This window comes from Phyllobacterium lublinensis (assembly GCF_020164435.1).
Taxonomy (GTDB): domain Bacteria; phylum Pseudomonadota; class Alphaproteobacteria; order Rhizobiales; family Rhizobiaceae; genus Phyllobacterium; species Phyllobacterium lublinensis.
This window is the reverse complement of the sequence record NZ_JAIUDQ010000006.1, coordinates 1-57,447: the sequence shown is the minus strand read 5'-3', so window position 1 is coordinate 57,447 and position 57,447 is coordinate 1. Positions and strand designations below refer to the sequence as shown.

The following is a 57,447-nucleotide window of genomic DNA, read 5'->3' as shown; positions in this document are numbered from 1 at the left end:
ACGCGGTGCATATTTTTACTCTGCAGGCGGCTCATATCAAAGCGCAACCAACACAATTCTCAGCTTGTCGCAATCCATCCTTGGGGAAACCGTAGAATGACGCCACTCCCAAAGGGTATTGAGAATGTGTCGTACTGGCACCTGGCAGAGAAGAACGGCATGATGCTGCACAATGCATTCTTGGCAAAGGGACACGTGGTGAGCGTGTCGCTTGTGGCACGGGCTCCCGGCCTGTCGCAGGTTACGACCAGCTACGCTTTCGGACATCGAGACGCAGAAAAAGAGAGGCTTTGGGAAGAAGTTAGATCAAAGGACTTTCCCAACCTCCCCAGCCGGATGAGATGTCTTTATGCTTTCATAACCAAAGGTGACGCCGAACGAGCGAATAAGGAATGGTTCAATTCAAATCGGGCCGTCTTAGAGCTTTATCTTGTAGATGCAAATACCCATATCGCTGATTCTAAGTTCCTTGATGCGAACAGTGAGACGTGGGGAAACCGGGCATTGGACTATTGGCTGGGAGATACAACTGATGATCCGCGATTTGAGGTTCTTATCCATGGCCGAGTATTTTTACCAGGTTGGGACAGAGAGCCATTCGAAATGATGAAACCCTGATTTTCGGCCGTAATGATATGTTCGAAGTGGGCCTCCAGGTGGGGTTGCAAGCATGGTAAAATAGATTTTATCAATAAAATCAATAACTTACGCCAATAAACTGGCGGAGAAGAAGGGATTCGAACCCTCGAGAGCCTTTTGAGCCCTACTCCCTTAGCAGGGGAGCGCCTTCGACCACTCGGCCACCTCTCCGAGGACGCTGACTAAAGATGAAACCCCGCCTTTGCAAGGATTTTGTTCGGCTTCCCGTAAAAAATGCATTATCCTTGGTGGTGTCCGGCAAACATGCTGCAGGGCAAGCCGGACAACGGTAATTGCGCCGTGCTCTTTCCCCTCTCGACACCGGCGCCAGGGTTGAATAGCCTCAAATCCTCGGATCGGGGGGCAGGATGCGATTTTCAGTTTTGGCAGGCGCGGCAATGACAATTGCCGTATCAGCGTGCACGACAACCGGCAGCAAGGGCGCCAGCGAAGCGGATGTAATCGCCCACGCCAGAAGCCTCGTCATCATCTCATACCAGTGTCAGGATTCGCTCGGCCGGGAGCCACATTATTCCGCAATCGACAGCAGCGAGACCATCCTCAGAACCCTTGGCAAATCCGCGGACGAGGCCGACAGCACCGTGCGCGGCTGGCTCAAGGACGTGATCGCCGGGCCGAAGCAACCCTCCGATCTCGACGCCAGGACCTGCAAGGACAGGCTGCTCACCTTGGCTGAGAAGGTCCGCATCGGCTACGAAGCGCTGAAAGCACGCAACTAGAGCAATTGCTAGGACATTGTGGCCCATTTTCTGCGGCCCGGTTGCTGTCTTTGGCTTATGGGCCGGGACTTTCCAAGGGTTCACGAGTGGTCTCGCATCTGTAAATGACCGTTGCAAATCTTGAGTGGAACCGGCGGAACCGACGTCCTATCTGATCGTTATCGGGTGCACGAATTTCCCATCACGGAGAATGCAGAATGCCAACACCAACTGTTCCGCAGGATGTCTATCAGCGCCACGAAAGGGAATGGCAAATATTGCGTGAGGCGATCGCCAAGACCGAACAATCCGACAAGGACGAGAACAAGCGCCAGCGGCCAGAAGACAGGCCACAGTGGGACTTCAAGTACACAAAGCATCAATGATCAGCATGCAGCGACCGTGCGGTAGCCTCAAGGCCGGCAAGGGCGAAGCGCTGGAAATGTTCGACAATCGCATCCTGCGCTCCGGGTTCTGACGGATGCAGGCCCGGCAATACTTGTGTGAATATCTGCCTGTTGCCTAGGATGAGCATGGCAAAGGGCGCAACAATGTTGAGCGCGCAGCGGGTGACGACAGGGTCATCGTGCTCCAACCCCAGAACCTGCCCGACGATACTGGTGATCACCAGCTTCTTGGGCAGGACCTCCTGCTTGAGCAGTACAGCAAAGGCCGGTGACGGCGACAGTATTTCGCGGCCAAGGACACCGAGCGCCCAGGATGCAGTCGCCGGGCCTGTAATCGTGCGCGCTATCAACCCGATAAGCGTCTTCAATTTTTGCCTTGGTTCGCCCGGCCCTTCCGCCAGTGCAATGAGCTTGTCGTAGGTCAAAAGGCGGCGGTGAGCCTCCACCAGTACCTCGGCATAGAGACCTTCGATCCCGCCATAATAGTAATTGACCGCCGCCGAGTTGCTTCCTGCCCGCTCGGCGATCTCCTTGCCGGTCGCGCGGTCAAAACCTTTTTCAGCAAATATCGCACCAGCTGCCTCAAGAATCTGGGCCTTGGTCGTGGCGCCGTCTTCGCGGCGACCGGGGAGTGTCCGTGATGTTTTCCGTGCCATGGCGAACAGTCTATACCTGATTCGATCGATTTGAAAGTTAAAATTGAAATTTGAATTTGACATAATTGCGCTAGTGCGCTATGGTGACTGACATGAACAAACCGTTTCGAATACTCATTCCCCTTGTTGTCCTTGCAGCGATCGGCGGCGGTGCGTGGTGGTATATGCACCGGCCGGCCGGAAATGGTGATTTGACGCTGTACGGCAATGTCGACTTCCGCCAGGCCTCCCTTGCCTTCAATGGCTCGGAGCGCATTGCGGGCGTACTGGTGGAGGAAGGTGACATTGTCAAAAAGGGCCAGGTTCTCGCCCGCCTCGATATCAGCCGCCTTGCCCCTCAGGTTCGGGAAGCTGACGCCACGGTCGCTTCACAGCGCGCGATGGTGCTGAAATTGCGCAATGGCAGCCGCCCCGAAGAGATCGCCCAGGCCAGAGCCAATCTCGCCTCGGCCAAGGCCGACGCGGCCAACGCGAACATACAGCTGGAGCGCCGCAGCGTTCTGACTGCAAATTCGACGATCAGCAAACAGGAGCTCGATACGACAAAAGCGGCCGCCGAAATGGCCGATGCCAAGGTTCAGATGGCGCAAAGCGAGCTTGAGCTTGCGATTGCCGGGCCGCGTGCTGAGGAATTGCTACAAGCCGAGGCTCAGCTTCGCGGCAGTGAGGCGCAGCTTGAGCTGATGCGCCAGCAACTGAATGACGCCGAACTGATCGCCCCCTTCGATGCGGTCGTTCGCTCGCGGCTGATGGAGCCGGGCGAAATGGCTGCACCGACAAAGCCGGTGTTTTCATTGGCAACCATCGGGACGAAATGGGTGCGCGCCTATGTCTCCGAAACCAATCTCGGCCATATCCGCCCGGGCATGCGCGCCAAGATAGCGACCGACAGTTTCCCGGAACGTCCCCTTGACGGCTGGATCGGCTTCATTTCGCCGATAGCGGAGTTTACGCCGAAGACTGTCGAGACGACTGACCTTCGCACCAGCCTGGTTTACGAGGTAAGGGTCTTTGTCGAGGATCCCGCGGACATGTTGCGGCTTGGCATGCCTTCCACGGTGACGCTGCTGCCCGATGCGGCACCGAAGCCCCTGCCCCAAAGCGGCGCGAGCGTGGATGCCAAGGCAAAGCCATGAACACCCCCGTCGCGGCGCGGTCCATCCACAAGAGTTTCCGCCGCGACACGGGCGAAATCGTCAAGGCGCTGGAAGGCGTTTCCTTCGAGGCCAGACAGGGCACCCTGACCGCGCTTGTCGGGCCCGACGGCGCAGGCAAGACGACACTGCTGCGCCTGATTGCAGGGCTGATGGTGGCGGACAGTGGCGAACTCAGCGTCCTTGATCTGAATGTCGCGGCCGAGCCGCAGGTCATCCAGAACCGTATCGGCTACATGCCGCAGAAATTCGGACTCTATGAGGATCTGAGCGTCCAGCAGAATCTCGACCTGTACGCCGACCTGCACGGCATCTCCCAGAGCCAGCGCAAGGAAATCTATCCGCGACTGATGGAAATGACTGACCTCGGCCGCTTCACCCAGCGCCTCGCGGGCAAGCTTTCGGGCGGCATGAAGCAAAAGCTTGGCCTTGCCTGCACGCTTGTCCGCTCGCCGGAGCTGCTATTGCTGGACGAGCCGACGGTGGGCGTCGATCCATTGTCACGGCGGGAGCTTTGGGACATCGTGACCAAGCTCGTGCATGAAGACCAGCTGACGGTGGTCGTCAGCACGTCCTACCTCGACGAGGCCGAATTGTGCGACCATGCCGTGGTTATGCATCTTGGCAAGGTCCTGGCACAGGGAAAACCCGAAGAGATCACCGACAGGGCCAAGGACAGCGTCTACATCGTAACGCCCGGTGACGGCATGAATGCCCGCTCGCTGCAGGCGAGACTGTTCCGGCAGGAAGGTGTCGCCGATGCGGTACCGGAGGCGGGAAAGGTGCGCATCGTGAAACAGCCCGGCTATCAGGGCGAGATCCGTATTGACGAAGAGCCGGTCAAGCTTGAGCCAGTGAAGGCGCGGTTCGAGGACGGCTTCATGGTGCTGTTCAGCGCCGTCGCCACGAAGAGCCACTCCAGCGACGTGGCGCTGGAGAGGCCGAAAACAGCCCGCGGCGACGAAATCTCGGTTGAGGTACATGATCTCGTGCGGACTTTCGGCGATTTCACAGCCGTCAATCATGTCAGCTTCCAGGTGAAGCGCGGCGAGATTTACGGACTGCTCGGCCCGAATGGCGCCGGTAAAAGCACTACCTTTCGCATGCTGTGCGGGTTGATGCCGGCTAGCCACGGTACTTTGCGCGTTGCGGGTGCGGACTTGCGCACCTCGCGAGCGGAAGCCCGGCAGAAGCTGGGTTATGTTGCGCAAAAATTCTCGCTCTATGGCGATCTGTCAGTTGATGAGAACCTCGATTTCTTCGCCAGCGCCTATGGTCTGCGCGGGGCGAAGAAGCGCGAACGCGTCGCCTGGTCGAAGAACCAGTTCGAACTCGGAGACCTTGCGACATTGCCAAGCGGACAATTGCCCGGTGGATTCAAACAGCGGCTCGCCATGGCGGCGGCGCTGTTGCACGAACCGGATATTCTTTTTCTCGACGAGGCAACCAGCGGCGCCGACCCTCTGGCGCGGCGGGAGTTCTGGGGCCGTATCACCGCTCTTTCCGAACAGGGTGTAACGGTCATTGTCACCACTCACTTCATGGAAGAGGCCGAATATTGCGACCGCATCATCATTCTCGATGCCGGGCGCAATCTTGCGGAAGGTACGCCGGCCGAAATCCGCGCCCATGCCAAGCCGAAGAATGGCGAGGAACCCAACATGGAAGACGCCTTCATCGCCATCGTCGAGGAATCACGTCGTGAGACGAGGGAGAAGGCGGCATGATGGGTGATCTGCCATGAACGCACCGATGAAAACATACGCCTCCCGGCTTGGAAAGGGAAGTTTCCGCCGCATCCTAGCGCTGGTGCGCAAGGAATCCTGGCAGGTGGTGCGCGATCCGAGCAGTATCGCAGTCGGTATCGTAATGCCGATGGTCCTGCTGGTGCTTTTCGGTTACGGGCTCTCATTCGATCTGAAGAATTTGCCGGTCGCGCTGGTGATGGAGGAATCGTCAGCTGCAGCCCGGGGCGCTGTCTCCGGCTTTGAATTGTCGGAGTATTTCGAGACGCACCAGGTCAAGACCATGGCGGAGGCGGAGCGATTGCTGATGGACAAGACCGTCGACGGCATCGTGCGCATTCCGATGCAGTTCGCCCGCGACGCCGAGGCGGGTACGGCCGAAATACAGGTCATCGTCAATGGCAGCGATGCCAATACCGCGCGTATCGCGCTTGGCTACGCGCAAGGAGCCGTCGCGACATGGCTGGCACGCGAGGCGGCAGCCGGCCAGGTGCTCAACGCCGGGGCGACGATCGACCTGCAGACGCGGCTCTGGTTCAACGAGGCCAATGACAGCACCTATTTCCTTGTTCCGGGGCTGATCGTTCTGGTCATGACGTTGATCGGGGCCCTGCTGACGGCGCTGGTCATGGCACGGGAATGGGAACGCGGCACGTTCGAGGCGCTTTTCGTCACCCCCGCCCGGCCCGGCGAAATCCTGCTTGGCAAGACAGTGCCGTACTTTATCCTGGGCATGCTCGGGCTTGCGCTCTCGGTTGTCGGCAGCCAGATCCTGTTCGGCGTTCCGCTGCGCGGCTCGCTGTGGATTCTGGTGCTGGTGTCGATGCTCTATCTGCTAGTGGCACTTGGCATCGGCCTGCTGATCTCCTCCGTTACCAAGAGCCAATTTGTCGCCAGCCAGATAACGCTTGTCGTCACTTTCCTGCCGGCGATGATGCTCTCTGGCTTCATGTTCGACATCAGAAGCATGCCGCTGGCTATCCAGGTCATCACGCATATTTTTCCAGCGCGCTATTTCGTCAGTGTCCTCCAGACATTGTTCCTAGCCGGCGACATCTGGGCCGTTATTCTGCCCAATGCAGCCGTACTGGCCGTCATGGCCACCGTGCTGATGACGGCCTCGGTGTTCGCCACGCGCAAGAAAATCGGATGAGACAGTTATGAAGGGTTCGTTTTTCCGCATCATTGCTCTGATCCGCAAGGAATTGCTGGCAATGTTCAAAGATCCAAAGAGCCGGGTCGTGCTGGTTCTGCCGCCGATCCTGCAATGCCTGATTTTCGGCTATGCGGCGAGCTATGACCTCAATAACGTCCCCTATGCTGTGCTAGATCATGACCACAGCGCGGCCTCGATCGAGTTTGTGGCCAAGCTGGACGGTTCCGGCACCTTCACCCGGGTGGCGACGCTGCAGCGCACGTCCGACATCGCTACATTCATCAATGACACGCGCGTCCTGCTCGTTGTGGTCATCGACCAGGACTTCGAAGAGCGGCTGATGGCCGGCCTGCCCGCCAAGTTGCAGGTCATCGCCGACGGCCGCAATTCGAACACCGCAGGAACGGCACAGAGCTATATCAACACCATTGCGGCTGACTTCGCCACGCGGTGGCGCGAGGAAAACGGCCAGGCAGCGGTCGGCGGTGTCAAGGTTACAACGCGCGCCTGGTATAATCCGAGCCTGGAAACGCGATGGTACATGATCCCATCGCTGATCGGCACAATCACCATGATGATGACGCTGATGCTGACGGCCATGTCGGTCGCACGCGAGCGCGAGGCAGGCACATTCGACCAGCTGCTGGTTACGCCGTTCCGCCCATCGGAAATCATGGTCGGCAAGGCAATTCCATCGATGCTGGTGGGTCTTTCGCAAGCGACCACCATTCTGCTCGTCGCCCAGTTGTGGTTCCAGATTCCCTTCGCGGGTTCCTACTTCATGCTCTATCTCGGGCTGGTGCTGTTCCTGGCGGCCGCCGTCGGGATCGGACTGTTCATCTCGTCGCTGGCAGCAAATATGCAGCAGGCGATGATCTATTCATTCGTCCTGCTGATGCCGTTCATGCTGCTGTCGGGATTGACGGCGCCCATCGGCAATATGCCGGATATCCTGCAATATATGACGATGATCAATCCGCTGCGCTATGCGATCAGCATCACGCATCAGGTCTATCTGGAAGGTGCGGGCGTGCGGCAGCTTTTGCCGGAAATGCTGGCCCTTGTCGTCATCGCTACCGTCACCCTGCCCTTCTCAGCCTGGCTGTTCCGCAACAGGCTGACGTGACACTCACGGCACAAAGGGGCTCAGATTGGTTCGCGTACCGCCGGTCATGCGGCCGCGGCGCGCAATCGATCCATGTTGAGATGCCTAGTTCTGGCCGGGAAACGACTTCATGGCGAGATCGATGAGACGATAGATCTCTTCGCGGCCCGCCCCGTTCGATGCCTGTACAGCGGTTCCCTGCTGGACGGTCATGATAAATCGCGCGAGATCTTCCGGATTGCTGTCGGCCGGCAGATCGCCTTCGCGCTTGGCGCGTTCAAAACGGCGGGTCAGAGCCTTCTGCGCCGTCTGGATACGTTCAACGATCGTTTTGTGGATTTCCAGGGCGGCATCGCTGCAGGCAGTCGCCGCATTGACCACGAGACAACCGGCAGGATTACACGATTGCGTCTGCGCCTCGACGAATCCGCGCAGAATGTCGAAGGCAACCGTGCGAGCATCTGGCTGCTCGAGCGCGCTCCAGAAAAAGGCGAGATAATTCTGCTCGTAACGGGCGAGCGCCATGCGGAAAAGCTCTTCCTTATTGCCGAAAGTGCCATAAAGACTGGGTTTGGTGATGCCCATTCCGTCGGTCAGGTCAGTGATGGACGTGCCTTCATAGCCCTTCCGCCAGAACAGCTCCAACGCTGTCTGCAGGGCATCGTCCGCATCAAATTCCCTCGGCCGTCCCATGGACAAGACTCCCTAAAAGAATTATACCGCTCGGTATAAAATCGGTTGACAGCTGCTGTGCCGCAGCCTTATATCAGCCGTTCTATACCGATCGGTATGGAACGTCAATGATCGTATTCCCGATTTGCCATCCTCCCAATGGCACAAAATTCAAAGCAGGATGACCACGATGTCAATCAGCACTTTCAAGAAAAGTCTCTATGTCAGCGGCATTGTTTTGACGCTTGCCGCAGCGGGTGGCACGCATTTCTTCGAATTGACCCAGAGCCACGCCGAAGGAGAAAAGCAGCAGGCCGCCCCAGCGCAGGCCATGCCCGTCTCGGTCGCCGTGGTCCAGCCAAAGCTTGTAACCCAGTGGAGCGAATTCTCCGGGCGGCTTGAGGCCATCGATGCCGTGGAAGTGCGTTCACGCGTTTCCGGCGCGGTGCAATCGATTGCCTTCAAGGAAGGCGCGATCGTCAAGCAGGGCGACCTTCTGGTCAAGATCGATCCAGCCCCCTACGAGGCTGAAGTTGCGCGCACAAAGGCGCAGGTGGCTTCTGCCGAATCGAAGCTGGCCTATGCAAAGAGCGAACTTCAGCGCGGCAAACAACTTGTGACATCGCGCTTTGCTTCCCAGAGCGACTACGACCAGCGCCTGAATGTTCAGAGCAGTGCGCAAGCGGACCTCGAAGCAGCAAAGGCTGTGTTACAGACCGCCATGCTCAACCTCGACTGGACCGATATTCGTGCGCCGATTAGCGGCCGGGTCGGCCGTATCGAGATCACCCCCGGCAATCTCATCGCCGCAGGACCAAGCGCGCCGCTCCTGACGTCGCTCGTTTCGATCAGCCCGATCTATGCCAGCTTCGAGGCCGATGAAAACGTCGTCGCCAAGGCCCTGGCCGACCTTCCCGAGGGTCTCAACAGCCGCGATTTCGTTGACCGCATCCCCGTCCAGATGGATGTGCAGGGCAAAATTGGAGTCGCCGGCAAGCTGCAGCTGATCAACAACAGCGTCGATGTGGCCAGCGGCACCGTCAAGGTGCGTGCCGTGTTCGACAATGCCAATGGCAGCCTGATGCCGGGCCAGTTCGCCAAGGTCCGCATGGGCCAGGCCAACGAGCGGCAGCAATTGCTGGTCGACGAAAAGGCGGTTGGAACCGACCAGAACAAGAAGTTCGTGATGGTCGTGAATGCGCAGAACATCGTCGAGTACCGGGAAATCAGCCTTGGCGCCAGGGCCGATGGGCTGAGGATCGTCACGGCCGGCCTCCAGGCCGACGAGAAGATCGTGGTCAATGGCCTGCAGCGCGTCCGTCCGGGCTCGCTCGTCGCACCTGAAACGGTTGCGATGGGTGGCCAGGCTCCCAACCAGCAAGCGCTGGCGGACCAGGCAAAGCAATAATTGAGAGCCCTTCAGGGGCAGGTTTGGAACCTGAAATGAACATCTCCAATTTCTTCATCGATCGCCCGATTTTCGCGGGCGTTCTTTCTTTCGTGATCTTTCTTGGTGGTCTGATCGCGCTGACGGCAATGCCTGTTTCGGAATATCCGGACGTCGTTCCGCCATCAATCGTGGTTCGCGCCCAGTATCCGGGCGCCAATCCGAAGGTCATCGCCGAGACTGTGGCGACGCCGATCGAGGAATCGATCAATGGCGTTGAAGACATGCTCTACATGGGCAGCCAGGCGACCGCGGACGGCCAGATGACGCTGACTGTAACCTTTGCCCTGGGTACTGACCCGGACAAGGCGCAGCAGCTGGTACAGAACCGCGTTTCCCAGGCGGAGCCCCGCCTGCCGGAAGAAGTGCGCAGCCTTGGCATAACGACAGTCAAGAGCTCGCCGGACCTGATGCTGGTGGTCAACCTCATTTCGCCCAACGACCGCTACGACATTACCTATCTGCGCAACTATGCCTTGATCAATATCAAGGACCGGCTTGCCCGGATTGATGGTGTCGGAGACGTCCAGCTGTTCGGCTCCGGTGACTATTCGATGCGCATCTGGCTCGACCCGCAGAAGACTGCGGAGCTCGGCCTGTCCGCAACGGACGTCCTGAGCGAAATCCGTGCGCAGAACGTGCAGGCCGCAGCGGGCGTCATTGGCGCCTCGCCCAGTCCCAACGACGTCAATCTGCAACTTTCGGTCAATGCGCAAGGACGACTGCAGACTGAGGAAGAGTTCGGCCAGATCATCGTCAAGACCGCAGCAAACGGCGCGATCACCCGTTTGAGCGACATTGCCCGCATCGAGCTCGGTGCCGCGCAATATTCGCTGCGTTCATTGCTCGACAACAAGCCGGCCGTGGCTGTTCCGGTCTTCCAGGCACCAGGGTCGAACGCGATCGAGATCGCCGACCAGGTACGCAGTGTCATGGAGGAGATGAAGCAGACCATGCCGGAAGGTGTGGACTACGAGATCGTCTACGATACGACGCAGTTTGTCCGCGCTTCGATCGAGGCCGTGGTGCACACATTGCTTGAAGCGGTCGTGCTCGTCGTGCTGGTGGTCATCCTGTTCCTGCAAACGTGGCGCGCGTCGATCATTCCGCTGATCGCGGTGCCGGTATCGATCATCGGTACGTTCGCGGTGATGCACCTCTTCGGGTTTTCGATTAATGCACTCAGTCTGTTCGGACTCGTCCTCGCCATCGGTATTGTGGTCGACGACGCGATCGTGGTTGTCGAGAACGTCGAACGAAATATCGAGAACGGGCTCGCCCCGCGTGCGGCCACCATCCAGGCCATGCGCGAAGTATCGGGGCCGATCATCGCGATTGCGCTGGTGCTTGTGGCCGTGTTCGTGCCGCTGGCCTTCATCACCGGCCTCACCGGACAGTTCTATCGCCAGTTCGCCCTGACGATTGCGATTTCGACGGTCATCTCCGCGTTCAACTCGCTGACCCTGTCGCCCGCCCTCGCCGCGCTGCTCCTGAAAGGACACGATGCGCCGAAGGATGGGTTGACGCGGTTCATGGACAGGACGCTTGGCTGGCTGTTCCGCGGGTTCAATGCCGTGTTCACCCGAGGCGCCAATGGTTACAGCAGGGGCGTGCGTGGGGTCATCTCACGCAAGACCCTGATGATGGGCATCTATCTCGTGCTCATCGGAGCGACAGCTTTCATGTTCAAGAGCGTCCCGGGGGGGTTCGTACCGCCGCAGGACAAGCAATATCTGGTCGGGTTTACCCAGCTGCCGGATGGCGCGACACTTGACCGGACAGAGGCGGTAGTGCGTCGTATCGGCGATATCGCCCTGAAGATCCCCGGGGTTCAAAGCACCATCGCCTTCCCGGGCCTTTCGATCAACGGTTTCACCAACAGCGCGAACGCGGGTATCGTTTTCGTGTCGCTCAAGCCGTTCGAGGAGCGCAAGACGCAGGAACTCAGTGCCGGAGCAATTGCGATGCAGCTCAACCAGCAATTGTTCGGCATCCAGGAATCGTTCAGCGCGGTGTTCCCGCCCCCTCCGGTCCAGGGGCTCGGTGCGATTGGCGGGTTCAAGCTTCAGATCGAAGATCGTAACGGCCTTGGCTACCAGGCCCTCGACGACGCAACGAAGGCCTTCCTGGCGAAGGCGGCCACTGCACCGGAACTGACGGGCCTGTTCTCCAGCTACCAGATCAACGTCCCGCAACTTTACGCCGATGTCGATCGTGCGAAGGCACGTCAGCTGAACGTATCGCTGCCGGAGATCTTCAATACGCTGCAGATCTATCTCGGGTCCGTCTACGTCAATGACTTCAACAAGTTCGGTCGCACCTATTCCGTCCGCATGCAGGCGGAGTCGAGCTTCCGGGCCAAGGCCGAAGACATTGGCGATCTGAAGGTACGATCCGGTTCGGGCGAGATGATCCCGCTGTCAGCGCTCCTGAAAGTGACCTCCACCGCGGGGCCGGATCGCGCCATGAGATACAACGGCTTCCTTGCCGCAGATGTCAACGGCAACGTAGCTCCTGGCTATTCTTCCGGCCAGGCAAGGGCTGCAGTGGAGAAAATCGCCGCCGAAACGCTGCCCGCAGGTATCAGCTTCGAATGGACGGAACTGACCTATCAGGAAATCATCGCGGGCAACTCGGCCTACCTGATATTCCCTCTATCGATCCTGCTGGTATTCCTTGTCCTGTCAGCCCAGTATGAAAGCCTGGCCCTGCCGCTCTCGATCATCATGATCGTGCCGCTGGGACTGCTGGCCGCCCTCACCGGCGTCTGGCTGACCGCGGGGGACAATAACGTCTTCACGCAGATCGGGCTGATCGTGCTTGTCGGACTTTCCGCCAAGAACGCCATCCTTATCGTGGAGTTTGCGCGAGAACTGGAGTTCGCGGGGGCAACGCCGTTCAATGCAGTGGTCGAGGCCAGCCGGCTGCGGCTGCGTCCTATCCTCATGACGTCGCTAGCCTTCATCATGGGTGTGGTGCCACTCGTCACATCGACCGGCGCTGGTGCGGAAATGCGCTCGGCCATGGGTGTGGCGGTTTTTGCGGGCATGATCGGCGTGACGCTGTTCGGCCTGTTCCTGACACCGGTCTTCTATGTGCTGGTGCGTGCCATCACCGGCAATCGACCGCTTCGGCACGCGACGCACGGAAGCCATTTCGCGGGCGAACACGGCCACAATTCGGACGCGATTTTGCCGGTGCCAACGCCAGCAGAATGACGAAAATCCGGGCGGAGCGCACGTTTTGAAGCGTGCGCACCGCCCGTTACAAATTATTGAAATTACGCTATTTTGTTGCATTGCGCGAACCGCCATAGAGGCGGTTGGCCATCTCCTTCGAAGTGGAGAGGAACTTTTTGGGTGACAAAAGGTTTCAAACTGTTACAGTTACGTGACCAAGCCGAAATTCGGCACTGACGATCATGACCCGGTTTGCATCTGCGAGGGTCGTTAAATCGGGAGCAGCCTTGATGAGCTTTGCAGCAGCTAACGACAACAGGAAGATCAGCAACGGGTTTGTTCCGTTTGTTGTTTTTGTGGTTTTTACCCAAATTGCAGCCACCGCACTGCTGACGTTGCCAAATTGGTATTGAGACCGCAACCCAACTCTTCGGGCATTTCAATCCTGCCGTTTCTGGCGGGTGCGGTCGTTATATTGATGATTGTCGGCCCCTTCCTCATGTGACCTGCGCGTCGCTTCATCTGTCTTACCGCATTCAACCAAAGTCTGGCTATTCAACGTCTCAGGTGACTGGGATAGTGCTGTGAACTTATCGCTGACACATGAAACCATGGAATTTGATCATCTTCGATGGTTGGCCATTTGGCTTGTAAGTATTTTTTGGGTTGCCGTATCATACGGTAAAACCAGCCAATAGCTGACAGCCTCAAGCGGCGAGGACCGGATGAAGTTTCTGATGGGCTTTTTATTTTTGCTGACAGTCTTGGCAGGATGCAAGACATTGACGCCCGAGGAGCGGCGAGCTCTTGACGGCCAGACCTGTTCATCATTCGGCTTCAAGCGCGGGACGACCGCATTTTCCGATTGCCTGCTTGATCTCGAGCTTGACCGCCGTGCCGATCGGCGCGCCCAGTTTGACCAGTTCAACACGCCTGTCATCGTTTACGATGGTTACTATCGCCGCTGGTAGACTTGCCGCAAGCCGGCAAAACTGACCGCAAGAGCGGGCGGTCAGTGCTCACCACAGATGATTAGCGCACCCAGACAACCCTGCGTGTACCGTTGTCAACCAGCGCGGGTCGTCCTTCGACGTACACGTAGGAGTAACGCGGCTGATCGGGAACTGCGACAAGCGGGACCCCCTCAGGGATTACGGTTCCGGTATCGATGGGTCCCTCAACCATCACAGCATCGACGGGATTGCGCTCGACATAGGTTATGACCTCGTCGGGCACACCACGCGCAGGCTCGTCCAGATACACGACCTGGCGGTTGTCCAGGGAAACAATCACCGGACGTCCATCCACATAGATGTAGCCGTAACCCGGGCTTTCGGGAATTGGACGGACAACAATGCCTTGTGGGACGACATAGCCCTGGGAAAGGTTGCCTTCGATGACCACCGGATCAGCCGGATGGGCGATCACATAGTCCCTGGCACGTTGAGGGACCTCGATGATGACGCTATCCTGTGCGATAGCCAGGCCGGATGTGGCGAGGAGCGCTGCTGCCGCCAGTGTAAGAACCTTTTTCATTATCTTGCCTCTCCGTTGTTTCTACGTCCAAGTGACAGGGGTAACCCGACCGGCAATGATTTGGTTCCGCTGATGGCGCACACATCATGCAACCGGTTGACATGAAAAAACGCGCCTTCACGGCATGTTGTGTTGAAACTGGAGATGAGCTGTGGCCGTAACGTGCTGTAAGATCAGGATTAGAGCAACGTGATGAAGTACCCATGGAAAGACCGCGCCGGCAAACTGTCGGCAATCAAAATCGCGGCTCTCATCGCTGCTTTCATACCGCTGATCCTCATCGTCGTGGGCTACAAGGCCAACATATTGGGGCCGCGACCGATCACCGAGGCCATTCATGAGACCGGTGACTGGGCCATCCGCTTTTTCCTGATTTCACTCGCGGTGACGCCACTGCGCAACATCACCCGATGGACAAAGCTTGTCCTGATCCGCCGCATTCTCGGTATTACGGCCCTCGCCTATGCGGCGTTACATTTTTCTCTTTATATCCTTGACCAGAATTTCAACCTGCTGCGTGTGGCAAGCGAGATATGGCTGCGCATCTATCTGCTGATCGGTTTCATCACTTTGCTGGGACTGACTGCACTTGGCGTCACGTCGACGGACGCCATGATCCGCCGCATGGGCAGGAACTGGAACAGGCTGCACAAGTTGGCCTACCCGCTGGCTGCGCTTGGCGTGCTGCATTTCTTCATGCAATCCAAGGCCGATGTGACGGAAGCCACGCTCATGGCGGGCTTCCTGGTTACGCTGATGCTTTACCGTGCAGCTCAAGCCCGTGATTTCAAGCTTTCATCGGCGTGGACACTGATGGTCATTGCCGTCCTTGCTGCACTGGGTACTGCGCTGGTCGAGTATGCGTGGTTTGCGCTGGCAACCAAAATACCACCGACGCGCGTCCTCTATGCCAATCTTTCATTCGGCTACTCGATACGGCCCATGTGGTGGGTCCTGGGCGCTGCCCTGGTCCCGGCAATATGGGCGGGCGTGAAATCAATGAGCGATCGCGAAAGCCGCAAATTCAATCCCGTATCGGCAAAATAGAAACTGAAGTTTTGCTTTTCACCGGCGCAAAAACTGATATCGATTTGCGCATGGAACCGCTGTTTACCCCGCTCATCGACTCGCTGCCCTCAACTGTGCCCTTCGTCGGACCGGAGGCCTTGGAACGCAAGCGCGGCGGCCGGCCTTTTCGCGCGCGGCTCGGTGCCAACGAGAATGGCTTCGGTCCGGCGCCATCGGTCATCGCCGCCTTGCAGGAACATGCTGGCGAGGTCTGGCAATATGCCGATCCGGAAAATTTCGACCTGAAGCGCGCTCTCGCAACGCATCTCGATGTTGCACCGGCCAACGTGGTCGTTGGCGAAGGTGTCGACACCCTGCTCGGACTCACCGTAAGGCAGTATGTGCGCGAAGACACGCCGGTCGTCACCTCCCTTGGAGCCTACCCGACTTTCAATTTTCACGTGGCAGGGTTTGGCGGACGCCTGGTAACTGTTCCTTACCGCGATGACCTTGAGGATCTTGACGGACTGCTGGCTGCGGTAAAGCGGGAACAGGCGCCGCTGGTCTATTTCTCCAATCCCGACAATCCCATGGGGACGTGGTGGGAAGCAGCCGAAATCGAGCGCTTCATTGATGCCTTGCCCGCCAGCACCATGCTGGTGCTCGACGAGGCCTATGGTGAGACGGCGCCCGCGACGGCCTTACCGCCGCTGGACGTCTCACGCCCGAACGTTCTGCGTATGCGAACATTTTCCAAAGCATACGGGCTTGCCGGCATGCGATGCGGCTATGCCATCGGCGCCGAGAAGCAGATCAACGCCTTCGACAAGGTCCGCAATCATTTCGGCATGAACAAGCTGACGCAGATCGCGGCGCTCGCGGCCCTCAAGGATCAGGACTATCTGAAGGTCGTGACGGGGCGCATTGTCGCTGCTCGCGAACGCATCGCGACAATCGCCGTCAGGAATGGATTGAAGGCGATTCCCTCGGCAACCAATTTCGTGACGATCGATTGCCAGCGCGATGGACCCTATGCCGTGGCAGTCCTCAACGCACTGATCGATCGAGATGTGTTTGTGCGCAAGCCCATGGCTCCAGTGCTGGATCGCTGTATCAGGGTCAGCGTGGGTGCCGACGAGGAACTCGACTTCTTCGAGCAACAACTCCCTCACGCGCTGGCGGCAGTGAAATAAGCACTGCGTTTCGGGGGCCAATTCCATGGAGACCAACTTGGACATGAATCGCGTTTTCGCCGGCCTTGGCGGCCTGTTTGGTGCAGCGGGCATCGCCGCCTATGCCGCGGCTGCCCACAGCACGGATGGTCATATGACCACGATCGCGCCGATACTTTTCATCCACTCCCCTGCCTTTCTGGCGCTGTCGGTCCTGTCCAGAATCAACCGGGCCGCTTGTTTTGGGGGACTGGTGCTGTTGCTGGGTTTGTTGTTCTTCATCGGCGATCTGGTCTCGCGCGATTATGCCGGCGACCGGCTGTTTGCATTCGCAGCGCCGCTTGGCGGCACCCTGCTTATCCTCGGCTGGCTTGTCGTCGCAGCGACGGCATTTCGAGCACTGGACTATCGCAAATAGCGATCGCCGCCTTTCGCTAAGGTGTAAAATATTTGGCCAAACCCGCCATCGCCAAGACCGCCATGACAAATCCAAGCAAGTGAAGGGTGGTCGGAAGAGTATCGACTCTTCCCTTCAGATAGGACAGGTCATCCATCCTTGCCTTGATACAGGAAATATCCTCCATCCTCCCCTTCAACCAGGCGGCATCCTCTTTCAGAGATGAGAAATCTCCCTTCAGGGAGGACAGGTCATGCTTCAGGAATGAAGCATCGCTGGCAAGCATGTCAAGCTTCCCATCCATTTTCCCAAACGACTTTTCAAGGAATGCGACGCTGTGTTCCATGACGTCAAATGTGCCATCGCCGCCGCCAGACTTCAAGCTGTCCGCTCGCGTGAGCTTCTGGGCCATCGGTCCGGTATTCCTAGCTGTCGCCCTTCAACTTCGCGTTGCACAACTTGTAATAACCGCCGCCTTTGGCGATCCAACGCAAATTACCGAGGGTGCCAGCCTGCTTGTTGGCACGATACTGTTCCAGGCAGGTATGCATGCGTGCCTTCGCCGGCTTTTCGGCGGCGAACCGGGCTGCGACTGACGAAGGAAACGTCGTCTCGCCCGATGCTGGTGAAGTTGCGGCGTCGGACTTCTTCGGCGTTTTTCCCGGTTTGGCTTCCGCTGATTTGGGTTTCGCGTCGGTAGGCTCGCTTACGGCTGAAGCATCAGCTTGTCCAACGGTGCATTGGGTTTTCCGGAACTCGCTCCACGAAACGCCCTCGGCCTGGCCGGCGTTTTGCGCCGCCTTGAACTTCACGCTGCACTCTTTCATGCTCAGAGAATGTGCAGGAAGGACCAGCATCAGTTGCACCAGCATACCTGCAAGAAAAGGCATTGCACGACGGAATAATCGCCTGTCAGACATGAAATCCATCCTGAAAATGAATACTTAAAATGGGTTCTGCTTGGTGATCGTACATGCATTGGCACCCACCTTCCATGCATACCTTCGTCTAGGGGCAAGTCCCATCTTGAATTAATTGAACGTTCGTTTTATTAGGGCCGCATGGCACGAACGACTGGATCAGAAGGCGGAAAGACGCGCAGCGCGATTGACGCGGCAGCAAAGCGGTTGATTGCTCAAATTGGCTACGAGGCGATGTCGATGCGCCATCTGGCCGATGAGGTGGGCTTGCAACCGGCGGCTTTCTATCGCTACTACCCCAACAAGCAGGAACTGCTTTTCTCCCTGATGCACGATCACATGGATCGGCTGCTTGATGCATGGGCCTATGAAAGCCGCAAAGTTCACGAGCCCCTGGAGAGGCTTGCCGCATTCATACGGTTTCACATTTACTACCACATCGAACGCCGCGACGACGTGCACATAGGCAATATGGAACTGCGGAGCCTGGCGCCGGAGAACCGCGCCTTCATCGTCGAGCTGCGTGCCCGGTATGAAAACGGTCTGCGCGACATCCTAGATGATGGCCTGGCCGCTCGCGAGTTCGTTATTGACGACATTGCGCTTACGACACGCGCCATTATTGCAATGACAACCGGCGTAAATGTCTGGTTCCGCGCGGATGACAGGCTTACTGTTGCGGAAGTCGCCGAAAAATATGTCCAGATGGGACTGCGCCTTGTTGGCGCCAAGAAGATCGAGACAGTCAAGACGGGAGGACGAAATGTATCAGACGGGCCTAAGATTCGGACTTTCTGACGAGGTAGAAGCGCTGCGTGATATGGTGCACCGCTTCGCTCAGTCGGAGATCGCGCCGCTGGCGGCGGAGACCGACAGGACCAATCAGTTTCCCATGCATCTGTGGAAGAAAATGGGAGAGCTGGGCCTGCTCGGCATGACGGCAGATCCGGATTTTGGTGGATCCGGCCTTGGCTACCTGGCACATACGATCGCAGTCGAGGAGATTTCGCGCGCGTCTGCCTCTGTCGGCCTTTCCTATGGCGCTCACTCCAATCTCTGCGTCAACCAGATCAATCGTTGGGGCACGGGCGAGCAAAAGGCGAAATACCTGCCCAAGCTCTGCTCTGGTGAACATGTCGGCGCCTTGGCCATGTCCGAGCCTGGCGCAGGATCGGACGTCGTTTCGATGAAGCTGCGTGCGGACAAGAAAAACGACCGTTATGTCCTCAACGGCAACAAGATGTGGATCACCAACGGCCCCGACGCCAGCACGCTGGTCGTCTATGCCAAGACCGATCCCGACGCCGGTTCGCGCGGCATGACGGCATTTCTAATCGAAAAGGAATTTCAGGGCTTCTCGACCGCACAAAAGCTCGACAAGCTGGGCATGCGCGGTTCGAACACCTGCGAGCTCGTGTTCGAGGATTGCGAGGTTCCGTTCGAAAACGTGCTGGGCCAGGAGGGTCAGGGCGTCAAGATATTGATGTCGGGTCTCGACTATGAGCGGGTCGTGCTTGCCGGCGGTCCATTGGGGGTCATGGATGCCTGCCTCGACGTGGTGGTTCCCTATGTGCATGAACGCAAGCAGTTCGGGCAGCCGATCGGCGAGTTCCAGCTGATGCAGGGCAAACTGGCTGACATGTATACGACGGCCAATGCATGCAGGGCCTATGTCTATGCCGTTGCCGCAGCCTGCGACCGGGGCGAGACCACGCGCAAGGACGCTGCCGGCTGTGTACTCTACGCCGCCGAAAAGGCGACGTGGTGCGCACTGGAAGCCATTCAGGCGCTTGGGGGCAATGGCTACATCAATGATTACCCGACAGGACGGCTGCTGCGCGACGCCAAGCTTTATGAAATTGGCGCAGGGACAAGCGAAATCCGGCGCATGCTGATCGGCAGGGAGATGTTTGCCGAAAGCGCATAATGGCATAAAGCAAGGAATAAAAAAGACTTGGTGTTCGACCGTGAACCTGACTGAAATCATCACGTGTTGTGTAGATGCCAATATTGCAGCTTTCGAAGCGCTCGACTTCCTGAATGCGAACGGTATTGTTTTTGCCGATCACAACGAGAATCTGCGCATATTGCCGCACAATTGCGCTCTTCTACCCGCCATAACGGGCTGACTATCGGTGATCGTGCCTGCCTTGCCCTTGCATTACGGGAACGTGCCACCGTCATCACAACCGACCGAGCATGGGCCGATCTTGATATCGGCTGCAAAATTGAAGTGATCCGATAGGAGACCGCATGACCATCCTCACATCCCTGATCAGCACGGGCTCGGAAACATTCACCGCCAATACGGAGCGGATGCGGGCACTGGTGAACGACATAGAGGTGAAGGCGGCGGCGGTCATCAGGGGTGGCACTGACGAAGCGCGCGAACGCCATACCTCGCGTGGCAAGCTCCTGCCGCGCGACCGTCTCGCACAGCTTCTCGATGCGGGTTCACCGTTCCTCGAGATCGGACAGTTCGCGGCCTGGGGCATGTATGATGACAACATCTCGTCTGCCGGCCTGATCGCCGGCATCGGCCGGGTGTCCGGCAAGGAAGTGATGATCGTCGTCAATGATGCGACGGTGAAAGGCGGCACTTACTATCCGCTCACCGTGAAGAAGCATCTGCGCGCGCAGGAGATTGCGCTGCAGAACAACCTGCCCTGCCTCTATCTTGTCGATTCCGGCGGGGCAAACCTTCCCAACCAGGATGAGGTGTTTCCCGACCGGGAGCATTTCGGCCGCATCTTCTACAATCAGGCAAACATGTCTGCGGCAGGTATCCCGCAGATTGCCGTAGTCATGGGATCCTGCACGGCAGGCGGCGCCTATGTGCCAGCCATGTCGGAAGAGACGATCATGGTGAAGGGGCAGGCGACAATCTTTCTTGCGGGTCCTCCGCTCGTCAAGGCAGCGACTGGCGAGGAGGTGACGGCAGAGGATCTGGGTGGCGCGGAGGTGCACACGCGCGAGTCCGGCGTTGCCGATCACTATGCGGTGGACGATACCCATGCGCTCGCCATTGCCCGCCGCATCGTCGCAAACCTGAATCGAAAGAAGGAGATAGACCTCGACCTTCGCAAAGTGATTCCGCCGCTTTACGATCCACGTGAACTTTATGGCATCGTCCCGACCGACCTTCGCCAGCCCTATGATGTGCGTGAACTGATCGCCCGCATTGTCGACGGCTCGGAGTTCGACGAGTTCAAGCAGAACTATGGAACGACGCTGGTGACAGGCTTTGCCCATCTCTATGGCATGCCGGTCGGCATCATTGCCAACAATGGCGTGCTGTTCTCCGAGAGCGCGCTCAAGGGAACGCATTTCATTGAACTGTGCACGCAGCGCGGCATTCCCCTCGTCTTCCTGCAGAACATCACCGGCTTCATGGTCGGGCGCTCCTATGAGGCGCGCGGCATCGCCAAGGATGGCGCAAAGCTGGTAACCGCCGTTGCGACGGCTCGGGTACCGAAAGTGACGATGATCGTGGGCGGCTCGTTCGGCGCGGGAAACTACGGCATGTGCGGACGCGCCTTCTCACCGCGCTTCCTGTGGATGTGGCCCAATGCGCGCATCTCAGTCATGGGCGGTGAACAGGCCGCCACCGTGCTGGCACTGGTCAAGCGCGAAGGTATCGAACGCAAGGGCGGGCAATGGTCGGCTTCCGAAGAAACCGCGTTCCGGGCGCCGATCCTGGAAAAATATGAGCGCGAGGGTCATCCGCTCTATTCCTCGGCGCGGCTCTGGGACGACGGTATCATCGATCCGGCAAAGAGCCGTGAGGTTCTGGCGCTTTCGCTGTCCGCCGCGCTCAACGCGCCGGTAGAGGAAACGCGCTTCGGCACGTTCAGGATGTGATGATGATGAGCATTGTATCGCCCAGGCGCCAAGTCTCTCCGCACCTCAACTGCAAGCTGTTCGACAAGCTCACCATGAGGGATGTGGGAATTTGCCATAGGCCAGAACCAGCAAGCCAACACACCATGCTTGCAAAGCAGCAACTCTCCTAATGGTGATCTTGTCGAACCACGCGCAGGGCAGATGCCGAACCAGCGAGAAGCAAAACCAATGACGAAAATGTTCTCCAGAATTCTGATTGCCAATCGCGGAGAGATCGCCTGCCGCGTCATTCGCACCGCACAGAAGATGGGCATCAGCACCATTGCCGTCTATTCGGAGGCAGATGCCCATGCTCTGCACGTGGCCATGGCAGACGAAGCCGTCTACATCGGCCCTTCGCCCGTCACCGACAGTTATCTGCGTGCCGATCACATCATCGCCGCCGCGCTCCAGACCGGCGCCGAAGCCATTCATCCGGGCTATGGCTTCCTTTCTGAAAACCCTGGTTTTGTCGACGCCGTGGTGAAGGCCGGACTGGTATTCATCGGCCCTTCGGCGGACTCCATCCGGGCCATGGGTCTGAAGGACGCGGCCAAGCGCCTGATGGAAAAGGCGGGGGTGCCGGTTGTGCCCGGCTATCATGGGGAAGCGCAGGAACTCGTCGTGCTTGCTTCGAAGGCACGCGAGATCGGCTACCCCGTCCTGATCAAGGCGCGTGCCGGCGGCGGCGGCAAGGGAATGCGCAAGGTCGATGATCCGGATGATTTCGCCGAAGCACTCGGCAGCGCACGCCGGGAGGCGAAAAGCGCCTTTGGTGACGACAGGGTGCTGGTCGAAAAATACATCGCCAAACCCCGCCATATCGAAGTGCAGGTGTTTGGCGACAATCATGGCAACGTGGTGCATCTGTACGAGCGTGATTGCTCGCTGCAGCGGCGGCACCAGAAGGTGATCGAGGAAGCCCCTGCCCCCGGCATCACGGCAGAGGTGCGCGCGGCGATGACCAGCGCCGCGGTGAAGGCTGCCCAGGCCATCAATTATTCCGGCGCCGGCACGATTGAGTTCATTGTCGATGCAACGGAGGGGCTGAAACCCGATCGCTTCTGGTTCATGGAAATGAACACGCGGCTGCAGGTCGAGCATCCAGTGACGGAGATGATTACCGGCCTTGATCTTGTCGAATGGCAATTGCGCGTCGCCGCGGGCGAAAAGCTGCCTCTTTCACAGAAACAGATACCGCTGAATGGCCACGCCATGGAGGCGAGGCTTTATGCGGAGGATCCATCAAAGAGCTTCCTGCCAGCCATCGGCACGCTGCACCATCTGGCGTTTCCTGCGGCCGTCATGGACGGGCTGGTACGCATCGAGACCGGCGTGAGGACCGGCGATACGATCTCGCCCTATTACGATCCGATGATTGCCAAGCTGGTGGTCCATGGAAACGACCGCGCCGCAGCACTCGCGGCGATGGAAAGCGCCCTGCTTGAGACTGAAATCGCCGGAACCACGACCAATGCGCGGTTCCTTGCGGCCCTGATCCGCGATGATGGCTTTGCAACCGGCGACGTCGATACGGGTCTGATCGACCGCAATCTTGCCGCACTCACTGTGCCGGCGGCAGTCGATGCCGGGGCAAGGGAACTTGCCATTCTGTTCGCAAGCGATCTGTTGAGGAAACCCTCGCTGGTCGACCCGTGGACAGCTATGCGCGGCTATAGCCATAACAGCAACCTGGCATATCCGGTGGTTCTCGAAGATAGCGGCGGTACAGTCCGCTATGGTGTTACCGTTTTGGGCGACGATCGCTACGCCATCAGCGGTCCCGGAATTGCAACTGAACTGCGCGTACGGCACGAGCCGTCGAGCTGGCATGTCACCGGAAAAGGCATCAATTTCAGGGCCAAGGCGATAACCTTGCCGCATGGGATCGCGATAATTTCCAAGGGCGCAGCCGCGACTTTCACCGTTGCCGACCCATTCCTGCTGGCTGAAGCGGCCGGCCATAGCGGCGACCGGCTAGCTGCTCCCATGCCGGGTCTGGTGAAATCGGTTCGTGTTGCCGCGGGCGACACGGTCAAGAAGGGCCAGATCCTGCTGGTGCTCGAAGCGATGAAAATGGAACACTCCATCACCGCGCCACATGATGGCAAGATCGCGGAAATCGTTACCGAGAGCATGCAGGTCAAAGAAAACACAGCGCTGGTTCGGTTCGAAGAAGCCGCTCTGCCCGATGGGCGCTAGAATTGCGAACTGGCTGTGGTAGGAATATGCGACGCCGTCCTTCCCGGCGCCGCAGTCGAAGAAATTCCCGTCATCGAGGAGACCGACATGGCTCAAAAATCCCTGAAAACCATCAAACGTGGACCAACCGCGACGCCGAGCGATCTCGGTAGCAATGCAACGAAGGACATCGCGGGAGCAGTCAACGCTTTGCTCGCAGATACATTTGCTCTTTACATGAAGACGAAGAATTTCCATTGGCACATGAGCGGTCCGCATTTCCGGGACTATCACCTGCTGCTGGACGAACAGGCCGAACAGATTTTCGACATGACGGATGTGCTGGCCGAAAGGGTGCGCAAGATTGGCGGTACGACACTGAAGTCGATCGGACAGATTTCGGCTCAGCAGCGAATACTGGACAACGATGCCAATTTTGTAACGCCAGAGGACATGCTTGCAGAACTGCGCGACGACACCAGGAGCTTCATCGGCTATCTGCGCCAGGTTCATGAACTGTGCAGCGAGCACGGCGATAGCGCCACGACCAGTATCCTCGAGAACTACATCGATGAATCAGAGCGCCGGCACTGGTTCCTGTTCGAGTCCACACGCGTCGGACCGGCGAGCGTATAAACAAACCATTGGCAAAGAGCAGAACTCCAGCCCGCCTGGCTGGGGTTCCAGTGCCCCATGAATCTCAACGATTTGATTTGCTGTCTTCGCTTCTGACACGGCACGTCGAACGCTTGCGGAGCAGCCGGGCTGCGCAACGACGTGCTGCCCTGGCGCTATTGTAGAAGCCTTGACCTGAGCCGGTCAGTCGTTGGCCCTGGTCATTCGCGCCTTTTGATTGACAGTATCGGTTATGACTGCTTCCACGGCGGAAATGTTCAACGCCAGGGTGGCGATTTTCTTCAATGTATTGTTGTCCGGGAATGCTTTTGCCTTGGCAGACAATAGTACCAGCTGCTTCTGAGCGTCCGTTAATCGCGACAGCAATTCTTCAAGATCGTCCAGCATATTTTTCCCGCCTTCATCAAGAATCATGCGACTTCAATAATTGTTTGTTTAATTGATATCTTTCCGCCCGCAAACCAGAAATTTGACAAAGCACAACGATGTCGTCGCAGCAAATCCCGTTCAATCCGCGATGTTATGATTGCCAACAATGCTGCAGGAACAGTACACTCACCAAGCAAGTTCATTGCTGCCAATTCGATAAAATTTTAATTTATTTGGAATCATTCCTTGGGCCATCAACAACAACATCCAGTGCTGTTCAGTACCTTTGCTGCGCAATCAACGGAGTACCGATTCTGCAACGATAGACGAAGTGGCCGTGATTACATATACCCACGGTTGTATATTATTATAAAATCTAACTTTGATTGCATCCCGTGCTGGGATGGCGCAGATGCAATGTTATGGGACGGCAGCCTGATAAGCCAATATTGTCCGAAGACCGTCGAGTTTACGCTCAGGACGCGCAAAACGCAGCCACATGGACCAGGCGACAAGCAATGCCCCGTAGCCGATCCTGATCGGCCGTGGTACGCGTCCTCAGTGGGATGTCATCCACTCGCGCGCGTCGCGAAGTGCGGCTGCTAGATCGGCCTTGGACATGGATTGTGCGAGTTCAGCCCGCAATTCAGCGGCCCGCTCGCTACCCTTGATCGCGGCAATATTGAACCACTTGTGCGCAGCCACGAGATCGACAGCACAATCGCGGCCGGTCGCATACATGATGCCCATTTCGAAGAGAATATCCGTCTGCGCCGAACCGCCGGCATGACCGGAATCAATGTGTTGAAGATCAAAGCGTGCCATTGTGCCAAACCCCTTGTTGAACCAAAATTCGCAACTTACGAAAGCCCTGTCAGACTTCTGAGAACCGCCTTGTTTGTTTGCTTTGGCGTGCTCTTTCGATGCTTTCGAGAATGACGCAGAGGCTTGAAATTGCTGTTAAGGGGAATGCTTAATCCAAGCCCAACAAAACAAAAACAACTCGTAAACTTCGGAATTCATTAAATATAATCCCCCAGCATTTGCGGGCATTTGGCGAAAATTCGCCTAAAATGCCTTTCAGGGATTTCAAGTCTTTGATAACCAAAGAAGAGTTTACCATTGGCACCGGCGCTACCCGAACGCGGCTGCCGACATCACTCGTCATCCACCAGGACCAGACGGATACCCCTTTATTTCCAAGCCCTTTTCAATTACGTTTACGTTTGCGTAAGACAGGCGATCAAGCGCCTTATTCGGGAGGAATAGATGAAACGCATATTGTTGCTGGCATGCACCGGCTTTGTTCTTTTGGCGGGCCCTGCCTTGGCCGAAGAGCCCATTGTCGGTTCCTGGAAGCGGCCGAACGGCACCATCATTCAATACACGTCCTGTGGCGGCGACACCTATTGCGGCACCGTCATGACTGGCGAATACAAGGGCAAATCCATCGGCTCGATGTCGGGCAAGGATGGTGCCTACAAGGGAAAGGTCAACAAGCTCGACGAGGGCAAGACCTATAATGGCAAGGCAAGTGTCAGCGGCAGCACACTTTCATTGTCCGGTTGTGTCATGGGCGGCCTCATCTGCAAGAGCGAAAGCCTCACCCGTCAATAATCAAACAATCGAACCCGGACGATCGCTTGTCGGCCGGTCCGGGCTCTTTTCGCTGCGCGCACAGCGTTCGTGTCGTCCTGTGACGTATCGAGGGATCGTTGAGCACCTATATGTTCTCGGCGACCAATGCGGCCACCTTCTTGTGGATGGTATTGCGGCTATCAGCTGTGCCTTTGGGATCGTAAAGATAGACGGCAAGGAGCAACGGCTTGCGGTCGTCCGGCCAGATGACTGCGATATCGTTCGCCATACCACTTTCGCTGGTGCCGGTCTTGTCGCCGACGCTCCAATCGGCCGGCAGACCGGCGCGCAGGCGCTTGTCTCCCGTCTTGTTGCCCAGCAACCACTCGATCAGTTGATCGCGGGATGATTTCGATAACGCATCACCGAGCACGGTCTTCTGCATGTCTTTCAAGATAGCCGCCGGGGTAATCGTATCGCGCGGGTCGCCCGGCCTGGCTTCATTGAGTTCCGTCTCCCACCTGTCGAGCCTGAAGGTTGCATCGCCAAGGCCGCGTGCGTATCCGGTCAGCCCCTTCGGACCACCCAGACTGTCAAGGATGAGGTTGCCCGCCGTATTGTCGCTGAGGGTAATGGCGGCCTCGCAAAGAGCCTCCAGCGACATGCTCTTGCCGGCATTCTTTTCCGTTGCCGGAGAATTGGCGAGAATGTCGCTCTCCTTTACCAGAACCATCCGGTGAAGCTCGTCTTGCTTCCGATCGACCCGGGCCAGAACCGCCGCTGCGGCCAGGAACTTGAAAGTACTGCACATGGCGAAACGCTCATTCTCCCGATAACCAATGTAAACGTCGCTGCCTGTATCGTGCGCCGACACGCCAAGCCGCGCACCGGAGTTCTCTTCGAGCGATTTGAAGGCGGCCGTCAGATCGACCCGGTTAACGGGCGCAGCAGCTGTTGATCTCATCGGCAGGATCAAAGCTGGAACAGCGAGCATCGATCCAATCAGGGCACCGCGGCGCGTGATATCACCAGCCATTTTCTTATCTCCCTCTCTGAGGACAATTGCCAAGAATCTCTCTGGCTCAGGCTTGGCTCCGAAGTGGTGCTTTCCATGGAAAATTTGTGACCAAAAGGAGCGTCACGGGGATTTGACATTACGAACCTGCGTCGGCGGTCTGGCACCAGCCGCGGCGGAAGCACAGCATTTGTAAGCGCTGGTGCGAGTGAGCCCTGCTTGGCGCGGCGAAGCGCGAACGCGTGAAAAGCGGCAATTCAATCGATTAGACTAAGGTCTAATTGTGGGAATATGCGATTTCGGCTATTTATCAGCTTTCAGCGTGAAGTCATTTTTAAGGTGTCGAATATTGAAGCATTTTATCCTGCTGTTGTTGGACTACTAGAGGTAACCGGTCGCTTGTGTGTCAACCCTCCCAGCACACAAAGTCTAAAAATAGTTCCGGGAGATCAGGAGTAAGAGCGGCCAACCGCTTTGAATTCTACGGTGAACCCGGACGTGTGTTTGTCTGGGCCAAGCCGAGGCAGCAGGACCCAAAGGCCCGAGCAGATCCTTCGCTGGTTACGGGCACGGGGCAGTCGTGGTAGTCCCTCCACGGCTGCCCTTTTTCGTTCTCATGGCTCTATTGCCAAGCTGACGTTGTGATTAGTTGCGTTCCTCATGCCGTGCCGGACCAAGTTCGTCTGCCGAGTTGGGTCCGAGACACAGGCGTGAGCCATTTCGCACCCTTGCAGAGGCCGCAACAATTCAATGTCGCATTGATCGACTTTCTCGCAAGGGTCTCTTAGGGCGCGGGTTTGCTTGACATAATTCCGTTTCCTGACAATCTTATGTTCATGGGGGTTGCGATCTCCCCACGAGGCGTCATGCCCAAGTATCGCGTCCAACAAACCGACACCAACGGAGGGACGCGACATGTCTTCGACCACGACTATCTCACCTGAAAAACTGGCACGGCTGGTGGGGACACCCGCGTGCCCGGTTCTTGTCGATGTCCGTATCGACGCAGATTACATTCTGGATCCGCAATTGATCCCTGGCGCCCGTCGACGTTCCCATCAGGACATCGAGTCCTGGATGCCAGCGCTTGCGGGCAAACGCGCAATCATCATCTGTCAGCAGGGCAAGAAACTGAGCGAGGGAACGGCAGCCCTCTTGCGCTATAACGGCGTACCGGCGGAAACGCTGGATGGAGGATTTGAGGCCTGGGCCGCGGCAAGCCTGCCACTGGTCCCCGTATCACGCCTGCCTGCGCTCGACCAGAAGGGCCGGACAGTCTGGGTGACCCGTGCACGCCCGAAGATCGACAGGATCGCGTGCCCGTGGCTCATCCGCCGCTTCGTGGATCCAGAAGCAGTCTTCCTGTTCGTGACACCGGGCGAAGTCGAAGCCGTTGCAGATCGGTTCAATGGCGCCGCTTTCGATATCGAGAATGTGTTCTGGAGCCACCGTGGCGAACTTTGCACCTTCGACGTGATGATCGAAGAATTCGGCCTCACATCCGTCCCGCTATCCAGGCTCGCGACCATCGTCCGGGGAGCCGATACCGCCCGGCCCGACCTTGCACCTGAGGCGCCGGGTCTGCTGGCAGCATCGCTTGGTCTGTCACGAATGTATGCGGACGATCTCGAACAGCTCGAGGCAGGCATGACGCTATATGACGCATTCTATCGGTGGTGCCGTGATGCCACGGAGGAAACACACAACTGGCCCAACCGGAAATCCGGAGCGTAACATGTCCGATCTTGCGAGCCGTCAAACCGGAAACCCGGTCGTAGCAGGGGGCCAACACGGCATTTCCTTCGGCGAGGCACTGCGCGTATGGGTGCGCATCGCCTCGCTGAGTTTTGGCGGCCCAGCCGGGCAGATCGCTGTCATGCACCGCATTCTGGTCGACGAGAAACGCTGGATCGGCGAGAACCGGTTCCTGCATGCCCTGAACTACTGCATGCTGTTGCCTGGCCCTGAGGCACAGCAACTGGCCATCTATATCGGTTGGCTCCTGCACCGGACGAAGGGGGGTCTTGCCGCCGGCATCCTGTTTGTACTTCCGGGATTTCTGGCGATACTCGGGCTGAGCTACGTCTATGTCCTGTTCGGGACTGTCGGGCTGGTCGAAGGCCTGTTCTTCGGGCTGAAGGCCGCCGTTCTCGCCGTCGTGCTGCAGGCGGTCGAACGAATCAGCAAGCGGGCGCTCAAGAACAACGCAATGATGCTGATCGCCGTTGCGGCCTTCCTCGCCATCTTTGCCTTTCATGTGCCGTTTCCATTGATCATCGTGACAGCGGCTATTGTCGGCTATGTGGGGGGCAGAGCAGGTTCGCCGCTTTTTCAGGTCGGTGGCGGTCATGGTGCCTCCCGTCCCGGGCTTGCAGACCGGGACTCTGCGCTCGGTGAAGAAGCGCCGGCCCATGCCCGCCCCAACCTTTCCTGGTCGTTGAAAGTATCGTGGATTTTGCTTTTTCTTTGGCTGGCGCCCGTTGCCGCGATCTACGTCTTCATGGGCCCTGACAGCGTCTTCAGCCAGATCGGGATTTTCTTCAGCAAGATGGCGATGGTGACATTCGGCGGCGCCTATGCGGTGCTTTCCTACGTGGCACAACAGGCGGTGGAACACTACGGATGGCTTCGACCCGGCGAAATGCTCGACGGACTCGGCATGGCGGAGACGACACCCGGGCCATTGATCATGGTGGTGCAATTCGTCGGATTTGTTGGCGCATTCCGCGACCCGGGCCCCCTGTCGCCAATGATGGCAGCTACACTCGCTTCCATCCTGACGACGTGGGTAACCTTCGTTCCCTGTTTCCTCTGGATATTCCTGGGCGCGCCTTTCATCGAAAGGCTACGCAACAACCCGGCATTGACCGGCGCGATGTCGGCCATTACCGCGGCGGTGGTGGGTGTGATCATGAACCTGGCGGTGTGGTTCGCAACACACGTGATCTTTAGCGAAGTCATTGAGTGGTACGGTTTTGGGGTCACGCTGGACATACCGGTTCCGGCGTCGATCAACATCGCCTCACTCGTGCTGACCGTTGCCGCAATCCTAGCCATCTTCCGGTTCAATGCGGGGATGATCCAGACGCTGGCGGCCTGTTCGCTAGCGGGTATTGCCTGGCATTTTGTCGGCGACATGGCCTAGGTCAACCGGCCGCTGGATCTCCCTCCGCATGAAGCGGAAGGGGATCCATGCGCTGCCGTACCTTAACGCGCCCGCTGGCCAAACAGTATCTTCTTGGCCTCTTCATCATTGGCAATGTTGCGTCGCTCTTCCTTGCCGAGCTCAAGACCACGCTGCACTGCCGGACGGGCACTCATCGTCTCGAACCAGCGCTTCAGATTGGGAAAATCGTTGAGATCCTGGCCTTGGTTCGCATGCGGCACCACCCATCCAAAGGATGCCATGTCGGCGATCGAATAGCGGCCGGCCAGATATTCGAGACCGTCGAGACGGCGATTCATCACACCGTAGAGCCGGTTGACCTCATTTGTATAACGATTAATGCCATACTCGATCTGTTCCGGCGCATATTGGCGGAAGTGGTGGGCCTGTCCCGCCATTGGACCGAGGCCGCCCACCTGCCAGAACAGCCACTCCTCGACCGCCACCCGGGAGCGCTCATCCTGCGGATAGAACTTGCCGAACTTGCGTCCGAGATATTGCAGGATTGCACCGGATTCGAAAACGGAAATCGGCTCGCCATCCGGCCCCTCGGGGTCAATGATGGCAGGCATGCGATTGTTCGGCGCAATCTTGAGGAATGAAGGCTCAAATTGATCGCCCTTGCCGATATTGACCAGCTTCAGCACATAAGGAACGCCGAGTTCCTCCAGCATGATGGAAATCTTCCAACCGTTGGGTGTCGGCCAGTAATAGAGCTCAATCGGCTTGGTTTGGCTTGTCATTGCAGTCTCCTTGGGAGGGGGATGGTCTGGAGAACATAGGTCACCGACTGCGGACGACAAGTGCAGCAATACCGATTGTTGAATGACAGATGAACAAGCATCTCAGCTTTGGTTCAGCGCGCCTCGCCTATCGTCCCTGCATCTCAGCACCCGATCCCGGCGAGGAAAGCGAAGAGCCATGCTACAATCGACCACAAATCTGTCGCTGCTTTTTTTGCGAGCCCTGATCTTCTCGGCAATTCTCGTAGGCCCTGTTGTCGCGTTTGCCGCGAGCTACGAAGGCCGCGCCCCATCCAATGGCGGCATTGGCCTTGTGCTGCTCGTGAGCCTGCAAAGGGTTTAAGCACGGAATTGACGATATTGTCGTCAGTCGAGGATTCTACCAGTTCTGTTCGCAAAACGTGTCCGGGTGCTTTTCAACTGTCACCCGTAATCACTATATTGTGGTATGGACAAGAGAGTCGGAACCAGAAAACCCATCACCATCAGCATGCCGCGTCATGTTGATCCCGAAGAATTCACGGATGCCAAAGCTGCCGTTGAAGCCTTGAGCGCGCTCTATGAGCGCAACACGCAGTTCCTGCGCGATGCCTTTGACAAGGTGGCCAAGGGCGAAGCTCAAGACACCACACATTTTCGCGCATTCTATCCTGAGGTTCGGCTATCGACATCCAGCTATGCGCAGATCGATTCGCGCCTGGCCTTCGGTCATGTATCGGCGCCCGGTCAGTATGCCGCTACGATCACGCGGCCGGATCTCTTCGGCCACTACCTCGAAGAACAGATCAGGCTTCTCATCCGCAATCACGGTCATCCTGTCACGGTCCAGGAGTCGACGACGCCCATTCCCATCCACTTCGCGTTCCTCGAAGGCACTTATGTGGAATCGTCTGTCGCCGATGCATTCACCCGGCCACTACGGGATCTGTTCGACGTGCCGGATCTCAACGCCACTGACGATCGCATTGTCAACGGCGAATACGAGACCGACGACTTGGACAGTATCATGCCGCTGTCGCCCTTCACCGCCCAGCGCGTTGACTATTCGCTGCACCGGTTGTCCCATTACACGGCGACACGGCCGAGGCATTTCCAGAATTATGTGTTGTTTACCAACTACCAGTTCTACATCGACGAATTCTGCGCGCTTGCGCGCAGACTCATGGGTGAAGGCGGCGGCGGGTATGAACGCTTCATCGAGCCTGGCAACCTGATCACAGAGGCAGGAGATGACAAGCCCTCCTCCGGTGTGCCGCTGGGCCGTCTGCCACAGATGCCCGCCTACCACCTTGCTCGCAGCGACAGTTCGGGCATCACCATGGTCAATATCGGCGTCGGCCCTTCCAACGCGAAGACAATCACCGACCATATTGCCGTCCTGCGGCCGCATGCCTGGCTGATGCTCGGCCATTGTGCAGGTCTGCGCAATACCCAGGCGCTGGGCGACTATGTGCTTGCCCACGCCTATGTGCGCGAAGACCATGTTCTGGACGACGACCTGCCTGTCTGGGTGCCGATACCGGCGCTGGCCGAAGTGCAGGTGGCGCTCGAACTGGCCGTTGCAGAAATAACCGGCCTCGAAGGTTACGACCTCAAGCGCATCATGCGTACGGGCACAGTTGCGACGATCGATAACCGCAATTGGGAATTGCGCGACCAGCGTGGACCGGTAAAGCGGCTGTCCCAGTCGCGGGCCATTGCGCTCGACATGGAATCGGCGACGATCGCGGCAAATGGTTTCCGCTTTCGCGTTCCCTATGGGACCCTGTTGTGCGTTTCCGACAAGCCCCTGCATGGCGAACTGAAGCTGCCGGGCATGGCTACGGAATTCTACAAACGGCAGGTGGCGCAGCACTTGCAGATCGGTATTCGCGCGCTGGAGAAACTCGCTGAAATGCCACCCGAGAAACTGCATTCGCGCAAGCTGCGCAGCTTTTTCGAGATGGCATTTCAATAGGTTCAGACATTTACCTCAGCTGCGAGGACCAACCAGACAGAACACGGCGCCCTGTGGATCCTGGCATTGCAGGATCCACGCATCTCCCGGTACCTCTTGCGGTCCGAAGAGGATTTGGCCGCCTTTGCTTTTCACGCGATCTTCTGCTGCGGTGATGTTGTCAACGCAGAAGTAAAACTGCCAGTTCGGTGGACTTGCAGGGTCCTGGCTGTTCATCATGCCGCCAATTGCATCGCCACCAGCGGCGAAGAGTTGGTAGGTGCCCATGGGTCCCATGTCCATCGCCTGATCCTTGGTCCAGCCAAACAGCTTTGAATAGAACGTGAAGGCGTTTTCCCAGTTGCTTGAGTTGAGTTCGTGCCAGCCGATCGTCCCGGGCGTTGGGGGCTTGGGGCTATCGGGTTGCTCGCCTGAGGGCTGGAACAACTGGAACGGCGCGCCTTGCGGGTCGGCGACCGCTGCAAACCTGCCAATGTTGGGAATATCGTCGGGCTCGCGCAGTACCTTTCCCCCCAGCTCCTTCAACTGTGCCGTCTTGGCATCGATATCGTCCGTCCAGATAATGCCTGACCATGCTGGCTTCATGTCTGCGCCACAGCTTTCGGGTATTGCCATCAGACCGGCAACCGGGGCCTGGTTCACGGTAAGCAGGGTATATTGCATGTCGGGATTCCCGGCATCCTGGGCATCCCAGCGAACAACTCCCCTGTAGAATTGTTCAGCTGCTTGCGCATCGCTGGTCAGCAGCTCGTACCAGATGAAATTAGCAGGATTACTCATGATGACTCCTCCTCTTCGTGAGTTCCGACTGTACCGAAAGCTAGTGATTGAATATTGACATTTACGTTGATATCAACATAAATATGATATGTCAAAGACGATCTCGGTGCCTTACGAAACCACCATTCATATTCGAGACGCCTGCATGTGCCTTGCCGTCCAGCGAGCAGCGCGTGCCCTGGCGCGGCGTTTTGATGATGCCATGCGCCCATACGATCTGACGAATGGCCAGTTTTCGCTGCTGATGTCACTCAACCGACCCAAGCCGCCCAATCTCAGCTCCGTAGCGTCGCTGCTTGCGATGGATCGCACCACCCTCACCGCCGCGCTCAAGCCGCTGGAACGCCGGGGTCTCGTGACAGTCACGCCCGATCCGGCGGACAGGCGTGGCCGGCTAATGGCCCTGACAACGAAGGGTATGCGACTGCTTACCGATGTCACCCCGATCTGGAAGAGCACCCATGGCGAACTGGAAAAGCAGCTTGGGCCCGGCGAGCACGATCAACTACTGGGCAGCCTGAGGAAGGTCTTGTGATAGCTCCCACAGTATGCAACGAAAGTTGAGCATGCTGCGACTTGGTAAATCAGGACCAGGTGATATATTCCATTTGGAGTGAGGGGCGAGCTTTCGCCCGTCCCTCGTTTTCTGATTATGAATATCGAACCCGATGCAGATTGACCAGCTGATCCGGGTTCTTTTAGCGTCAGAGCGATACTAAACGGCAAATGCCGCATTTCTCACCTCAATGTTTCTAAGGCAAGGCTGATGCCGCAGTTGGGGAGCCCATCACCCCCATTACACCGCTGGCTCGGTGCTGCTGCTCTTACTCTCAAAAACCATCCAACTCATGGCTCGAGTTATCATTCGCGACAACGAATACAGGGTTGCAAATTATTGGGCGAGCCAGTTGCCGGGTTGTCCCGCTGCCTGAAAATCCTTGAAATTCACCATCTTGATTGCGGCGCAATTGCAGGTTTAATGCGAGGTCATGACGACTGACAAACGCTCCTGGTTGAAACTCGCTGCGGTACTGCTTCCGATCCTGTTTTCGGTGCCGCTTGTGCTCGGTTTTTTCGGCTCAGTTCACCCGGCGCTCGACGCTTTTGCGCATTTCCGCTTGCACCTGGCTGTGCTGATGGCCCTCTCCGCAATCCCGGCCATGCTTTTCGGTCTATGGCGGGAAGGATTGATGGCGGTCGTACTGGCGCTGACCGCGATTGCAACCATTGTCGTGCCCTCCCCGTCGCCCTCCGCGGAGGCCGAGGCAGCAGCGGCTGCACCTGCCAGCCTTCCCGAATACAAGCTGATGCAGCTCAATTTGCGCTACAATAATCGCACGCCGACCGAAGTCATTCGGATGATTGCCCGGGAGGCCCCCGATGTCATGACCTTGCAGGAAGTTTCCAACGACTGGCGGCCACGACTGAAGGCGATCGAGGCGCGCTATCCCTACACGCTCTACTGTCCCAACCGGAGCCGTATCGGCGGCGTGGCCATTCTGTCACGTCGGCCGTTCGCACTCGGCACCACGCCCCAATGTGTCGGCAGCCTCATCGGCTTGGCCCGCATTGATTTCGGCGGGCGCAGCGCCATCATCACAGCGCTTCATCTCGACTGGCCCTGGCCCTATTCGCAACCGCGCAACGTCAAGACGCTCCAACAATATTTCGAACGTTTGGAGGGGCCGATGATCATTGCGGGTGATTTCAATGCCGCTGCCTGGAGCCAGACAGTCAAGAACATCACGGCAGCGAGCAGGACGCGGTCAGTCGAGGGCCTGCGTCCAAGCTGGTTCGCCATAGGCATGCCGGATATCGTGACGCGGTTCATCGGCCTGCCGCTAGATCACATCCTGACCTCGGACAAGATCGTCAATCCGCGGGTCGAAACGCTGCCTCGTGCGGGATCTGATCACGTTCCGATGCTTTTGCGTTTTTCCATAGGCGCAATGGATGATGTTGGCCCCGATCAGCAGACAGTACTGCTGAAAGACTGATTGGTGTCGCAAGGATGCCCGGCACAGCCGGGCCGGTGCTGTCACATGCTGGTATAGACCGGGCCTTCGCCGCCCTGGGGTGGCACCCAGTTGATGTTCTGGTTGGGATCCTTGATGTCGCAGGTCTTGCAGTGAACGCAATTCTGCGCGTTGATCACGAACTTGGGGCCCGAGCCTTCTTCCACCCATTCATAGACGCCCGCAGGACAATAGCGGGTGGACGGTCCGGCATAGACATCGTGCTCTGACGTCTTCTGCAGCGCGGGATCCTTGACGATCAGGTGAACCGGCTCGTTCTCCTCATGGTTGGTGTTGGACAGGAACACCGAGGACAAGCGGTCGAAGGTCAGAACGCCATCGGGTTTCGGATAGGCGATCGGCGAATGCTTGCTGGCGGGCTCGAGCGATGCCGCATCGGTCTTGCCGTGCTTCCATGTTCCAAATGGGGACCAGCCGCCGAAGATCGTGTTGAGCCACATGTCGATCCCGCCGAGGAGAACACCGCCGACAGTGCCGAGCTTCGACCACATCGGCTTGACGTTGCGCACGCGCTTCAGGTCCTTGCCAATCTCACTGGAACGCCAGGCATTCTCATAGGCGATGAGCTCGTCATTGGCCCGTCCGGCAGCGATGGCCTCAGCCACATGTTCGGCGGCAAGCATGCCGGAGAGCATGGCATTGTGCGAACCCTTGATGCGCGGCACGTTGACGAAACCGGCCGAGCAGCCAATGAGGGCCCCGCCCGGGAAGGAAAGCTTCGGCACCGACTGCCAGCCGCCTTCGGTGATCGCACGCGCTCCGTAGGAAAGGCGCTTGCCGCCCTCAAAGGTACCGCGGATCGATGGATGCGTCTTGAAGCGCTGGAATTCCTCGAACGGCGAAAGGTAGGGATTCTTGTAGTTGAGGTGCATGACGAAACCGACAGCGACGGTGTTGTCCTCAAGGTGGTAGAGGAACGAACCACCGCCCGTCTTCATGTCGAGCGGCCAGCCAAAGGTGTGCTGCACCAGGCCAAGCTTGTGCTTGGACGGGTCGACCTGCCACAGCTCCTTCAAGCCGATACCATATTTGGCGGGTTCCTTGCCCTCATCGAGCTTGAACGTATGGATCAGCTGCTTGGCAAGCGAGCCGCGTGCCCCCTCGGCGATCAGCACATATTTGCCAAGAAGGGCCATGCCGCGTGTGTAGGCTGGTCCATGGGAGCCGTCCTTTTCGATGCCCATGTCCCCGGTGGCGACGCCGATGACGGAACCGCTGTCGTCATAAAGCACTTCCGAGCCGGCAAAGCCTGGATAGATCTCGACGCCGAGCTCTTCCGCCTTGGTGGCGAGCCAGCGGCAGACATTGCCGAGCGAGACAATGAAGTTGCCGTGATTGTTCATCAGCGGCGGCATGCCGAAGTTGGGAAGACGGATCGAGCCTGAATGGCCGAGCACCAGAAAATGGTCGGCCGTGACCGGCGTCTTGAATGGATGCCCCTCCTCCTCGCGCCAACCCGGCAAAAGCTTGTCGACGCCGATCGGATCGACCACCGCGCCGGACAGGATATGCGCGCCGACTTCGCCGCCCTTTTCCAGAACGACCACGGAGAGCTCTGGATTGATCTGCTTGAGCCTGATGGCAGCCGAAAGACCCGCCGGTCCTCCACCCACGATCACGACATCAAACTCCATGCTCTCGCGCTCTGGAAGTTCGTTTGTCTCGCTCATCATTTCCTCCTGAACCACATGCCCCGTAGACACGATTGAATCCGTGTTTTTTCGATTTGTAGCCTAACAATAGCCGTATGACAGCGGGAGTTGCGCATTCCAGATGCGGCCAATTGCCCCCCATCTTACGACGATCGACAGATTTAATAGTTTACCTTGACGTAAACGTCAATATTTTGAACGATCTTGGACACACTGCCGAGAGTTGCGCCTTTACACAATTCGTTCATACTCCGGCTAGCGCATTTGGTTGCGTTGTACGACTGCTGGTGGCCATCAAAAACCGAATGGAGACCGGATGAGACTGCCCCGAGTGATCTGGATGCTCAACGGCCTGATTACCATCGGCATGCTTTGCAATGTATTCGCTTCAGAGGGGATCGCGGCCGAGGAACGCGAACTGTGGACGGTAGGTCCCTATTCCTTCTCGGATGAGCTCGGCGGGTTCGCGATACGCTCGATCAGCGGCAAGGGCACGATCGACGATCCCATCGTGATCGTCGAGGAATTCGACTCCGCGACCCCAACAACCCTTGTGATTCGAACCGAGCGTGTCACGCAAGCCAATCCCAGCGAGGACGTTGGCATCCTGTTCTATCTGCGTATCCAGGCGATTAATGGCAGCGGCCATCCTTGGATCGAATTCGAGTTCGAGCTCCAGGAACAATTGCACGTACCAAGCGACTACGGAGACGGCCTGTCCTTCTACCAGCCTGGGGACAAGACGGGCATGATCCACTCGAATGGCTTCACGGAATACAGCGACGATTTCGAGCCCTATGACCGGATGGTCTTCCGTGGCGGACAAGTCGATCCTCGCGCGAACGCGACTTTTGAATTTCCCGTTGCCGACTTTACGCCAAAGCGCCAGTTTTATCTGGTGCAGGACCCGCGCATTCCATCATCCTGACCTTGCAATCGCCCGTGCAATTTGCGACTTCACATGCAGCTCTTAAGGATTCAAGATTGCCGAACCTTCGCGAACTGCTGGACTTCTATGCCGAGGCGGGCGTTGATACGCCGCTCGAAGACGTGCCGGTCAACCGTTTTTCGCAGGTCGAAGCAAAACGCACAACGACGCCACTAGCAGCTTCACCACAAAAGGCACCTGCCACACCGTCCGAAAGGATGCAATCCGCTCCACCAGCACCGCCGGTCGTGACCAAGGCCACGGTTCCGGATGATGCCCAGATCGCAATGGCCCGGCAGCTGGCGTCGAGCGCGGCTACACTGGACGAATTGCACGCGCAGCTGGCCGCATTCGATGGATGCAATCTCAAGTTCACAGCCAAGAACCTCGTTTTCGCCGACGGGAATCCCCATGCATCGATCATGTTTGTCGGCGAGGCACCGGGTCGTGAAGAGGACCTTGAGGGAGTACCCTTCATCGGCCGTTCCGGGCAATTGCTCGATCGCATGTTTGCGGCGATCGGTCTTGACCGTTCCAGCGTCTATATCGCCAACACAATTCCGTGGCGCCCGCCCGGCAACCGGACGCCGACGCCACTCGAAACCGAAATCTGCCGTCCGTTCTTCGAGCGCCAGATCGAGCTTGCCAATCCGAAACTGCTGGTCGCACTAGGTGGACCGGCAGCCAAGGCGTTGACCGATACGACGGAGGGTATTCTCCGCTTGCGCGGTAATTGGAAAAGCCACACGACGGCATCGGGGATTGAAATTCCCGTCATGCCGACACTTCATCCTGCCTATCTCCTGCGCAATTCAGCTCAAAAGCGGTTCGCCTGGCGCGATTTCGTCAGTGTCAAATTGCGGTTGCGTGCATTGACGGAATGATCCATACGCTCGGGCTCGTGCCTTTCTTGGCGCAAAACTGGAATGGCAGTGTCGTAATCGCTGGCTTGCGGGCCAATAGAAAACTGTAGTTTCAGATCTGAAACACAGGATGCGCGCATGTTTCGCCAGCTATTGCCAATCACGGCATTATTGACCAGCACGTTCCTGATGCTCACTGCAGGAGGCCTGGCCGGTATCTTGTTGCCTCTGCGCGCCGGCATGGAGGGCTGGTCCCCGACCACTATCGGCTGGCTCGGCACGGGATACGCCCTCGCTTTCACCGGCGGCTGCATCATCGTTCCACGTCTTGTGCGCCGCGTCGGTCATGTTCGCGTTTTCGCCGTTCTGCTGACGCTGTTGAGCATGTCCATGCTGTTGCACGGATTGATCATCGATCCCTGGGCCTGGACGTTGTTCCGGGCGCTGGCCGGCTTTTCACTAGCCGGAAGCTATATGGTCATCGAGAGCTGGCTGAACGAACGTGTCACCAATTCGACCCGCGGGATGGTTTTCTCGATCTATATGATCGTTTCCATGATCGGCCTTCTGGTCGGCCAGTATATCCTGCCGTTCGGCAACGCCGCTACGCATGTGCTGTTCATGATCGGAGCGCTGATCTATGCCTCTGCGCTGGTGCCGACGGGCCTATCCAACGCCCAATCACCGCGCCCATTGACTCAAGTGTCGCTCGATCTTCCCGGACTATATCGCAAATCGCCGGCTGCGCTGATCGGTTCGCTGCTGGCCGGAATCATCGCAGGCGCCTGGAACTTCCTGTCCGCCGTTTATGGAAGGGACATTGGGCTGTCGACTTTCGGCATCGCAACGATGATCGCAAGTTCCATGATAGGCGGTGCAATCTTCCAGTACCCGATCGGTCGCGCCTCGGACTTCGTCGACCGCCGCTATGTAATGGTCGTTGCCGGGATTGGCGGTGTTGCCATCTCACTGACAATGATCATGGTGCAACCGACGACGCCATGGGTGATCTATACGCTGATGTTTGCCTTCGGAACGGTGCTGTTTCCGATCTATTCGCTCAATGTCGCACACGCCAACGACTTCGCCGAGCCGAGTGAATTCGTCAAGATTTCCAGTGGGTTACTGATTGTATATGGTGTAGGTAGCATGATCGGACCGCAGATCGCCGGACGGCTGATGGACCTGAATGGCCCCACCGGCTTCTTCGTCACCATGGCGATCAGCTATGCGGCCTATGGCTCGTACGCGTTCTGGCGCAGCCTGCGCCGCGCATCGCAGGCACCATCGGCCCGTCCCGATTTTGCGATACGCCCGCACGACCGACCGCAGACGCCGGAGACGCTGCAGCTTCATCCCTTGAGCGAGGCCGCGCAGGAAGAGTAGCTCTCAGCCCTGCGGCGTCGACACCTTGCGCGCTCTTGCGCGGGCGAGACCCAGTTGGTGTTCACGATAGATAATGAAAATCCCGGCACTGATAACGATGGTTGCCCCCAGTATCATCTCTACCGTCGGTATGTCACCAAACAGCAGGTAACCGAGAGCAAGTCCGAGCAACATGGACGTATACTCGAAGGGTGCGATGGCCGATATGTCCGCGTGGCGATAGCTTTCCGTGAGCAGGATCTGCGCAACACCTCCGGCGATGCCGGCCATGATCAGACAGGTGGCCTGAAAAGGTGTCGGCCATACCCAGCCAAACGGAAAGCTGACTAGCGCGATCAAGCTCGAGGTAATGGAGAAATATACGACGATGGTAGGCGTGCGTTCACTCTGGACAAGCCGGCGGACCAGCAACATCGCGACGGCAGCAAGGGCGGCGCCGCCCAATGTGGCCAGTGCGCCGATGGCCTGGTCGCCGCCAAATTCTGTTTCTCCAGTGAAGAACGACAGGCGCGGCCAGAGGATAATCAAGACGCCGATCAGGCCAAAACATACCGCCGACCAGCGATGCAGCCGCACGGTCTCGCGCAGAAAAATGGCGCTGCACACCACTGTCAGCAATGGCGAGGCATAGCTGATTGCGATCGACTCCGGCAGAGGCAGCTTCGTCAAGCCGAAAAAGGTCAGGCTCATCGCGCTGACCCCGACAAATCCCCGCCAAAAATGACTGAAGGGCTCACTGGTCTTGAACGCCACCGCCATCTGTCCCTGCCACGCAATAAAGGCGATAACCGGGAAAATGGCGAAGAATGAGCGGAAGAACACGAGCTGGCCAGCTGGTACGCCATCCGATGCCTTGAGCAGGCTCGACATGCACACGAAAACGCAGACAGAGGCGACCTTCAGACCAATTCCAAGCATGACATTGGTAGTACGCATTTTATCTGCAACAGGCGGTTCACCATCCTGCGGGTGAACGATGGTAGTCACGGTCGGGGATCCTTGAGGAGGTCGGCGTGGAGATTCAACTGATATATCTTTAGGCCCGTTTAGACAGGCGCGCCAGAGATTAATCGATCACGTTGCGTTTTTGAGGCAAACATTCGGGTGAACGCAACCGGATTCGACACGGGCCCAGACCATTCAACCTGACGTTTGTTGCGTGCAGACACAAACCCGGAAACTCTGCGCGAATCTCGATTGAGGGCTAAAGCAGCATTACCGGGCCAGCGGTGAATTGGAGAAGATTGGCTCCTCCAACTGCGGCATCAGCCATGCCTTCAACTTGGAGGTGAACTATGCGGTATCCGCCGTTTAACATCACCCCTATTGTGAAAATGAACCCGGACGACCTGGTCAATAACCGTCCGGGTTCATTTTCACAGATAAGGAAAGGAGGGTGGGTGAAAGCCCATCCTCCACTCCAAGATCACTATATCAACTTTCGTGCACTCTTTCCAAGATGCAGACCGTCGGTCCTTAATTGCACTGCGGCGCAGAGCGTCTGCCGAATATCGCCTCATTGTGCCATATCGAAAACACGGCTAGGTTCCGGCACCACATAAAGGATATCTAGAACGATGCGTACCGATACCGGCCAAGTTTTTCATCTGGAAGATTACAAGCCAACCGATTTTCTCATTCCTGAAACCCGTCTGGAATTCGAGCTTCATCCTGAGCGCACTGTTGTCAAATCGACATTGCGCATTGAACGCAGGCCAGACACCGCCGCCGACGCACCGCTGGTTCTGGACGGTGATGAATTGAAGCTTGTTGATCTCCGCATCGACGGCCAGGCTCCCGGCGACAATACCTATTTGGCCAGCCCTGACCGCCTTGAGATTCGCGGTCTGCCGGAGAGCGGCGAGTTCACGCTGGAAATCACGACGGAGGTCAATCCGACAACCAACCGCCAGTTGACCGGCCTTTACCGGTCGAGCAATGTCTATTGTACCCAATGCGAAGCCGAAGGCTTCCGCCGGATCACCTATTTCCTTGACCGTCCCGATCTGCTCTCGGTCTATACGGTGCGCATCGAAGCCGATCGGGGTGAGGCTCCCCTGCTCCTGTCGAACGGCAATCCCAAAGAGGGGGGTGTGCTGGCCGATGGCCGCCATTTTGCGGTCTGGCACGATCCCCACCCAAAGCCTGCCTACCTGTTTGCACTCGTCGCCGGCGATCTCGGCGTCATACGTGATACGTTCACCACCGCCTCCGGCCGGCACGTCGAACTTGGCATCTATGTCGAGCACGGCAAGGAACCGCGCGCCCTCTACGCGATGGATGCGCTGAAGCGTTCCATGAAATGGGACGAAGACGTCTTCGGCCGCGAATATGACCTTGATGTATTCAACATCGTCGCCGTTTCGGATTTCAACATGGGCGCGATGGAAAATAAGGGTCTCAATGTCTTCAACGACAAGTACGTGCTCGCCGACCCCGAAACCGCAACCGACACCGATTATGCCGGGATCGAGGCTGTCATCGCGCACGAGTATTTTCACAATTGGACTGGAAACAGAATCACTTGCCGCGACTGGTTCCAGCTTTGCCTCAAGGAAGGCCTCACCGTCTACCGCGACCATGAGTTCTCCGCCGACATGCGCTCGCGGCCGGTCAAGCGCATCGCAGAAGTGAAGGGACTGAAGGCGCACCAGTTCCCGGAAGATGCAGGTCCCCTCGCCCACCCGGTCCGTCCACGGCAGTTTCGCGAGATCAACAACTTCTATACCTCGACCGTTTACGAAAAAGGCTCCGAGGTCGTCCGCATGATCCGCACGATCCTGGGGCCGGATCTCTTCCGCAAGAGCATGGATCTTTATTTCGAGCGCCACGATGGCGATGCGGCCACCATCGAGGATTTCATCAAGGTGTTCGAGGATGCTTCCGGCGAGGACCTGAGCCAGTTCGCACTCTGGTATGACCAGGCCGGAACGCCCAACCTGGCCATCACCTATGATTATGATCCAGCAACCAAGACCTTCGAGATCGAGATCGAACAATCCTTGAAGCCGACACCCGGTCAACCGTCGAAGAAGCCGATGCATATCCCCGTGCAATTCGGGCTGCTCGGCGCCAAGGGTCGCGAGCTGAGGCCCCGTTCGGCCAAGGGCGGAGTGGTCAAGGGCGATGTGATCCATTTGCGCAAACGCAAGGAACGGTTCAGCTTTTCCGGAATCTCGGAGAGACCGGTGCCATCGCTGCTGCGCGGTTTTTCAGCCCCTGTGACACTGACCAGCGAATTGACCCGATCGGATCTGGTTTTCCTTGCCCGCAATGACAATGATGAGGTCACGCGTTGGCAGGCCCTGACCCAGCTTCTTAACGCCAAGCTGACCAGCAATTCGAAGCGGGTCCGCGGCGGCAAGCCGGCAACCATCGAGAACTCCTCGATCAGGCTTCTCGGTGAAATCGCTTTCAACCCGGCGCTGGACGAGGCATTTCGCGCGCTTTGCCTGAGCATTCCGTCCGAAAGCGACATTGCCCGCGAGCTTGGGACCAATATCGATCCTGATGCCATCCTCGGCAGCAGAAACGCGCTGATCCAGGCAGTGGCACAGGCGCAGGACGAGAAATTCGCCGAGCTTTATGACCGTCTCGACCATGACGGCCCGTTCCAGCCGGATGCGGCCAGTGCCGGGCGCCGGGCGCTGCGCAATGTGCTGCTGGATTATCTCAGCGTTGCCGATGCCAGTCCGAAACGCGCAGCAGCGCAGTTCGCCCATGCAGACAACATGACCGACAAGGCCGCCGCGCTCGGTGTCCTCGTCCAGCGCTTTGGCGCAAGCACGGCCACAGGCGAGGCGCTGCAGGCATTCGAGAAACATTTCGGAAACGATCCGCTGGTCATGGACAAGTGGTTCGTTGTACAGGCCATGCAGCCGGGGGATGAAGCCTTGGGCAAAGTGCGCGGGCTGATGGCACACAAGCTGTTCTCTCTCGACAACCCGAACCGCACACGCGCGCTCATCGGTTCTTTCTCCAGCGGCAACCAGACCGGTTTCAACCGGGCCGATGGTCACGGCTACAGGTTCTTCGCCGAGACGGTACTGACGATCGACAAGAAGAATCCCCAGCTTGCCGCCCGGCTTTTGACCGCAATGCGTTCCTGGCGTTCCTTCGAGCCGGTGCGCCGCGAGCATGCTCGGGAAGCGCTTGCAACCATCGCGACGGTGACCGGCCTGTCCTCCGATGTGCGGGATATTGTCGAGCGTACCCTGGCCTAGTAGCGGGCCGACGGCTTATCCACCGACCCGGTTTTCAAATTACCCTCGGCAAACGCCGAGGGTAATTTGAGTCATTTCAAGGCCTTATGACTCGACCTTTCACTACTTGTCTCGTCTGCCTTAAGTATTGATAAATATTTAACAAAGGGACTAGACACGCAGAATCAGTTTTGATTCACTACAGGTGCTTCGGATGTGCGGCGTGCCGAAAGCAAATCACTGATTATAAAGGTAAAATGAGGGGGCCATTCGATGGCAAATGCGGACGCGTATCACGCGCCGACGGGGAAGATTTACGCCAAGATCCGGGGTAATGCGCGGGGGCGCAACCGGCTTTCTGGCCACGTCAAACTTCTCGCCGATCCTGCCTATGGCAAGCTGCTGGCCGCGGAGCCGTTCTTGCGCCGTGCCGTTCCACCCCTGATCATCATTTTCCTGCTTGTGCTCGCAATCGTCAGGTCCATGTCATTGCTCGCATGGCGTGACGACATGGAGCGGACAACCCGTGCTACCCTGGCGATGGCGGCAAGCCATGTCGCCAGCGTCATCGACAACCAACTGAACGCAAAGCGTATGAATGGCACCCAGAAGCTGGATGCCGGCGAGCTGCAGAACATCATCAGCGAGATCAGATCGAGCGCCTTGGTCCCGGAAGGCATGTGGTTTGCGGTTGCAAACGGCAGCAGCAACATCCTTGTGTCATCCGACGGCCTTGAACGCTGGCGAGACAGCAGCCTCGAAACCTTCGTAACTGAAGGGCAGCCGCTGTTCCTTTTCGGCGCGCGCGCCGGGGCCATGCCGGTAAAAGTGGACGGGACCCCTGCCTTTGCCGCCTTCAGCCGTACAAGCGGCGACGTCGGCCAGGAGACCTATGCGGTCTTCGTCACCCAGCCGGTTGAAGCGATATTTGCCGAATGGCGCCGGGTCGTGTCGATCAACGTCACATTGTTTGCGGGCACGGCGACGATCATGTTGATCGTGCTCTACGCCTATTTCAGCCAGGCCGCACGCGCCCAGGATGCGGACGCGCTCTATCAGCACACCCAGGCGCGCGTGGATACGGCCCTGGCGCGCGGCCGCTGCGGATTGTGGGATTGGGATATGGCGCGCGGCCGTGTCTACTGGTCACGCTCAATGTACGAAATGCTTGGCTACGAAGCCCACGATGCCATTCTGTCGCTTGGTGATATTTCCTCCATCATCCATCCCGACGACGACAGGCTCTACAGTCTGGCCGCGCAGGTGGCCGCAGGAGAAATCACGCAGATGGACCGCGTCTTCCGCATGCGCCACGCGGAAGGTCACTGGGTCTGGATGCGCGTGCGGGCGCAGGTGGCGGATGCGAGCATGGGCGATCTGCATCTCGTCGGCGTTGCGGTCGATGTGAGCGAGCAGCACCGGTTTGTCGAGGCGACCGCGCAAGCGGACAAGCGCATCCGCGAGGCCATCGAGAGCATTTCGGAAACCTTCGTCCTCTGGGATGCCGATAACCGCCTGGTCATGTCGAACAGCAAGTTCAACGAGTATTCGGGCCTTGCCAATGAATGTCTCCTGCCAGGGATCAGCCGCGAGGAGCTTGAACCCCGTATCCGCGCGGTAGCGTTTGAAAAGCGCATGGCAAACGAAAACGGCCGCAATGGCGCACTGACTTTCGAACGGCAGCTGGCCGATGGACGCTGGCTGCAGGTCAATGAACGACGGACCCAGGATGGCGGTCTCGTTTCTGTCGGGACCGACATCACGCAGCTGAAAGTGCATGAGGAACGGCTGGTCGACAGCGAGCGCCGCCTGATGGCCACCATCCATGACCTGAGCCTCGCCCGCAAGTCCGAGATAGAGCGCACGCTGGAGCTGACCGAACTCAACAGCAAATATGCCGTCGAGAAGGAGCGCGCAGAAGCAGCCAACCGCGCAAAATCCGAATTCCTCGCCAACATGTCCCACGAGTTGCGTACACCGCTCAACGCAATTATCGGATTTTCGGAGATCATGCATTCCGGCACCTTCGGTGCCCTCGGCTCGGACCGTTACGTGGAGTACGTTCACGACATCCATACCAGCGGCAATTACCTTCTCAACGTCATCAACGACATTCTCGACATGTCGAAGATCGAAGCCGGCCATTTCTCGCTGGATCGCGAAGAAATCGATCTTTGCCCGCTGATCCACGAGACCGTGCGCGTGGTTTCACTGCAGGCGGAAGAGAAGGATGTGAGGGTCGAGACCCGGATCGCGGAAAGCGTCACCCTCAATGCCGACCGGCGTGCAATCAAGCAGGTCCTGCTCAATCTCCTGTCCAATGCCGTGAAGTTCACCGACACGGGCGGGCGGATTTCGGTCCGGGCGCGCAAGGTGGCCGGCGCTCTCGTCTTCACCATCGAAGACACCGGCTGCGGTATTCCGAAGTCGGCACTCAAGAAGATCGGTCAACCGTTCGAACAGGTCGCAAACCAGTTCACCAAGTCGCATGCGGGGTCCGGTCTCGGTCTCGCCATCTCGCGTTCGCTGACGGAACTGCATGGCGGAGCCCTGAAAATCCGCTCGCACGAGGGCGTTGGCACCATCGTTTCAGTGCGCATTCCAACACGGACAACTGAAAAAGCCTGAGGAAGGCATTAATTCAATGATTTGGCCCGGTTGCGTGCGGATTTGAGGAGTGTATCGAAGGTCCTCCGTACCGATTGCGCAGTTTCGGCAAGCTGGCTTTCGACGCGCTCCAGATCGGGCAGGTCACAGGCACGGCACAGCAACTCCGACAGACCAGGCGGGAAATCCTCGCGTTTCACGTCGCCGTTCAGGCAGAGCCGGATGATCTGGGTGATGCCGGTGTAAAGATGAGCAGCTTCGACGAGGCTGTCGGTTGTGGCTGGGTCGGAAAAGTCCGGATTCAGCCTGGTCAGAACCTCCGCTGTGGGCTGCGCGGTAATTGATCCGTCGACATTTCCCGTCAGTACGGCAAACTGCGCGATGAATTCGAGATCGATGATGCCGCCTGCAACGAGTTTCAGGTCCCATGCGTCGCTTGGTGGCTTCTCCGCCTCGATCATCGCACGCATCTCGGCAACATCCTTGGCGATCTTCGCCACATCGCGCGGCAAGGTGAGGATATCGCTGATGTTCTTTTCGATCTCGTCAAAGAAGGTTGCATCTCCCGCAACCGGCCGCGCCCGGGTTAGTGCCATGTGCTCCCAAGTCCAAGCGTCCGTGCGCTGGTACTTACGGAAAGCATCGATATGCGTCGCGACGGGCCCCTTGTTGCCGGATGGGCGCAGTCGAAAGTCGACCTCATAGAGCACGCCTTCCGATGTCGGAGCCGACAACGCGGCGATCAATCGCTGGGTGAGCCGCATATAGTACTGCGACGGCGCCAGGCCTTTCTCGCCATCGGACTCCTCGGCGTCCTCATCATGGTCGTAGAGCAGGATGAGGTCGATATCCGAGCCGGCCGTAAGCTCCCTGCTGCCCAGCTTCCCCATGCCGAGGATGGCAATGCGCCCGCCACTGATCCTGCCATGCTTGCTGGCAAACTCGTCCATCACGGCAGCAAGGGCTCGGTCGATGACCAGATCTGCCAGGTGCGAAAAGGCCTTGCCTGCACGCGCTCCGTCGATTGCACCGGTCAGCAGCCGGATGCCGATGAGAAAGCGGTGTTCGGCCGCAAAAATTCGCAGACGGTCAAGAATGTCCTCGTAGACCTTGGAGGGGCCCAGAAAGCTCTCCAACCGTTCAGCGAGATAGGCGCGCGTAGGCACGTCAGCAAAAATGGCCGGATCAAGCATGCCGTCGAATATATGTGGCTTGCGGGTAATGATGTCTGCAAGCCGCGGCGCCGCGCCCATGATCATCACCAGGAGATCGAGCAGGCGCGGATTGGACTGCAGCAGGCTGAACAGCTGGATGCCCGCCGGGAGGCCCTTGATCATTCCGTCGAAACGCATGAGCGCTTCGTCGGCCCGGCTTGTGGCACCAAAGGCCTTCAGCAGCACGGGGGTCAATTCGGTCAGTCGCTCGCGTGCTTCCGCCGATTGCGTCGCGCGGTATCGCCCGAAATGCCACGTGCGGATGACGCGGCAGATATCGCTCGGCCGCTCGAAACCGAAATTCGCCAGTGTCTTTAACGTATCGGGATCATCGACATCACCCGTGAATACGAGATTGCCCGCCTCCCCCGTCAGATCCTGCGCCTGCTCGAACAGGGCGGCGTAATGAGTTTCGACCGTTTTGAGTGCAGTACGAAAAGCGTCGGCAAAGGTCTCGCCATCGCGGTAGCCCATCATATGCGCTACACGCAGGAAATTCTCGTCATCCTCCGGCAGCATATGGGTCTGCTCGTCGGCGATCATCTGGATGCGGTGCTCGACGTCGCGCAGGAATCCATATTTTTCGGCTAGCGTATCGCGTGCTTCCTCGCTGATCCAGCCAAGCCCCTGCAGCGCACCCAGCATGTCTACGGTGCGCGAACCACGCAGTTTCGGGAACCGGCCGCCGGCGATCAATTGCTGGGTCTGCACAAAGAATTCAATTTCGCGGATCCCGCCTCGCCCGAGCTTTACGTTATGGCCGCGCACGGCAATCTCGCCGTGCCCCTTATGCGCATGGATCTGCCGCTTGATGGAATGGACATCGGCAATGGCCGCATAGTCGAGATATTTGCGCCAGATATAGGGAGCAAGCTCGGCGAGCACCAGTTTTCCAGCATCAATGTCGCCTGCCACTGGCCGCGCCTTGATCATGGCCGCACGTTCCCAATTCTGGCCGCGCCCTTCGTAATAGTTGAGGGCGGCTCCCACGGGAATGGCCAGCGGCGTCGATCCCGGGTCGGGCCGCAGCCGCAAGTCCGTGCGAAAGACATAGCCGTCGGCGGTCCGGTCCTGCATGATACGAACGAGACGCCGCGTCAGGCGCGAGAACGTTTCAACACATTCATAGGGATCGGTGATGGAAGGACTGTGCTCGTCAATGAAGACAATCAGATCGATATCCGACGAATAATTCAGCTCGAACGCGCCGAATTTGCCCATGGCGAGGATGATCCAGCCCGAGTTTTTGTCCGGATGCTCCGGATCAGGGAGCTTGAGCTTGCCTGCCTCGTGCGCGTCAAGCAGGAGAAAACGTACGGCGGCGCCCAGGCACTCCTCGGCAAGCCGCGTCAGCCAGAATGTCGTCTCCGATGTAGTGAACTGACCGGACAGATCGCCCAGCGCTATAAGAACATGGCCTTCGAGCTTCAATTGCCGAAGCCCGGTCATCAGGCCGGCTTCCGTAACATCCTTGCCGTTACTTGTTGCTGAAATTTCCAGCATCAATGCTTCAAGGCGCTTGGACAACGGCATGTCGAACAAGGGTTCGATCAGATTGGGTCGACGCAAAAGAACAGTGCGCAGATAGGGTGAGAGGTCAAGCATAGCCCCAAGAAAACTGGCCGCGGCCTTGGCGGATGTAAGCTTACCGATGCGGGCACAATCCTTTTCCGCGGCGCTCTTCAGGAGATCCGCGAGCAAGAATGCGGCATTCTGCTTGTCCAGCGGCTCCAGATTACGCAAGGTCTGCGCAAAAAAGGCCGCGTCAGCGCCTGCCGCTCCGGAACTCATGCATTCTCCTCTCCCACCGGAAAAACGAGCACAGCCCTCAGCCCCGGCGCATTGTCAATCAACTCCAATGTGCCACCGTGCAATTTCATGACGGCCTTGGCAAGACTGAGACCGAGCCCCGATCCCGGTTGTGAGCGGCTTTCCTCGAGGCGAACGAAACGCTCCGTCGCGCGTCCGACCTGGTCTTCCGGTATTCCCGGCCCATTGTCCGCGACGGTAATCTTGACCTTGCCATCTTCCTTTTCGACGGAAAGCATGACCTCGACAGGGTCTTCCCCTCCGCCCGCATATTTGATTGCGTTGTCGACAAGGTTTGAAATGGTCTGGCCAACGAGCTCGCGGTTCGCCTTGACTGGGGTCGGGTCCATTGTTCCGAGAGCAAGGGTAACTCCTGCGTCTTCGGCCAATGGCTCATAAAGCTCAAATACATCCTCGACGATCGTCGATAGTGGCATTTGCTCCATGGTCTCCGTGGAGTAGCCGGATTCCAGCCTGGAGATCATCAGGATGGCATTGAAGGTCCGGATGAGCTGATCGGAATCGGCGATCATGCCTTCCATTGCGGCCCGCCACGCTTTCGTTGTCTTTGCATTCGAAAGCGCCGACTCGGCCCTGTTGTGCATCCGCGTCAGCGGCGTCTTCAGGTCGTGGGCAATATTGTCCGAGACATGCCTTACGCCTTCGTTCAACTCCTGAATGCGTGCGAGCATGCCGTTGAGGTTTTCCGACAAGCGGTCGAACTCATCGCCGGATCCGCTCACCGGGAGCCGTCCGGCCAGGTCTCCACCCATGATGCGCTGCGAGGCTACCGAAACCTCGTCGATCCGTTGCAAGGCACGCCGGCCGACGAAGAACCAGATCAGGAAAGCGCCAACGCCCATGATGCCAAGTGCTGCCATGAGGGCACGGCGCACGACAAGGCGGACCTGCTCGGGCTCGCCGAGGTCGCGGCCGACCATGACCCGTATACCGTTGGGCATGACGATGACGCGCGCGATGGCAGTATGCGTCTGCGGATCGTTGTTGCCTTCGCCATAGCGCTCATAGGTGATGGGGCGCTCGATCCAGCCTTCGTTCTGCAGCACACCAATTTCGATGCTCTGGACATTGCCGGCAACGATGCGGCCAGCCGGATCAGCGACCAGGTAAAGGTATGCACCGGGCTGACGACCGCGCCTGTCGATCGAGCGAACCAGTCCGGCGATGCCGCCGCGTTCATAGGCTTGGCCGATACTTTCTATCTCTTCATTGACGGCGGTTTCGGTCTGCGTCGTCAGCAACCGCACCGAGAGGCTGGTCATGTAGAAAACGAGAACCAGTGCGCAGACCGTGAACAGCAGCAGATAGAGCGCAGACAGCCGGACGGCCGTCATTTTCATCAGGGCACGAAAACGGCTCATGCATTGGTTCCGGCAGGCGATGCTTTCAGCATGTAGCCGGCCCCGCGCACCGTATGCAGCAGAGGCGTATCGAAACCTTTTTCGATCTTGCCGCGAAGACGGGAAACGTGGACGTCGATCACGTTGGTCTGTGGGTCGAAATGATAATCCCATACATGCTCAAGCAGCATGGTGCGAGTGACGACCTGACCCGCATGGCGCATAAGATATTCGAGCAGCCGGAATTCGCGCGGCTGGAGCACGATGTTTTGCCCTGCCCTTCTTGCCGTATGCGACAGCCTGTCGAGTTCCAGATCGCCGACCCGGTAGACCGTCTCGGCCTCCTTGGGGCTGGATCGCCGTTGCAGGACTTCTATGCGAGCCAGCAATTCGGAGAAGGCATAGGGTTTGGTCAGGTAATCGTCGCCACCGGCACGCAGGCCGGTCACACGATCATCCACCTGGCCAAGTGCCGAGAGAATGAGCGCCGGCGTATCGTTGCCCTGGGCGCGAAGGGCGGCCACGACAGACAGGCCGTCCCGGCGCGGCAACATGCGATCGACGACAAGGGCGTCGTAGCTCCCCTGCTCCGCCAGCGTATAACCGGTTTCGCCATCGCCGGCGACATCGGCAGAATGACCCGCTTCGGCGAAGGCCTTCTCCAGATAGCGTGCCGCTTCGCGGTCATCTTCAATAACGAGAATCTTCATGGCGCATACTAAGCCGGTTTTGACGAGCGAGTTAAGAGCATCGCTGGAAAGAAAAGTGGGCGGCAGATTATCGAAGGATCTGCCGCCCGTGTGCCTTGGCGCTAGCGGGGGTGGGTGCCGCGCCGCAGCAACGTTTACCCGTTGCGTGTTAGCCCTGGTTGATGGGCAGGGCAACGAACCGCGACTGGTCGTTGGTCTGCACCTGCAGGAGCACCGCCTTGCGGCCGGTCTTGGTCGCCTCGGCAATTGCCTCGTCGATCTCGCCGCCGTTCTTCACGGGCTTGTTGTTGACCGAGACGATGATGTCGCCCGTGGTGATGCCCTTGTCGGCAGCATCGCCCTGACGATCCACGTCTGTGACCACAACACCCTTGCCGTCATCGGAAGGCATAACCGTCAAACCGTAGTTATCGAGTGCTGACTCCTTCGACTGATCCTCCTGCTGAGGAGCATTCGATGCCTGCTGGTCATCCTGAGGATAGGCCTTGATCGCAACATTGATCGACTTGGCTTCACCCTTGTGCCAGACAGTCAGTTCGGCATCCTTGCCGGCACTGATCGCCGCAATCTTCTTGGCAAGATCACGCGGATCGCTGACCGTTTCGCCATTGACGGCGGTGATTACATCGCCAGCCACGATGCCAGCCTTGGCAGCCGGACCATCAGTCTGCGGCTCGGCAACAAGGGCACCCTTCTCTTCGGACAAGCCGAGCGATTCAGCAATTTCCTTGTTGACCGGCTGGATTTGTACACCGATCCAGCCCCGCGATACCGAGCCGGTCTTGATCAGCTGGTCGACAACGTTCTTCGCGGTCGACGCCGGGATGGCAAACGCAATACCGACACTGCCACCCGACGGGGAGAAGATCGCCGTGTTAATGCCGACCACTTCGCCGTTCAGGTTAAAGGCTGGACCACCGGAATTGCCGCGATTGACTGCTGCATCGATCTGCAGGAAGTCGTCGTAGGGACCTGCACCGATGTCACGGCCACGAGCCGAAACGATGCCGGCCGTTACCGTGCCGCCAAGCCCGAATGGATTACCAACCGCAACGACCCACTGTCCAACGCGGATCTGATTGTCGTCGCCAAAGGAAACATAGGTGAACTTGCGCTTGTCATCGACCTTGAGCACCGCCAGATCGGTACGCTTGTCCTTGCCGATCAGCTTGGCATCAAGTTCGGTGCCGTCATTCAGCACGACAGTATAGGCGCTGCCATCCTCGACGACGTGGTTGTTGGTAACGAGAAAACCGTCCTCGGAAATGAAGAAGCCCGAGCCCTGGGCTGTCGGTCGAACGCGATCGGGGCGATGCTGGTCGCGCGGCGACTTGCGTGGTTCCATGCCGCGCTGGTCAGGACGCTGGCCGGGACCACCGAACTCATAGAAGAAGCGCTTGAACTGTTCCGGAAGCTGGTCGCCACCCGGAAAACCCGAACCGTCATCGGAGGCCTGGGCGATGGCGCTCTTGACGCGAACACTCACAACAGCAGGGCTGACCTTTTCGACAACATCGGCAAAGCCAGGCTGCTGCACCGAATCGACGCGCACAGCTTCGGCCTGTGCAGGTGCAATGGCGCTCAGCGGACCCGTTGCCAGAAAGCCCCCGACAAGCGCCGAGGACAACAGGGCGGCTGCAATGCCCTTGCGGTAGGATGAGGACCTGTTTGACATATATGTATCTCCTTGAGGCTCCGATCGACACTGCGATCACTTTATAGCAACAGTGATACAGGTAGGAACCTTACCCAGCCATTTCCGCAACATGACAAATTTGTAAGGTTCGGGCCCACTTGAAGGATCATTTTATCGCGGCAAGCGCCGCTGAAAGGCCTTTCAACGGGACGTCGAAAGCAATGAGTTCGCCTAACGCCGCCCCATAGGAGACTCCCACCATGGAGGTTTTGGCGATGTGTTCGCGCAGGATTGGTCCTACAGGCAAAAGTGCGACGCATACAAGGGGATCACATGCATAGGTTTCCACCGAAACGGGCTCCGTGCGGCCCGGGAATGACAGCTTGACCGGCTTCTTGACACCGAGGCCCGGTTTCGTGCGCAATATCATCATCGGCTTGCCCCCCTCGGTTGCCGCCAGCGACCAGGAGAAGGCCAATTGCCCATCCTTGTCGACAATGGTTTGTGTGACGTTGCAGACCTTCTTCATTGTCTTCAGATTTTCATCGCAGATCAGGTCCCAATTCTCGAACGGATGAATGAGGCGGCGATAGCGTCCGAGCTCCGCCCCCACGGGCAGGGTGACCTCGGACGGTTTGATGCTGTACGCAGGAACAGAGGCAGGCTCCTGCCCGGCCGCTGGGGGACAAAGCCAACCGGACAGGAGCAGGCAAGCCAGGATGGTGCGCATCGCAGCTTGCCTAAACATGATGAGCTTCAATTCAAAGTGAAGCTGATGCCGGCGCCGATGCCGAATTCGCCGCCACTGTGCACGCCGGAAATATTTGCACGGACCTTGCCGCTTTCGCTGGTGTAGCCGGCGCCATACGCCACCGCCCCCTGGCCCCTCCAGGCCCCGCCTCCCATGGCGACGCTGATCTTGCCGGGTGCCCCGTCGAACCGCAGCGATGCGGCAGCCAATCCGATCGCCGCAGCCTGCCGGGCCTCACTGCGAACCGAACCGATATCGGAACTCAGCTGATTGAACCTCTCATCCGTGTAGGCCTTTGCATCGGCGAGCGTGGTCGCGGCCTTCTGATCGGCATAGTTGTTGGTATAGCTCTTCGATTGGTCGAGATACTGGTTGTACTGGGTGTTGGTGTTGGTGATCACGGCCTCTTGCACCGTATCCTTCAGCTGGCGGAGATTGACAGCGTCCGTGTCGTTTTTGCCAGCATCGACATTGCTGATTAGCACGGGTGCGTTGGGGTCAGCGCCGGAAAGGGCAACTTGGTTGGTTTTGCTTCCATCGACGGCCGCATACTTGACCGCAACATCATCGAGCGTATTGACCGCCGTGTTGGTCGCATGCAATTGCGAGCCGTTCACTGCGTCTGTGGATGTGACACTCACATTACCCGCCTGCAGATCGGTAATCTTTCTTTCACCCGGGCGATTGTCAACCGCAACAGGCAGCGGAGCGCCCACTTCAGTCGTCTTCGTAACAGGCGCGGAGCCGCCGCCAGTGGTCGTGTCGGTTGTCGTGCCGCCGCCACGTAGGGCAGTGAAGCTCTGCTTGGTCGGGTCCCAGCGCAAGGCATCTGAATCCACCACCCGCGAATTGACGTAGGTGATGTTGGTATTCAATAGGCGAAGGGCATCTCCGACATTGTTGAAGGTATTGGTGGCGCCGGTCGTGCCGTCCTTATTGATAACGGCGATATCATATTTTGGCGCCGTAAGAATGCCCGCATTGATGCTGGCATCGCCGCCGAGATAGGTTGCGAAACTGTTCGACGTATACCAAAGCTGCGCGCCATTGATCGCCTGCATGGAATTCAACGAAACCTCGCCTCTCCCAACATTGTTGATGACCGTGCCCGTACCCACCGGGCCCTCCAGCTCGAGCCGCGTAAGATCAACCTGGTCGCCTTCGTCAAAGGCCTTGCTACTGTTTGTGTCTATCCAAGCATATTTGGCCGAGCGGTCGCCAAGTCGTTTCACCGCGTCGGTTCCGGCGGTCTGCAGCCCCTTCAACTGGCCGACATTGACCGCGTCCGTATCCTCCGTGCCTGCCTTGACATTGGATATCCTGCTGGTGGTATCCGTGCCATGCCTTGCCGAAAAGACTGCGGCAATGGGATCCCACTGCAGCGCATCCTGCTTCAGGCCGTTGATGGCATTGGTGTTGCTTGCAATGTTGGTAGTGTTGACCGTCACTTGCCCGTCGAGGCTCGTCAATGCGTCCTCGACTGTGTGCACATCCCTGGTCTGGATCCTGTAGGTAGGCTGTGTCACATTGCCATCGGCATCGACGCCGGCCTTGCCGCCCAGGATCGTGGCAACCGATCTGCTCACACCGAAGAGCTGCGAACCATTGACCGCCTCTGTGGAGGTTTGGTCGACCAGGCCCTTGCCGACATTGGATATGACGGTCCCGTTCGTACCAGCCAGTCTCACCCTGTTTGGATCGACCACTTCGTCGGCATCAAGCGCGCCATTGCTGTTCTTGTCGTCCCAGGCATATTTCACAGCTGCATCGCCAAGTCTTTTGACGGCATCGCTTCCGGCCGTTGACAGTTCCCTGAGCTGGCCGAAATTGACCGCATCGGTGTCGTCGACACCTCTGTCGACATTGATCAGCTTGCGCGGCCCCTTTTTGCCGGCGAACGTACCTCCAATATCGATCGCAGCACCATCGAGGTCCTTGGCGATCGTGATGCTTTCTCCGGCAGCAGATTGTTGCACCAGGCCAGCCGCACCGGAATTGATGTTATTGATCGACGTATTGATTTTATTGATATCGCCTTCGTTGATCGTCACCCGATCGTCGATATTGGTAATG

49 protein-coding genes and 1 tRNA gene are annotated in these 57,447 nt (G+C 58.1%); 31 read left to right on the top strand and 19 right to left on the bottom strand.

Annotation, left to right across the window (positions count from 1 at the left end):
• Positions 1-96 precede the first annotated feature (96 nt).
• Positions 97-618, top strand: a complete 522-nt coding sequence (locus K9U38_RS09770; protein WP_224494142.1) for a DUF2441 domain-containing protein — start codon at positions 97-99, stop codon at positions 616-618.
• Positions 619-719: 101 nt separating this feature from the next.
• Here K9U38_RS09770 and K9U38_RS09765 read toward each other — a convergent pair.
• A tRNA-Ser gene (locus K9U38_RS09765) sits at positions 720-810 on the bottom strand.
• Positions 811-1,037: 227 nt separating this feature from the next.
• Here K9U38_RS09765 and K9U38_RS09760 point away from each other — a divergent pair.
• Positions 1,038-1,379: a hypothetical protein gene (locus K9U38_RS09760; RefSeq protein WP_224494141.1), complete on the top strand. Its 342-nt coding sequence runs from the start codon at positions 1,038-1,040 to the stop codon at positions 1,377-1,379.
• Between the two features lie 197 nt (positions 1,380-1,576).
• Complete coding sequence (locus tag K9U38_RS09755; protein ID WP_224494140.1) at positions 1,577-1,744, top strand: hypothetical protein; 168 nt, start codon at positions 1,577-1,579, stop codon at positions 1,742-1,744.
• On the opposite strand, the gene K9U38_RS09750 is transcribed toward K9U38_RS09755, so the two are convergent.
• Complete coding sequence (locus K9U38_RS09750; RefSeq protein WP_224494139.1) at positions 1,738-2,421, bottom strand: CerR family C-terminal domain-containing protein; 684 nt, start codon at positions 2,419-2,421, stop codon at positions 1,738-1,740. The two genes, K9U38_RS09755 and K9U38_RS09750, sit on opposite strands and share 7 nt — an antisense overlap.
• A 92-nt stretch (positions 2,422-2,513) precedes the next feature.
• On the opposite strand from K9U38_RS09750, the gene K9U38_RS09745 reads away from it, so the two are divergent.
• From K9U38_RS09745 to K9U38_RS09730, 4 genes are read left to right on the top strand one after another with little or no spacing between them, the layout of a single operon-like run.
• Complete coding sequence (locus K9U38_RS09745; RefSeq protein WP_224494138.1) at positions 2,514-3,557, top strand: HlyD family secretion protein; 1,044 nt, start codon at positions 2,514-2,516, stop codon at positions 3,555-3,557.
• Positions 3,554-5,302, top strand: coding sequence for an ATP-binding cassette domain-containing protein (locus tag K9U38_RS09740; RefSeq protein ID WP_224494137.1), 1,749 nt, complete (start codon positions 3,554-3,556; stop codon positions 5,300-5,302). Before K9U38_RS09745 ends, K9U38_RS09740 begins: the two co-directional genes overlap by 4 nt.
• A gap of 13 nt (positions 5,303-5,315) precedes the next feature.
• Positions 5,316-6,473 (top strand): ABC transporter permease, encoded by a 1,158-nt coding sequence (locus tag K9U38_RS09735; protein ID WP_224494136.1) that lies wholly within the window; start codon positions 5,316-5,318, stop codon positions 6,471-6,473.
• A 7-nt stretch (positions 6,474-6,480) separates the two neighbouring features.
• On the top strand, positions 6,481-7,602 hold the full coding sequence (locus K9U38_RS09730) for an ABC transporter permease (RefSeq protein WP_224494135.1): 1,122 nt from the start codon (positions 6,481-6,483) through the stop codon (positions 7,600-7,602).
• A gap of 84 nt (positions 7,603-7,686) precedes the next feature.
• Here K9U38_RS09730 and K9U38_RS09725 read toward each other — a convergent pair whose 3' ends face one another.
• Complete coding sequence (locus K9U38_RS09725; RefSeq protein ID WP_224494134.1) at positions 7,687-8,274, bottom strand: TetR/AcrR family transcriptional regulator; 588 nt, start codon at positions 8,272-8,274, stop codon at positions 7,687-7,689.
• A 169-nt stretch (positions 8,275-8,443) separates the two neighbouring features.
• Between K9U38_RS09725 and K9U38_RS09720 the strand changes: the two genes are divergently transcribed.
• The 4 genes from K9U38_RS09720 to K9U38_RS09710 all read left to right on the top strand — a co-directional run bounded on the left by K9U38_RS09720 (position 8,444) and on the right by K9U38_RS09710 (position 13,850).
• A complete protein-coding gene (locus K9U38_RS09720; RefSeq protein WP_224494133.1) occupies positions 8,444-9,661 on the top strand; it encodes an efflux RND transporter periplasmic adaptor subunit in 1,218 nt (405 codons plus the stop codon).
• Between the two features lie 35 nt (positions 9,662-9,696).
• Positions 9,697-12,918 carry an efflux RND transporter permease subunit gene (locus tag K9U38_RS09715; protein WP_224494132.1) on the top strand — a complete coding sequence of 1,074 codons (3,222 nt, stop codon included), beginning with the start codon at positions 9,697-9,699 and terminating at the stop codon, positions 12,916-12,918.
• A gap of 251 nt (positions 12,919-13,169) precedes the next feature.
• Positions 13,170-13,292 carry a hypothetical protein gene (locus K9U38_RS21990; RefSeq protein WP_255607099.1) on the top strand — a complete coding sequence of 41 codons (123 nt, stop codon included), beginning with the start codon at positions 13,170-13,172 and terminating at the stop codon, positions 13,290-13,292.
• A 312-nt stretch (positions 13,293-13,604) separates the two neighbouring features.
• Positions 13,605-13,850: a hypothetical protein gene (locus tag K9U38_RS09710; protein ID WP_370631882.1), complete on the top strand. Its 246-nt coding sequence runs from the start codon at positions 13,605-13,607 to the stop codon at positions 13,848-13,850.
• Between the two features lie 61 nt (positions 13,851-13,911).
• Here the strand turns inward: K9U38_RS09710 and K9U38_RS09705 are convergent, their stop codons facing one another.
• Positions 13,912-14,415, bottom strand: a complete 504-nt coding sequence (locus K9U38_RS09705; protein ID WP_224494130.1) for a DUF1236 domain-containing protein — start codon at positions 14,413-14,415, stop codon at positions 13,912-13,914.
• A 192-nt stretch (positions 14,416-14,607) separates the two neighbouring features.
• On the opposite strand from K9U38_RS09705, the gene msrQ reads away from it, so the two are divergent.
• Genes msrQ through K9U38_RS09690 form a run of 3 tightly spaced genes read left to right on the top strand, consistent with a single transcriptional unit; the run spans position 14,608 to position 17,013 of the window.
• Positions 14,608-15,462 carry a protein-methionine-sulfoxide reductase heme-binding subunit MsrQ gene (gene msrQ, locus K9U38_RS09700; RefSeq protein WP_224494129.1) on the top strand — a complete coding sequence of 285 codons (855 nt, stop codon included), beginning with the start codon at positions 14,608-14,610 and terminating at the stop codon, positions 15,460-15,462.
• Between the two features lie 44 nt (positions 15,463-15,506).
• Positions 15,507-16,616, top strand: coding sequence for a pyridoxal phosphate-dependent aminotransferase (locus K9U38_RS09695; protein ID WP_370631899.1), 1,110 nt, complete (start codon positions 15,507-15,509; stop codon positions 16,614-16,616).
• 43 nt (positions 16,617-16,659) lie between these two features.
• Entirely contained in the window at positions 16,660-17,013 is a 354-nt protein-coding gene (locus K9U38_RS09690) for a DUF423 domain-containing protein (RefSeq protein WP_224494357.1), read from the top strand.
• Positions 17,014-17,029: 16 nt separating this feature from the next.
• Here the strand turns inward: K9U38_RS09690 and K9U38_RS09685 are convergent, their stop codons facing one another.
• Together K9U38_RS09685 and K9U38_RS09680 are read right to left on the bottom strand one after the other, a co-directional pair.
• The gene (locus tag K9U38_RS09685; RefSeq protein ID WP_224494127.1) at positions 17,030-17,404 is read right to left on the bottom strand and encodes a hypothetical protein; all 375 of its coding nucleotides are present in this window, start codon (positions 17,402-17,404) and stop codon (positions 17,030-17,032) included.
• Positions 17,405-17,417: 13 nt separating this feature from the next.
• A complete protein-coding gene (locus K9U38_RS09680) occupies positions 17,418-17,912 on the bottom strand; it encodes a hypothetical protein (protein ID WP_224494126.1) in 495 nt (164 codons plus the stop codon).
• Between the two features lie 141 nt (positions 17,913-18,053).
• Between K9U38_RS09680 and K9U38_RS09675 the strand changes: the two genes are divergently transcribed.
• The 5 genes from K9U38_RS09675 (at position 18,054) to K9U38_RS09655 (ending at position 24,611) form a co-directional block, all read left to right on the top strand.
• Positions 18,054-18,710 (top strand): TetR/AcrR family transcriptional regulator, encoded by a 657-nt coding sequence (locus K9U38_RS09675; protein ID WP_224494125.1) that lies wholly within the window; start codon positions 18,054-18,056, stop codon positions 18,708-18,710.
• Positions 18,676-19,839: an isovaleryl-CoA dehydrogenase gene (locus K9U38_RS09670; RefSeq protein WP_224494124.1), complete on the top strand. Its 1,164-nt coding sequence runs from the start codon at positions 18,676-18,678 to the stop codon at positions 19,837-19,839. Before K9U38_RS09675 ends, K9U38_RS09670 begins: the two co-directional genes overlap by 35 nt.
• A gap of 326 nt (positions 19,840-20,165) precedes the next feature.
• Entirely contained in the window at positions 20,166-21,773 is a 1,608-nt protein-coding gene (locus tag K9U38_RS09665) for a carboxyl transferase domain-containing protein (RefSeq protein ID WP_224494123.1), read from the top strand.
• A gap of 219 nt (positions 21,774-21,992) precedes the next feature.
• A complete protein-coding gene (locus tag K9U38_RS09660) occupies positions 21,993-23,996 on the top strand; it encodes an acetyl/propionyl/methylcrotonyl-CoA carboxylase subunit alpha (RefSeq protein WP_224494356.1) in 2,004 nt (667 codons plus the stop codon).
• Between the two features lie 87 nt (positions 23,997-24,083).
• Positions 24,084-24,611 (top strand): Dps family protein, encoded by a 528-nt coding sequence (locus K9U38_RS09655; protein ID WP_224494122.1) that lies wholly within the window; start codon positions 24,084-24,086, stop codon positions 24,609-24,611.
• 183 nt (positions 24,612-24,794) lie between these two features.
• Here K9U38_RS09655 and K9U38_RS09650 read toward each other — a convergent pair whose 3' ends face one another.
• Positions 24,795-25,025 (bottom strand): hypothetical protein, encoded by a 231-nt coding sequence (locus K9U38_RS09650; RefSeq protein WP_224494121.1) that lies wholly within the window; start codon positions 25,023-25,025, stop codon positions 24,795-24,797.
• Between the two features lie 513 nt (positions 25,026-25,538).
• Positions 25,539-25,805, bottom strand: a complete 267-nt coding sequence (locus K9U38_RS09645; protein WP_224494120.1) for a sel1 repeat family protein — start codon at positions 25,803-25,805, stop codon at positions 25,539-25,541.
• Between the two features lie 444 nt (positions 25,806-26,249).
• On the opposite strand from K9U38_RS09645, the gene K9U38_RS09640 reads away from it, so the two are divergent.
• Complete coding sequence (locus K9U38_RS09640) at positions 26,250-26,597, top strand: DUF2147 domain-containing protein (protein ID WP_224494119.1); 348 nt, start codon at positions 26,250-26,252, stop codon at positions 26,595-26,597.
• A 106-nt stretch (positions 26,598-26,703) separates the two neighbouring features.
• On the opposite strand, the gene bla is transcribed toward K9U38_RS09640, so the two are convergent.
• Entirely contained in the window at positions 26,704-27,594 is an 891-nt protein-coding gene (gene bla / locus K9U38_RS09635; protein ID WP_224494118.1) for a class A beta-lactamase, read from the bottom strand.
• Between the two features lie 894 nt (positions 27,595-28,488).
• Here bla and K9U38_RS09630 point away from each other — a divergent pair.
• Together K9U38_RS09630 and chrA are read left to right on the top strand one after the other, a co-directional pair.
• Positions 28,489-29,307, top strand: coding sequence for a chromate resistance protein ChrB domain-containing protein (locus K9U38_RS09630; protein ID WP_224494117.1), 819 nt, complete (start codon positions 28,489-28,491; stop codon positions 29,305-29,307).
• Position 29,308: 1 nt separating this feature from the next.
• Positions 29,309-30,718 (top strand): chromate efflux transporter, encoded by a 1,410-nt coding sequence (gene chrA, locus K9U38_RS09625; RefSeq protein WP_224494116.1) that lies wholly within the window; start codon positions 29,309-29,311, stop codon positions 30,716-30,718.
• A gap of 62 nt (positions 30,719-30,780) precedes the next feature.
• Here the strand turns inward: chrA and K9U38_RS09620 are convergent, their stop codons facing one another.
• Positions 30,781-31,482, bottom strand: a complete 702-nt coding sequence (locus K9U38_RS09620) for a glutathione S-transferase N-terminal domain-containing protein (RefSeq protein WP_224494115.1) — start codon at positions 31,480-31,482, stop codon at positions 30,781-30,783.
• 178 nt (positions 31,483-31,660) lie between these two features.
• Here K9U38_RS09620 and K9U38_RS09615 point away from each other — a divergent pair, with 178 nt between their 5' ends.
• Positions 31,661-31,825 carry a hypothetical protein gene (locus tag K9U38_RS09615; protein WP_224494114.1) on the top strand — a complete coding sequence of 55 codons (165 nt, stop codon included), beginning with the start codon at positions 31,661-31,663 and terminating at the stop codon, positions 31,823-31,825.
• Between the two features lie 105 nt (positions 31,826-31,930).
• A complete protein-coding gene (locus K9U38_RS09610; protein WP_224494113.1) occupies positions 31,931-33,439 on the top strand; it encodes an AMP nucleosidase in 1,509 nt (502 codons plus the stop codon).
• Between the two features lie 15 nt (positions 33,440-33,454).
• Here the strand turns inward: K9U38_RS09610 and K9U38_RS09605 are convergent, their stop codons facing one another.
• Positions 33,455-34,219: a VOC family protein gene (locus K9U38_RS09605; protein ID WP_224494112.1), complete on the bottom strand. Its 765-nt coding sequence runs from the start codon at positions 34,217-34,219 to the stop codon at positions 33,455-33,457.
• A gap of 88 nt (positions 34,220-34,307) precedes the next feature.
• Here K9U38_RS09605 and K9U38_RS09600 point away from each other — a divergent pair, with 88 nt between their 5' ends.
• Positions 34,308-34,754 (top strand): MarR family winged helix-turn-helix transcriptional regulator, encoded by a 447-nt coding sequence (locus K9U38_RS09600; protein WP_224494111.1) that lies wholly within the window; start codon positions 34,308-34,310, stop codon positions 34,752-34,754.
• A 454-nt stretch (positions 34,755-35,208) separates the two neighbouring features.
• Positions 35,209-36,216, top strand: a complete 1,008-nt coding sequence (locus K9U38_RS09595) for an endonuclease/exonuclease/phosphatase family protein (protein WP_224494110.1) — start codon at positions 35,209-35,211, stop codon at positions 36,214-36,216.
• 41 nt (positions 36,217-36,257) lie between these two features.
• On the opposite strand, the gene K9U38_RS09590 is transcribed toward K9U38_RS09595, so the two are convergent.
• Positions 36,258-37,925, bottom strand: a complete 1,668-nt coding sequence (locus K9U38_RS09590) for an electron transfer flavoprotein-ubiquinone oxidoreductase (protein ID WP_224494109.1) — start codon at positions 37,923-37,925, stop codon at positions 36,258-36,260.
• A gap of 298 nt (positions 37,926-38,223) precedes the next feature.
• Here K9U38_RS09590 and K9U38_RS09585 point away from each other — a divergent pair, with 298 nt between their 5' ends.
• From K9U38_RS09585 to K9U38_RS09575, 3 genes are all read left to right on the top strand, one after another.
• Entirely contained in the window at positions 38,224-38,835 is a 612-nt protein-coding gene (locus K9U38_RS09585) for a hypothetical protein (RefSeq protein WP_224494108.1), read from the top strand.
• Between the two features lie 56 nt (positions 38,836-38,891).
• Positions 38,892-39,719 carry a uracil-DNA glycosylase gene (locus K9U38_RS09580; protein ID WP_224494107.1) on the top strand — a complete coding sequence of 276 codons (828 nt, stop codon included), beginning with the start codon at positions 38,892-38,894 and terminating at the stop codon, positions 39,717-39,719.
• 117 nt (positions 39,720-39,836) lie between these two features.
• Positions 39,837-41,084, top strand: a complete 1,248-nt coding sequence (locus K9U38_RS09575; RefSeq protein WP_224494106.1) for an MFS transporter — start codon at positions 39,837-39,839, stop codon at positions 41,082-41,084.
• 3 nt (positions 41,085-41,087) lie between these two features.
• Here the strand turns inward: K9U38_RS09575 and K9U38_RS09570 are convergent, their stop codons facing one another.
• On the bottom strand, positions 41,088-42,020 hold the full coding sequence (locus K9U38_RS09570) for a DMT family transporter (protein ID WP_224494355.1): 933 nt from the start codon (positions 42,018-42,020) through the stop codon (positions 41,088-41,090).
• 641 nt (positions 42,021-42,661) lie between these two features.
• Here K9U38_RS09570 and pepN point away from each other — a divergent pair.
• Positions 42,662-45,307: an aminopeptidase N gene (pepN, locus tag K9U38_RS09565; protein ID WP_224494105.1), complete on the top strand. Its 2,646-nt coding sequence runs from the start codon at positions 42,662-42,664 to the stop codon at positions 45,305-45,307.
• A 252-nt stretch (positions 45,308-45,559) separates the two neighbouring features.
• The gene (locus K9U38_RS09560; protein WP_224494104.1) at positions 45,560-47,914 is read left to right on the top strand and encodes a PAS domain-containing sensor histidine kinase; all 2,355 of its coding nucleotides are present in this window, start codon (positions 45,560-45,562) and stop codon (positions 47,912-47,914) included.
• A gap of 8 nt (positions 47,915-47,922) precedes the next feature.
• On the opposite strand, the gene K9U38_RS09555 is transcribed toward K9U38_RS09560, so the two are convergent.
• The 6 genes from K9U38_RS09555 to K9U38_RS09530 form a co-directional block, all read right to left on the bottom strand.
• A complete protein-coding gene (locus K9U38_RS09555; RefSeq protein ID WP_224494103.1) occupies positions 47,923-50,898 on the bottom strand; it encodes a bifunctional [glutamine synthetase] adenylyltransferase/[glutamine synthetase]-adenylyl-L-tyrosine phosphorylase in 2,976 nt (991 codons plus the stop codon).
• Complete coding sequence (locus K9U38_RS09550) at positions 50,895-52,298, bottom strand: sensor histidine kinase (RefSeq protein WP_224494102.1); 1,404 nt, start codon at positions 52,296-52,298, stop codon at positions 50,895-50,897. The genes K9U38_RS09555 and K9U38_RS09550 overlap by 4 nt, the downstream gene beginning before the upstream one ends.
• On the bottom strand, positions 52,295-52,987 hold the full coding sequence (locus tag K9U38_RS09545) for a response regulator transcription factor (protein ID WP_224494101.1): 693 nt from the start codon (positions 52,985-52,987) through the stop codon (positions 52,295-52,297). Before K9U38_RS09545 ends, K9U38_RS09550 begins: the two co-directional genes overlap by 4 nt.
• A 148-nt stretch (positions 52,988-53,135) precedes the next feature.
• Positions 53,136-54,662 (bottom strand): Do family serine endopeptidase, encoded by a 1,527-nt coding sequence (locus K9U38_RS09540; protein WP_224494100.1) that lies wholly within the window; start codon positions 54,660-54,662, stop codon positions 53,136-53,138.
• Between the two features lie 127 nt (positions 54,663-54,789).
• The gene (locus K9U38_RS09535; RefSeq protein ID WP_224494354.1) at positions 54,790-55,353 is read right to left on the bottom strand and encodes an invasion associated locus B family protein; all 564 of its coding nucleotides are present in this window, start codon (positions 55,351-55,353) and stop codon (positions 54,790-54,792) included.
• A 26-nt stretch (positions 55,354-55,379) separates the two neighbouring features.
• The coding region (locus K9U38_RS09530) for a YadA-like family protein (protein ID WP_224494099.1) at positions 55,380-57,447 on the bottom strand (2,068 nt) is incomplete at its 5' end.

Excerpts from the sequence above, each read along its gene's own strand:
- K9U38_RS21990 (WP_255607099.1), top strand. The coding sequence starts at position 13,170 with ATGAGCTTTGCAGCAGCTAACGACAACAGGAAGATCAGCAACGGGTTT.
- K9U38_RS09735 (WP_224494136.1), top strand. The coding sequence starts at position 5,316 with ATGAACGCACCGATGAAAACATACGCCTCCCGGCTTGGAAAGGGAAGT.
- K9U38_RS09660 (WP_224494356.1), top strand. The coding sequence starts at position 21,993 with ATGTTCTCCAGAATTCTGATTGCCAATCGCGGAGAGATCGCCTGCCGC.
- K9U38_RS09690 (WP_224494357.1), top strand. The coding sequence starts at position 16,660 with ATGAATCGCGTTTTCGCCGGCCTTGGCGGCCTGTTTGGTGCAGCGGGC.
- K9U38_RS09665 (WP_224494123.1), top strand. The coding sequence starts at position 20,166 with ATGACCATCCTCACATCCCTGATCAGCACGGGCTCGGAAACATTCACC.
- K9U38_RS09560 (WP_224494104.1), top strand. The coding sequence starts at position 45,560 with ATGGCAAATGCGGACGCGTATCACGCGCCGACGGGGAAGATTTACGCC.
- K9U38_RS09725 (WP_224494134.1), bottom strand. The coding sequence starts at position 8,274 with ATGGGACGGCCGAGGGAATTTGATGCGGACGATGCCCTGCAGACAGCG.
- K9U38_RS09715 (WP_224494132.1), top strand. The coding sequence starts at position 9,697 with ATGAACATCTCCAATTTCTTCATCGATCGCCCGATTTTCGCGGGCGTT.
- K9U38_RS09680 (WP_224494126.1), bottom strand. The coding sequence starts at position 17,912 with ATGTCTGACAGGCGATTATTCCGTCGTGCAATGCCTTTTCTTGCAGGT.
- K9U38_RS09600 (WP_224494111.1), top strand. The coding sequence starts at position 34,308 with ATGTCAAAGACGATCTCGGTGCCTTACGAAACCACCATTCATATTCGA.
- K9U38_RS09760 (WP_224494141.1), top strand. The coding sequence starts at position 1,038 with ATGACAATTGCCGTATCAGCGTGCACGACAACCGGCAGCAAGGGCGCC.
- K9U38_RS09620 (WP_224494115.1), bottom strand. The coding sequence starts at position 31,482 with ATGACAAGCCAAACCAAGCCGATTGAGCTCTATTACTGGCCGACACCC.
- K9U38_RS09590 (WP_224494109.1), bottom strand. The coding sequence starts at position 37,925 with ATGAGCGAGACAAACGAACTTCCAGAGCGCGAGAGCATGGAGTTTGAT.
- K9U38_RS09555 (WP_224494103.1), bottom strand. The coding sequence starts at position 50,898 with ATGAGTTCCGGAGCGGCAGGCGCTGACGCGGCCTTTTTTGCGCAGACC.
- msrQ (WP_224494129.1), top strand. The coding sequence starts at position 14,608 with ATGAAGTACCCATGGAAAGACCGCGCCGGCAAACTGTCGGCAATCAAA.
- K9U38_RS09655 (WP_224494122.1), top strand. The coding sequence starts at position 24,084 with ATGGCTCAAAAATCCCTGAAAACCATCAAACGTGGACCAACCGCGACG.
- K9U38_RS09535 (WP_224494354.1), bottom strand. The coding sequence starts at position 55,353 with ATGCGCACCATCCTGGCTTGCCTGCTCCTGTCCGGTTGGCTTTGTCCC.
- K9U38_RS09595 (WP_224494110.1), top strand. The coding sequence starts at position 35,209 with ATGACGACTGACAAACGCTCCTGGTTGAAACTCGCTGCGGTACTGCTT.
- K9U38_RS09640 (WP_224494119.1), top strand. The coding sequence starts at position 26,250 with ATGAAACGCATATTGTTGCTGGCATGCACCGGCTTTGTTCTTTTGGCG.
- K9U38_RS09540 (WP_224494100.1), bottom strand. The coding sequence starts at position 54,662 with ATGTCAAACAGGTCCTCATCCTACCGCAAGGGCATTGCAGCCGCCCTG.
- K9U38_RS09675 (WP_224494125.1), top strand. The coding sequence starts at position 18,054 with ATGGCACGAACGACTGGATCAGAAGGCGGAAAGACGCGCAGCGCGATT.
- K9U38_RS09610 (WP_224494113.1), top strand. The coding sequence starts at position 31,931 with ATGGACAAGAGAGTCGGAACCAGAAAACCCATCACCATCAGCATGCCG.
- pepN (WP_224494105.1), top strand. The coding sequence starts at position 42,662 with ATGCGTACCGATACCGGCCAAGTTTTTCATCTGGAAGATTACAAGCCA.
- K9U38_RS09575 (WP_224494106.1), top strand. The coding sequence starts at position 39,837 with ATGTTTCGCCAGCTATTGCCAATCACGGCATTATTGACCAGCACGTTC.
- K9U38_RS09545 (WP_224494101.1), bottom strand. The coding sequence starts at position 52,987 with ATGAAGATTCTCGTTATTGAAGATGACCGCGAAGCGGCACGCTATCTG.
- K9U38_RS09615 (WP_224494114.1), top strand. The coding sequence starts at position 31,661 with ATGCTACAATCGACCACAAATCTGTCGCTGCTTTTTTTGCGAGCCCTG.
- chrA (WP_224494116.1), top strand. The coding sequence starts at position 29,309 with ATGTCCGATCTTGCGAGCCGTCAAACCGGAAACCCGGTCGTAGCAGGG.
- K9U38_RS09750 (WP_224494139.1), bottom strand. The coding sequence starts at position 2,421 with ATGGCACGGAAAACATCACGGACACTCCCCGGTCGCCGCGAAGACGGC.
- K9U38_RS09770 (WP_224494142.1), top strand. The coding sequence starts at position 97 with ATGACGCCACTCCCAAAGGGTATTGAGAATGTGTCGTACTGGCACCTG.
- K9U38_RS09685 (WP_224494127.1), bottom strand. The coding sequence starts at position 17,404 with ATGGCCCAGAAGCTCACGCGAGCGGACAGCTTGAAGTCTGGCGGCGGC.
- K9U38_RS09650 (WP_224494121.1), bottom strand. The coding sequence starts at position 25,025 with ATGATTCTTGATGAAGGCGGGAAAAATATGCTGGACGATCTTGAAGAA.
- K9U38_RS09570 (WP_224494355.1), bottom strand. The coding sequence starts at position 42,020 with ATGCGTACTACCAATGTCATGCTTGGAATTGGTCTGAAGGTCGCCTCT.
- K9U38_RS09605 (WP_224494112.1), bottom strand. The coding sequence starts at position 34,219 with ATGAGTAATCCTGCTAATTTCATCTGGTACGAGCTGCTGACCAGCGAT.
- K9U38_RS09670 (WP_224494124.1), top strand. The coding sequence starts at position 18,676 with ATGTATCAGACGGGCCTAAGATTCGGACTTTCTGACGAGGTAGAAGCG.
- K9U38_RS09755 (WP_224494140.1), top strand. The coding sequence starts at position 1,577 with ATGCCAACACCAACTGTTCCGCAGGATGTCTATCAGCGCCACGAAAGG.
- K9U38_RS09630 (WP_224494117.1), top strand. The coding sequence starts at position 28,489 with ATGTCTTCGACCACGACTATCTCACCTGAAAAACTGGCACGGCTGGTG.
- K9U38_RS09585 (WP_224494108.1), top strand. The coding sequence starts at position 38,224 with ATGAGACTGCCCCGAGTGATCTGGATGCTCAACGGCCTGATTACCATC.
- K9U38_RS09740 (WP_224494137.1), top strand. The coding sequence starts at position 3,554 with ATGAACACCCCCGTCGCGGCGCGGTCCATCCACAAGAGTTTCCGCCGC.
- K9U38_RS09710 (WP_370631882.1), top strand. The coding sequence starts at position 13,605 with ATGAAGTTTCTGATGGGCTTTTTATTTTTGCTGACAGTCTTGGCAGGA.
- K9U38_RS09550 (WP_224494102.1), bottom strand. The coding sequence starts at position 52,298 with ATGAGCCGTTTTCGTGCCCTGATGAAAATGACGGCCGTCCGGCTGTCT.
- K9U38_RS09645 (WP_224494120.1), bottom strand. The coding sequence starts at position 25,805 with ATGGCACGCTTTGATCTTCAACACATTGATTCCGGTCATGCCGGCGGT.
- K9U38_RS09705 (WP_224494130.1), bottom strand. The coding sequence starts at position 14,415 with ATGAAAAAGGTTCTTACACTGGCGGCAGCAGCGCTCCTCGCCACATCC.
- bla (WP_224494118.1), bottom strand. The coding sequence starts at position 27,594 with ATGGCTGGTGATATCACGCGCCGCGGTGCCCTGATTGGATCGATGCTC.
- K9U38_RS09730 (WP_224494135.1), top strand. The coding sequence starts at position 6,481 with ATGAAGGGTTCGTTTTTCCGCATCATTGCTCTGATCCGCAAGGAATTG.
- K9U38_RS09720 (WP_224494133.1), top strand. The coding sequence starts at position 8,444 with ATGTCAATCAGCACTTTCAAGAAAAGTCTCTATGTCAGCGGCATTGTT.
- K9U38_RS09745 (WP_224494138.1), top strand. The coding sequence starts at position 2,514 with ATGAACAAACCGTTTCGAATACTCATTCCCCTTGTTGTCCTTGCAGCG.